The sequence below is a fragment of the Sinorhizobium terangae genome (assembly GCF_009601505.1).
GTDB lineage: Bacteria > Pseudomonadota > Alphaproteobacteria > Rhizobiales > Rhizobiaceae > Sinorhizobium > Sinorhizobium terangae.
Genome location: NZ_WITC01000019.1, coordinates 1 through 56,765, shown reverse-complemented (window position 1 = coordinate 56,765; position 56,765 = coordinate 1). Strand labels below are relative to the sequence as shown.

The 56,765-nt window shown below is 62.2% G+C and carries 52 protein-coding genes (1 of these 52 running past the window's edge); 30 read left to right on the top strand and 22 right to left on the bottom strand.

Annotated elements, in window-relative coordinates; genetic code table 11:
• The 4 genes from GHK62_RS03690 to GHK62_RS03675 all read right to left on the bottom strand — a co-directional run.
• Positions 1-1,912 carry the 5' portion of a bifunctional diguanylate cyclase/phosphodiesterase gene (locus GHK62_RS03690; RefSeq protein ID WP_184108583.1) on the bottom strand. The gene continues 758 nt to the left of window position 1, outside the view, so the window shows 1,912 of its 2,670 coding nt (coding positions 1-1,912); the start codon lies at positions 1,910-1,912; its stop codon lies off the left edge, out of view.
• 117 nt (positions 1,913-2,029) lie between these two features.
• Complete coding sequence (locus GHK62_RS03685) at positions 2,030-3,649, bottom strand: cisplatin damage response ATP-dependent DNA ligase (protein WP_153436986.1); 1,620 nt, start codon at positions 3,647-3,649, stop codon at positions 2,030-2,032.
• Between the two features lie 5 nt (positions 3,650-3,654).
• A complete protein-coding gene (locus GHK62_RS03680) occupies positions 3,655-4,665 on the bottom strand; it encodes a ligase-associated DNA damage response exonuclease (protein WP_153436985.1) in 1,011 nt (336 codons plus the stop codon).
• Between the two features lie 67 nt (positions 4,666-4,732).
• Positions 4,733-5,686: a nucleoside hydrolase gene (locus GHK62_RS03675; RefSeq protein ID WP_153436984.1), complete on the bottom strand. Its 954-nt coding sequence runs from the start codon at positions 5,684-5,686 to the stop codon at positions 4,733-4,735.
• Between the two features lie 347 nt (positions 5,687-6,033).
• Here GHK62_RS03675 and GHK62_RS03670 point away from each other — a divergent pair, with 347 nt between their 5' ends.
• A complete protein-coding gene (locus tag GHK62_RS03670; RefSeq protein WP_184108582.1) occupies positions 6,034-6,678 on the top strand; it encodes a hypothetical protein in 645 nt (214 codons plus the stop codon).
• A 78-nt stretch (positions 6,679-6,756) separates the two neighbouring features.
• Here the strand turns inward: GHK62_RS03670 and lysS are convergent, their stop codons facing one another.
• The 5 genes from lysS to GHK62_RS03645 form a co-directional block, all read right to left on the bottom strand.
• Entirely contained in the window at positions 6,757-8,253 is a 1,497-nt protein-coding gene (gene lysS / locus GHK62_RS03665) for a lysine--tRNA ligase (RefSeq protein ID WP_153436983.1), read from the bottom strand.
• A 10-nt stretch (positions 8,254-8,263) separates the two neighbouring features.
• Positions 8,264-9,721, bottom strand: a complete 1,458-nt coding sequence (gene gltX / locus GHK62_RS03660; RefSeq protein WP_153436982.1) for a glutamate--tRNA ligase — start codon at positions 9,719-9,721, stop codon at positions 8,264-8,266.
• Positions 9,722-10,180: 459 nt separating this feature from the next.
• Positions 10,181-10,936 carry a TerC family protein gene (locus GHK62_RS03655; RefSeq protein WP_153436981.1) on the bottom strand — a complete coding sequence of 252 codons (756 nt, stop codon included), beginning with the start codon at positions 10,934-10,936 and terminating at the stop codon, positions 10,181-10,183.
• Positions 10,937-11,147: 211 nt separating this feature from the next.
• Positions 11,148-11,987: an AraC family transcriptional regulator gene (locus GHK62_RS03650; RefSeq protein ID WP_153436980.1), complete on the bottom strand. Its 840-nt coding sequence runs from the start codon at positions 11,985-11,987 to the stop codon at positions 11,148-11,150.
• Positions 11,988-12,222: 235 nt separating this feature from the next.
• Positions 12,223-12,918, bottom strand: a complete 696-nt coding sequence (locus GHK62_RS03645; RefSeq protein ID WP_153436979.1) for a TetR/AcrR family transcriptional regulator — start codon at positions 12,916-12,918, stop codon at positions 12,223-12,225.
• Positions 12,919-13,161: 243 nt separating this feature from the next.
• Here GHK62_RS03645 and GHK62_RS03640 point away from each other — a divergent pair, with 243 nt between their 5' ends.
• The 5 genes from GHK62_RS03640 (at position 13,162) to xylB (ending at position 19,845) form a co-directional block, all read left to right on the top strand.
• Complete coding sequence (locus GHK62_RS03640) at positions 13,162-14,376, top strand: HlyD family secretion protein (RefSeq protein ID WP_153436978.1); 1,215 nt, start codon at positions 13,162-13,164, stop codon at positions 14,374-14,376.
• Between the two features lie 29 nt (positions 14,377-14,405).
• The gene (locus tag GHK62_RS03635; protein WP_153436977.1) at positions 14,406-15,995 is read left to right on the top strand and encodes a DHA2 family efflux MFS transporter permease subunit; all 1,590 of its coding nucleotides are present in this window, start codon (positions 14,406-14,408) and stop codon (positions 15,993-15,995) included.
• 123 nt (positions 15,996-16,118) lie between these two features.
• Entirely contained in the window at positions 16,119-17,237 is a 1,119-nt protein-coding gene (locus GHK62_RS03630) for a metallophosphoesterase (protein ID WP_327791017.1), read from the top strand.
• A gap of 105 nt (positions 17,238-17,342) precedes the next feature.
• Positions 17,343-18,380: a LacI family DNA-binding transcriptional regulator gene (locus GHK62_RS03625; protein WP_153436975.1), complete on the top strand. Its 1,038-nt coding sequence runs from the start codon at positions 17,343-17,345 to the stop codon at positions 18,378-18,380.
• Between the two features lie 10 nt (positions 18,381-18,390).
• On the top strand, positions 18,391-19,845 hold the full coding sequence (gene xylB, locus GHK62_RS03620; RefSeq protein WP_153436974.1) for a xylulokinase: 1,455 nt from the start codon (positions 18,391-18,393) through the stop codon (positions 19,843-19,845).
• A gap of 77 nt (positions 19,846-19,922) precedes the next feature.
• Here the strand turns inward: xylB and GHK62_RS03615 are convergent, their stop codons facing one another.
• Positions 19,923-20,282, bottom strand: a complete 360-nt coding sequence (locus tag GHK62_RS03615; protein ID WP_153436973.1) for a nuclear transport factor 2 family protein — start codon at positions 20,280-20,282, stop codon at positions 19,923-19,925.
• A 133-nt stretch (positions 20,283-20,415) separates the two neighbouring features.
• On the opposite strand from GHK62_RS03615, the gene xylA reads away from it, so the two are divergent.
• The 8 genes from xylA (at position 20,416) to GHK62_RS03575 (ending at position 29,491) form a co-directional block, all read left to right on the top strand.
• On the top strand, positions 20,416-21,726 hold the full coding sequence (gene xylA, locus GHK62_RS03610) for a xylose isomerase (RefSeq protein WP_184108581.1): 1,311 nt from the start codon (positions 20,416-20,418) through the stop codon (positions 21,724-21,726).
• A gap of 257 nt (positions 21,727-21,983) precedes the next feature.
• Entirely contained in the window at positions 21,984-23,036 is a 1,053-nt protein-coding gene (locus tag GHK62_RS03605; RefSeq protein WP_153436972.1) for a sugar phosphate isomerase/epimerase family protein, read from the top strand.
• A gap of 150 nt (positions 23,037-23,186) precedes the next feature.
• Positions 23,187-24,371: a Gfo/Idh/MocA family protein gene (locus GHK62_RS03600; protein WP_153436971.1), complete on the top strand. Its 1,185-nt coding sequence runs from the start codon at positions 23,187-23,189 to the stop codon at positions 24,369-24,371.
• A 200-nt stretch (positions 24,372-24,571) separates the two neighbouring features.
• Entirely contained in the window at positions 24,572-25,945 is a 1,374-nt protein-coding gene (locus GHK62_RS03595; protein WP_153436970.1) for a GH1 family beta-glucosidase, read from the top strand.
• Positions 25,946-26,327: 382 nt separating this feature from the next.
• The gene (locus tag GHK62_RS03590; RefSeq protein WP_153436969.1) at positions 26,328-27,407 is read left to right on the top strand and encodes a methionine ABC transporter ATP-binding protein; all 1,080 of its coding nucleotides are present in this window, start codon (positions 26,328-26,330) and stop codon (positions 27,405-27,407) included.
• Complete coding sequence (locus GHK62_RS03585) at positions 27,397-28,062, top strand: methionine ABC transporter permease (protein ID WP_153436968.1); 666 nt, start codon at positions 27,397-27,399, stop codon at positions 28,060-28,062. Before GHK62_RS03590 ends, GHK62_RS03585 begins: the two co-directional genes overlap by 11 nt.
• 39 nt (positions 28,063-28,101) lie before the next feature.
• Positions 28,102-28,878, top strand: coding sequence for a MetQ/NlpA family ABC transporter substrate-binding protein (locus GHK62_RS03580; RefSeq protein WP_153436967.1), 777 nt, complete (start codon positions 28,102-28,104; stop codon positions 28,876-28,878).
• Positions 28,879-29,092: 214 nt separating this feature from the next.
• The gene (locus GHK62_RS03575) at positions 29,093-29,491 is read left to right on the top strand and encodes a GFA family protein (protein WP_234886755.1); all 399 of its coding nucleotides are present in this window, start codon (positions 29,093-29,095) and stop codon (positions 29,489-29,491) included.
• 78 nt (positions 29,492-29,569) lie between these two features.
• On the opposite strand, the gene trhO is transcribed toward GHK62_RS03575, so the two are convergent.
• From trhO to GHK62_RS03560, 3 genes are all read right to left on the bottom strand, one after another.
• Entirely contained in the window at positions 29,570-30,514 is a 945-nt protein-coding gene (gene trhO, locus GHK62_RS03570) for an oxygen-dependent tRNA uridine(34) hydroxylase TrhO (protein ID WP_153436966.1), read from the bottom strand.
• 96 nt (positions 30,515-30,610) lie between these two features.
• Positions 30,611-31,519, bottom strand: coding sequence for a CHAD domain-containing protein (locus tag GHK62_RS03565; RefSeq protein ID WP_153436965.1), 909 nt, complete (start codon positions 31,517-31,519; stop codon positions 30,611-30,613).
• Positions 31,516-31,989 carry a CYTH domain-containing protein gene (locus GHK62_RS03560; RefSeq protein WP_153436964.1) on the bottom strand — a complete coding sequence of 158 codons (474 nt, stop codon included), beginning with the start codon at positions 31,987-31,989 and terminating at the stop codon, positions 31,516-31,518. The genes GHK62_RS03565 and GHK62_RS03560 overlap by 4 nt, the downstream gene beginning before the upstream one ends.
• 201 nt (positions 31,990-32,190) lie before the next feature.
• Between GHK62_RS03560 and GHK62_RS03555 the strand changes: the two genes are divergently transcribed.
• The 4 genes from GHK62_RS03555 (at position 32,191) to GHK62_RS03535 (ending at position 34,868) form a co-directional block, all read left to right on the top strand.
• Positions 32,191-32,829 (top strand): 2-dehydro-3-deoxy-phosphogluconate aldolase, encoded by a 639-nt coding sequence (locus tag GHK62_RS03555; RefSeq protein ID WP_153436963.1) that lies wholly within the window; start codon positions 32,191-32,193, stop codon positions 32,827-32,829.
• A gap of 281 nt (positions 32,830-33,110) precedes the next feature.
• Positions 33,111-33,815, top strand: coding sequence for a tellurite resistance TerB family protein (locus tag GHK62_RS03545; protein WP_153436961.1), 705 nt, complete (start codon positions 33,111-33,113; stop codon positions 33,813-33,815).
• A 142-nt stretch (positions 33,816-33,957) separates the two neighbouring features.
• Positions 33,958-34,656 carry a GNAT family N-acetyltransferase gene (locus GHK62_RS03540; RefSeq protein ID WP_153436960.1) on the top strand — a complete coding sequence of 233 codons (699 nt, stop codon included), beginning with the start codon at positions 33,958-33,960 and terminating at the stop codon, positions 34,654-34,656.
• On the top strand, positions 34,653-34,868 hold the full coding sequence (locus tag GHK62_RS03535; protein WP_153436959.1) for a hypothetical protein: 216 nt from the start codon (positions 34,653-34,655) through the stop codon (positions 34,866-34,868). Before GHK62_RS03540 ends, GHK62_RS03535 begins: the two co-directional genes overlap by 4 nt.
• A gap of 68 nt (positions 34,869-34,936) precedes the next feature.
• Here GHK62_RS03535 and GHK62_RS03530 read toward each other — a convergent pair whose 3' ends face one another.
• From GHK62_RS03530 to GHK62_RS03520, 3 genes are all read right to left on the bottom strand, one after another.
• On the bottom strand, positions 34,937-35,968 hold the full coding sequence (locus tag GHK62_RS03530; protein WP_153436958.1) for a nickel/cobalt transporter: 1,032 nt from the start codon (positions 35,966-35,968) through the stop codon (positions 34,937-34,939).
• Positions 35,962-36,606 carry a DUF1007 family protein gene (locus tag GHK62_RS03525; protein ID WP_153436957.1) on the bottom strand — a complete coding sequence of 215 codons (645 nt, stop codon included), beginning with the start codon at positions 36,604-36,606 and terminating at the stop codon, positions 35,962-35,964. The genes GHK62_RS03530 and GHK62_RS03525 overlap by 7 nt, the downstream gene beginning before the upstream one ends.
• 98 nt (positions 36,607-36,704) lie before the next feature.
• Complete coding sequence (locus GHK62_RS03520) at positions 36,705-37,595, bottom strand: LysR family transcriptional regulator (RefSeq protein WP_153436956.1); 891 nt, start codon at positions 37,593-37,595, stop codon at positions 36,705-36,707.
• Positions 37,596-38,289: 694 nt separating this feature from the next.
• On the opposite strand from GHK62_RS03520, the gene odc2 reads away from it, so the two are divergent.
• The gene (gene odc2, locus GHK62_RS03515) at positions 38,290-39,429 is read left to right on the top strand and encodes an ornithine/lysine decarboxylase (RefSeq protein WP_234886754.1); all 1,140 of its coding nucleotides are present in this window, start codon (positions 38,290-38,292) and stop codon (positions 39,427-39,429) included.
• Between the two features lie 88 nt (positions 39,430-39,517).
• Complete coding sequence (locus tag GHK62_RS03510) at positions 39,518-40,108, top strand: GNAT family N-acetyltransferase (RefSeq protein WP_153436954.1); 591 nt, start codon at positions 39,518-39,520, stop codon at positions 40,106-40,108.
• 95 nt (positions 40,109-40,203) lie between these two features.
• Here GHK62_RS03510 and GHK62_RS03505 read toward each other — a convergent pair whose 3' ends face one another.
• Positions 40,204-40,596 carry a VOC family protein gene (locus GHK62_RS03505; protein ID WP_153436953.1) on the bottom strand — a complete coding sequence of 131 codons (393 nt, stop codon included), beginning with the start codon at positions 40,594-40,596 and terminating at the stop codon, positions 40,204-40,206.
• A gap of 24 nt (positions 40,597-40,620) precedes the next feature.
• Positions 40,621-41,256, bottom strand: coding sequence for a LysE family translocator (locus tag GHK62_RS03500; protein ID WP_153436952.1), 636 nt, complete (start codon positions 41,254-41,256; stop codon positions 40,621-40,623).
• Positions 41,257-41,670: 414 nt separating this feature from the next.
• Between GHK62_RS03500 and GHK62_RS03495 the strand changes: the two genes are divergently transcribed.
• On the top strand, positions 41,671-42,117 hold the full coding sequence (locus GHK62_RS03495) for a glyoxalase superfamily protein (protein WP_153436951.1): 447 nt from the start codon (positions 41,671-41,673) through the stop codon (positions 42,115-42,117).
• Between the two features lie 161 nt (positions 42,118-42,278).
• Here GHK62_RS03495 and GHK62_RS03490 read toward each other — a convergent pair whose 3' ends face one another.
• The 3 genes from GHK62_RS03490 to GHK62_RS03480 form a co-directional block, all read right to left on the bottom strand.
• Positions 42,279-43,268, bottom strand: a complete 990-nt coding sequence (locus GHK62_RS03490) for a WD40 repeat domain-containing protein (RefSeq protein ID WP_153436950.1) — start codon at positions 43,266-43,268, stop codon at positions 42,279-42,281.
• A gap of 43 nt (positions 43,269-43,311) precedes the next feature.
• Positions 43,312-44,391 carry a CobW family GTP-binding protein gene (locus GHK62_RS03485; protein ID WP_153436949.1) on the bottom strand — a complete coding sequence of 360 codons (1,080 nt, stop codon included), beginning with the start codon at positions 44,389-44,391 and terminating at the stop codon, positions 43,312-43,314.
• Between the two features lie 126 nt (positions 44,392-44,517).
• Entirely contained in the window at positions 44,518-45,309 is a 792-nt protein-coding gene (locus GHK62_RS03480; protein WP_153436948.1) for a creatininase family protein, read from the bottom strand.
• A 112-nt stretch (positions 45,310-45,421) separates the two neighbouring features.
• On the opposite strand from GHK62_RS03480, the gene GHK62_RS03475 reads away from it, so the two are divergent.
• The 3 genes from GHK62_RS03475 to GHK62_RS03465 all read left to right on the top strand — a co-directional run bounded on the left by GHK62_RS03475 (position 45,422) and on the right by GHK62_RS03465 (position 48,137).
• Positions 45,422-45,919, top strand: coding sequence for a MarR family winged helix-turn-helix transcriptional regulator (locus GHK62_RS03475; RefSeq protein WP_153436947.1), 498 nt, complete (start codon positions 45,422-45,424; stop codon positions 45,917-45,919).
• Between the two features lie 205 nt (positions 45,920-46,124).
• Complete coding sequence (locus tag GHK62_RS03470) at positions 46,125-47,147, top strand: LacI family DNA-binding transcriptional regulator (protein WP_184108580.1); 1,023 nt, start codon at positions 46,125-46,127, stop codon at positions 47,145-47,147.
• Positions 47,148-47,171: 24 nt separating this feature from the next.
• Positions 47,172-48,137: a 2-hydroxyacid dehydrogenase gene (locus GHK62_RS03465; protein ID WP_153436946.1), complete on the top strand. Its 966-nt coding sequence runs from the start codon at positions 47,172-47,174 to the stop codon at positions 48,135-48,137.
• 3 nt (positions 48,138-48,140) lie between these two features.
• Here the strand turns inward: GHK62_RS03465 and GHK62_RS03460 are convergent, their stop codons facing one another.
• Entirely contained in the window at positions 48,141-48,893 is a 753-nt protein-coding gene (locus GHK62_RS03460) for a gamma-glutamyl-gamma-aminobutyrate hydrolase family protein (RefSeq protein ID WP_153436945.1), read from the bottom strand.
• Positions 48,894-49,324: 431 nt separating this feature from the next.
• Here GHK62_RS03460 and GHK62_RS03455 point away from each other — a divergent pair, with 431 nt between their 5' ends.
• The 6 genes from GHK62_RS03455 (at position 49,325) to GHK62_RS03430 (ending at position 56,618) form a co-directional block, all read left to right on the top strand.
• Entirely contained in the window at positions 49,325-51,634 is a 2,310-nt protein-coding gene (locus GHK62_RS03455) for a putative bifunctional diguanylate cyclase/phosphodiesterase (protein ID WP_153436944.1), read from the top strand.
• Between the two features lie 284 nt (positions 51,635-51,918).
• Entirely contained in the window at positions 51,919-52,695 is a 777-nt protein-coding gene (locus GHK62_RS03450) for an N-acyl amino acid synthase FeeM domain-containing protein (protein WP_153436943.1), read from the top strand.
• Positions 52,696-53,184: 489 nt separating this feature from the next.
• Positions 53,185-53,409, top strand: a complete 225-nt coding sequence (locus tag GHK62_RS03445) for an aa3-type cytochrome c oxidase subunit IV (RefSeq protein ID WP_153436942.1) — start codon at positions 53,185-53,187, stop codon at positions 53,407-53,409.
• A gap of 240 nt (positions 53,410-53,649) precedes the next feature.
• Positions 53,650-54,798, top strand: coding sequence for a Re/Si-specific NAD(P)(+) transhydrogenase subunit alpha (locus tag GHK62_RS03440; protein WP_184108579.1), 1,149 nt, complete (start codon positions 53,650-53,652; stop codon positions 54,796-54,798).
• The gene (locus GHK62_RS03435; protein ID WP_153436941.1) at positions 54,798-55,208 is read left to right on the top strand and encodes an NAD(P) transhydrogenase subunit alpha part 2; all 411 of its coding nucleotides are present in this window, start codon (positions 54,798-54,800) and stop codon (positions 55,206-55,208) included. The genes GHK62_RS03440 and GHK62_RS03435 overlap by 1 nt, the downstream gene beginning before the upstream one ends.
• Positions 55,209-55,217: 9 nt before the next feature.
• Positions 55,218-56,618, top strand: coding sequence for an NAD(P)(+) transhydrogenase (Re/Si-specific) subunit beta (locus GHK62_RS03430; protein WP_153436940.1), 1,401 nt, complete (start codon positions 55,218-55,220; stop codon positions 56,616-56,618).
• The last annotated feature ends 147 nt before the right edge of the window (positions 56,619-56,765 follow it).

The following is a 56,765-nucleotide window of genomic DNA, read 5'->3' as shown; positions in this document are numbered from 1 at the left end:
CGGTCTGCTTCGTCTGGAACACCGCCGTCTTCAGTGCGCCCGTGAAGGTCTCGTGCCTGTTGCGCCCGCGGCGCTTGGCCTCATAAAGCGCGATGTCGGCGTTGACCAGAATCTGAGAAAGCTCGTCTCCCGCGAGCGACTGGGCGGCAATACCGATGCTGACGCCGATCCGGCATTCCTGATCCTTGTAGCGGACCGGCACGCTCATCGCTTCGACGACACGTGACGCAAGCGCGGCGTCCTCGTCGCGGCCATGGCTCTGTCGGATGATTACGAATTCGTCGCCGCCGATGCGGGCGACGAAGTCACCTTCGCGCGCATTCCGGCGCAACAGTTCAGCCGCATGCCTCAGGATTTCGTCGCCGGCAGCATGGCCGAGCGTGTCGTTGATCTGCTTGAAGCGGTCGAGATCCATGTGAAAGATGCTGAGCTTCGCTCGGTCATCGAAATGCTGGCTTCGGTCGGCGAGGATCTGATCGAGGAAGCGGCGGTTCGGCAGACCGGTGAGCGGGTCGTGCAGCGCATTGAACTCCATGCGATGGCGCGCGGCTTCCAGTTCGGTGCTATGGGCCTCGGCGAGCCGCTTGGCCTCCGAAAGCGTTGCCCTCGTTTCGAAATCGGCCGTCACGTCCCAGTTGACGCCGACGATCTTCCTGCGCCCATCCGCGCCGGCATAGGTAGAGCCGATCGCCCGGATATGACGGACCTCGCCGTCGGCGAGACATATGCGGAACTCGGAATTGTAGGCGCCGCCGGTGGCAAGCGCTTCGGCAAATTCCTCCTCGGCGCGCGCCAAGTCGTCCGGGTGCAGCGTATCCTTCCAGCCTGCGTAAGTTTCGCGCGTCAATTTTCCGATGCCGTAAAGATCCTTCGTCCGGCTGTCCCACAGCAATTTTCCGCTCTCGATATCGAGTTCCCAGATACCGATCTCGGACGTGTCGAGCGCGATCTTCAGTCGACGGGAAAGTTCCTGAAGCTGATCCTTGCTTTGCTTCAGGGCGCGAATGTTCCTCTGACGCTCGGCCATGAGCCGGCCCGTGAAGAGCATGGGGACGACGATCATCAAGCCGCCGATCACGATCAGGAGGCGGATCTGCCAGGCGTTGGCGGGCGTCGTCGGCCAGCCGCCCTTGGGGATTGCCGCGATGCTCCAAGAACCTCCGGGGAGGGATACGCTCATCTCGACAGGGGCCTGACTGAAGACCGCGGGATCGCCGAAGAAGACCGCTCCCTGGCGTCCCAGGCCGTCGCGACCGGCTATCGCGATGTCGATGCCGAGTGTCGACGAGACCAGGCCGCTGTCGCGGTAAAGGCGGTCGATATCGATCACCGCCGAAACGACGCCCCAGAAGTGGTTGCTGCCGCCGCCGAAATCGGTCGACACCGGAAACCGGCCGATCAATCCCTTGCCGCCCTGGACGAGGTCGACCGGACCGGCCAGCACCATCTGGCCGGTTTCCCTGACGCGCATCACTGCGGCGCGCTGACTTTCGTTCTTGCGGTAGTCGAGCCCGATGACCCCTTCGTTGCCGGCTGTCGGATAGATCATCGACACGACCAGATCCGGGGCGGCTGCAACGTGGCGAAGCTGCGACCGTTCGGTGAAGATGCTGCGGGCAAGCTTACCGAAGCGCTCTTGCCGCATATCGGGTTCGGTGGCGATCGTGCCAATCAGGCCGCGAACGAGCTGGATATTGCCATTGATGCTGGATTCGATCCGCGAGCGTATCGGATTGAGCTCGTCCGCCACCTGCGCGCGCTCGCGTGCTTCGGAGATGACCAGATTCTGGTTATCGGCAAGGAATCCCGCGATCACGACGACAAAGGTCGCGATGAACGTCGGTAGATAGCTCGGTGTCAAAACCCGAGAGAACCAGGATTCTCTGTGGTTAACGGCACGTTTATCTGTCACAAGGTCATCCCAGAACGGTGCATACGGCGAAGTACCGCGGAATGATTACAAATTCTTCTTAAAATTTCTTGCCTTGGATCGGTCGATTCTTGCGCTTTTGCCACGCCTCGTTGCTCGTCAGCGCGGTCCCTTCATCTCGATCATCGCCTGCAATGTTTCGAGCCTGTCGGCGTCCCGCGGCAACTTGTCCGCGCGGAGGCGGGCAATGCGCGGAAAGCGCATCGCCACCCCCGACTTGTGCCGGGTGGAACGGTTCAGGCCTTCGAAAGCGACCTCGACGACGAAACCGGAATCGGGCTCGGCGCGCACCGCACGTACCGGACCGAAGCGCTCGACCGTATTGTCGCGGACGAAGCGGTCGAGAATTTCGAGTTCGGCATCGGTGAAGCCGAAATAGGCCTTTCCGACTGGAACCAGGACTGTTTGCCCGTCGCTCTCCGTCCACACGCCGAAGGTGAAGTCGGAATAATAGCTCGAGCGTTTGCCGTGGCCGCGTTGCGCATACATCAGCACGGCGTCGATGTTGAAGGGCTCCCGCTTCCACTTGAACCAGGGCCCCTTCGCCCGGCCGGCGACATAGGCAGAGTCCAGCCGCTTCAGCATGACGCCTTCGATGACCGGGTCCGGCGGGTTCGAGCGAAGCCGATCGAGCTCCTCCCAGGTGGAGAACGGGACGAGCGGGGAGAGGTCGAAATGCTGGGGAGATGCCGCGTCGATCAGCCTGCCGAGGGCCTGGCGGCGCGCCTGGAACGGTTCGGCCCGAATGTCCCGTTCGCCGGAAAAGAGGATGTCATAGCCGCGAATGAAGGCGGGATAATCCTCGAGCAGCTTGCGATTGACGGTCTTGCGGTTCAGGCGCTGCTGCAGGTCGGCGAAAGTGCCGGTCGCCTGGTTGCTGCGGGCCGTTCCGCCGACCAGCAGTTCGCCGTCGATGACGCCGGTGAAGTCGGCCGCGTCGAGGATTTCGGGAAAGGCGCCGGAAATCTCGTCACCGCTGCGCGAATAGAGCCGCCGCACGCCGCCGATATTCGCCAGCTGAACACGGATACCATCCCATTTCCACTCGGCCGCGAAGTCCGCCGGATCCAGCCCTTCGAGGTCGCCTTCGCCGACCGGTGTGGCGAGCATGACGGCATGAAACACTGCCGGCGTTGTCAGGACCGGCATGTCCGCTTCACCGCTGAGCCAGAGAAAAAGCGGCAGATAGGGCGGCGTCAATCCGTGCCAAAGGGTGTCTATCTCGCTGACATCCCTGCCGCCCATTTCCGCCAGCGCCTGTTTCGCCAGCCGTGCCGAAACGCCGATCCTGAGGCCTCCGGTCACGAGCTTCAGAAAGGCGAAGCGGCCCGATGTGTCGAGTTGATCGAGCATGTCGCGGACCAGCGATCGCACCTCGGACCGGCCCGCCATCTGCAGCCGCTCGACGACCTCTCCGAGCGGAATATCGGCTGCAACGCGCTCCTCAGGTGGCTCCCAGACCAGCGAGACGGTCTCCGCGAGATCGCCAACATAATCATAGGAATAGCGAAACAGCACCTCGTCCATGCGCTCGAGCAGGAGGTCGCGGATCAGTTGGGGCTTGACAGTGTTGAGCGTGAGCGTTCCGGCGATCGCGGCCAGGGCGTAACCGCGGCTCGGGTCGCCGGCCTCGCGAAAATAGTCCGCAAGCAGACGGATCTTGGCATTTCGCTGCGGCGTCAGAACCAGCCGGTCGAGCAGTTCGGCGAAGACCTTCATGGTTCTCACTCTCCCTCGTCGTCGTAGCCGACGAGGTGGAGGGGACGCGCCGGAATGCCCTGCAATTCGCACCAGCGCACCAGAGCTTCCTCCCGGCCGTGTGTCACCCAGACTTCGGCCGGCGCGATCTCGCGTATCGTTCCCGTGAGTTCGGCCCAGTCGCAGTGGTCGGATATGACGAGGGGCAGTTCGACGCCGCGTTGCTTGGCACGCTGGCGGATGAGCATCCAGCCTGAGGCGAAGACAGCGAGGGGATCGGCGAAGCGCCGCGCCCAGCGATCAGCAAAGGCCGAGGGCGGGCCGATAACGATGGCGCCAGCGAAATCCCGCCGGCTCTCGCCGGCCAGTGTCGCAGGTCGGATCTCGCCGAGGTTGATGCCCTCGTTCTGATAGTATTCGCACAGCCTGGCGAGCGCCCCATGGATATGGATGGGCTCGTCATAGCCCTGCTGACGCAGGAGGGCGATGACCCTCTGCGCCTTGCCGAGTGCATAGGCGCCGACCATGTGGGCGCGCTCCGGAAACTGCCTTAGCGACATCAGCAGCCGGGCGATTTCGGCGCCGTCATCCGGATGGCGAAAGACCGGGAGGCCGAAGGTCGCCTCGGTGATGAAAACGTCGCAGGGAACGGGCTCGAAAGCCCGGCAGGTCCGGTCCGGCCGCCGTTTATAGTCGCCGGAGACGACGATCCGCGTTCCATTCGCCTCGACGGCGATCTGCGCCGAGCCGAGCACATGGCCGGCCGGATGAAAACGGACGGTCACGCCGTTGACGGTGATCGTTTCTCCAAGGGGAGCGATCTGGCTCGCACCGCAAAAGCCATCGCCGTAGCGGATGCGCATGATGTCCAGCGTCTCGCGCGTCGCGAGCACATGGGCATGGCCTGCGCGGGCATGGTCGGCATGCCCGTGCGTGATCAGCGCCCGTTCGACCGGTTGAACTGGGTCGATGTAGAATTCGCCGCGTTCGCAGTAGAGGCCCTTGGGGGCAGGATAGAGCAGGTTGTCCGGTCTCATGCAGTCAAAGATAGCCGGCAGATGCGTGTCTGCCAGCTATGCGGACAACATTTTCGCCGCCCGTGCCTCAGTGGCTCAACGACAGCGTGTCGGCGATCAGCTTCAGCACGCCCTCGGCGTCGATGCCGGTGCAGACCTTCTGGCTCGGAAGGCCGTCCCAGGGGCTCGGCGGAAACAGCCGCGCATCCGGTTTTTGGATCGTCTGGCCGTCGGCGATGCCACCGCAGATGACGCGCACCGAGCCGCTGCGGGTGCGGAACAGGTCCGGCGCAACGACATAGGCGCAGGCGCAGCTGTCATGGACGATCATGCCGTCATCGACATGCTGCTCGTAGAAGGTGATGTAGAACTGCGAGATGTCGGACAGGAGTCTGGCCGGCGCTCCGCCGCGCTCGGCGATATCGACCAGCATGGCCCGTGTCATCACCGTCCGCGTGGTCACATCGAGACCGATGACGGTGACGGGCCACGGCGCCGTCATCACCACGTCGGCGGCTTCCGGGTCGCCATGGATATTGGCTTCCGCCGCCGGCGTGATGTTGCCGGGAACGTCGAAAGCGCCGCCCATGATCACGACATCCTTGACCAGCCCGGCGATTTCCGGATCGTCGCGCAATGCCAGCGCCAGATTGGTCATCCGCCCGACGGCGACGAGCGTCACTTCGCCGGGATTGGTGCGCACCGTATCGATGATGAAACGATGCGCCGGACGGGGGTCGAGCGGCAGGTCGATCGTTTCCGGCACGTCGATGTTGCCAAGCCCATCTTCGCCATGAATGCCCGTCGGCCAGCCGACATGGGGGCGACCGTGATTGAAGGTTTCGCCAAGCCCCTTGGCGACCGGCGCTGCGATGTTCCACGCCTGCTTCAGGAAAAGCGCGTTGCGCGTCGTCGTCTCAACCGAGGCATTGCCGAAAACGGAGGTGATGCCGATGAGATCGATGTCCGGGTGCCGATGCAGGAAGAGAAGCGCCATCGCGTCGTCGACGCCGGGGTCCGTATCGAAAATAACCTTGTGCATGTGTTCTTCTTTTCTTTTTTTGAAGTGGGATCAGGAGGGTGGGAACGCCGCAGACGCGCCACGATGCGGCCGGCCCCTCACACGAAGAATTTGCGGCATCCCTTTTAATTGAGCCCGGCGCCAGAGCAAGACCCGCGTGCGATCAGTCGCCATGACTGTCCCCGTGGGAGGATCGTGGCAGTTCGGCCAGAGTTCCGCAGCCACACAGGATGCAAACCGGTGATCCGGATCACGCATTCTTCTTATCCCGCTGAACGGACTTAAACTTTCCGAAAGGTCGTTGACCTATCGTGGCAACGGCCTGCGGGCTTTTCTTTGCGATTTTGAAGACGACAGCGGAGCCGCAGGTGAAGGCTATTTTCAGCAGATTTCGTCCTTCCAAAAAGCTGGTGGTCATCCTGTCCGCCGCGCTCAGCGTATCCGCAGCCTCCGGTGGCGCCGCCGTCTATGTCGGCCGCGACAGGCTCATGGCCCGAATTGCCGAGCCGCCCCCATCCGGGCTCGAATGCACGACAATCCGGACACTGAAGCTCGATCATCAGGGACAACGCTGGGTCAGGATGCATGTAAAGACCGACAGGGCTAGCGGACCGGATCGCATCCGGACGGCGCTACGCGTGGTCAGCGCGCTGTCGCAGAAGGAGAAGGCCGACCTCTATCAGGTCGTCGTGCTCGACGCGGCCGGACCGGAGGAGCGGGCTGCTGTGCGGGGTGCGGCGATTGGCGCCGAGGTTCTTTTTGCCCCCGGCCCACAGAGCGTCAAGGGAATGGAGGATCCGTTTCGCGCTTCCTACAATGACGGGGCCGCAAACGCTTCCGGCATGTTCCACGGCAAGACCGTTCGGCTTGAGCTTGACCAAGTGCGTGCGCTGATGAGCGCCATGGAGGATCGTTCGCTCTGCATCGATCCGTCGGCAGCGACGGAAAGCGCGGAGGCTGACGAAGCCGCCGAGCAAACCATCGAGAGCGCCGAGGCGCCCGCCGGCCATTAAGGCAATCCGTCGCGACAAAAGCATAAAGCCCGCCGGATGAAGGCGGGCTTTATGCTTTTGTGTGTTTGTTCGCGTGGCTCAATCAGCCTTATGGCGTCGGGCCGGGAACAGGATCACGTCGCGGATCGATGGCGCATTGGTCAGAAGCATGATCAGGCGGTCGACGCCGATGCCCAAGCCTCCGGCTGGTGGCATGCCCTGGTCGATCGCATCGAGGAATTCGTCGTCGAGCTGTTTTGCCTTCTCGCCGCGTGCATGTGCCTGTTCAAGCTGCTCGACCATGCGGGCGCGCTGCTCTTCCGGATCGTTGAGTTCCGAAAAGGCATTGCCGAGTTCCCAGGTGTTGCAATAGGTCTCGAAACGCTCGACGAGGCGCGGCTCGCCCGGCACTTCCTTGGCGAAGGGCGAGATGTCCTTCGGGAAGTGGGTGACGTGGGCCGGCTGGATCAGCGTCGGCTCGACCTTTTCCTCGAAGACGAAGGCGAGGCACTCGCCCCAGGTCCAGTCCTTTTCGACCTCGAAGCCGGCCGCGCGCGCGGCGGACCGCGCTTCCTCGTCGGTATTCATCGCCAGGAAGTCGATGCCGGTCACCTCCTTGACGGCGTCCGGCATGGGCACGCGGCGGAACGGACCCTTGAAGGAGATTTCCTTCTCTCCGTAGGTGAACTCCGTCTTGCCGTGGACCAGGAGCGCCAGTTCGGCGAACAGCCGCTCGACGAGGTCCATCACGTCCTCGTAGTCGGCATAGGCCCAATAGCACTCCATCATGGTGAATTCCGGATTGTGCCGGGTGGAGACGCCTTCGTTGCGGAAGTTGCGGTTGATTTCGAAGACCTTGTCGGTCAGCCCCGAGACCAGCGTGCGCTTCAGGTAGAGTTCCGGCGCGATGCGCAGGAACATGTCTAACTTCAGCGTGTTGTGATGCGTCTTGAACGGCTCGGCGGTGGCGCCGCCATAGACCGAATGCAGCATCGGCGTCTCGACTTCCATGAAGCCGTCGTTTTCCATGAAACGGCGGATTCCGGATACGATCCGGCTGCGCTGCTGGAATCGGAGCTTCGACTCCTCATTGGTCATGATGTCGAGATGGCGCTTGCGGTAGCGCAACTCGATGTCGGAGAGTCCATGCCACTTCTCCGGCATGGGCAGAAGCGACTTGGTCAGCATCGTGATCGATTTCGCGTTGATCGTCAGCTCGCCGCGCTTGGTCCGGCGGACGATGCCCGTAACGCCGATGATATCGCCGATGTCGATCATCGGCAGCAGCGTCCGCGCGTCCTCCGGGGTCGTGTCCTTGTGCGAGAAAATCTGGATCTTGCCGGAAGCGTCATGGATATCCATGAACATGCCGGAGTTGCGCGAGGAAAAGACGCGGCCGGCGACGGTCACGACGTCCTGCGTTTCGGTGTCCGGCTCGAGGTCATCATATTTCTTCGCGAGTTCCGCATTGGTCATCGTCCGGTGGAAATGCGCCGGATAGACGTCGCCGATCTGCTCGCGCAGGAGCTTCAGCTTCTGTGCGCGCACTTCCGTAGCGTCGGAGGAAAGGCTGGCCGTTGCTGTCTTCTCGTTCATGGTCCTGTCCTTACTTTCCGCTGCCCGCCATCGATGCGACCACCTGGGCCGCGACCTTCAGACGCTGGCGCACGACAGCGCGGCCAAGCAGTTCCATCGAATCGAACAGCGGCAGCGAGCGCTGCGAGCCCGACACGGCGACGAAGAGCGGCGCGACGATGGCCTTCAGCTTCTTGCCCATGCGCTCGGCGATCGCGCGCAGTTCCGCTTCGATCGATTCCTTGTTCCATTCGAGGATCTTTTCAAGATCCGGCTGAACGGTATTGAGGATCTCGAGCAGTTCTTCCGGCGAGGCCTTCACACCGGCAAAAGCCGCCGGCTGCAGGCCGAGATCCGACTTGAACAGGAAGGCCGCGAGGTCGGGAAGTTCGCCGAGCTTCGAGATACGCGACTGGGCGAGCTTCAGGCCCTCCTTGAGGCGGTCGTTTTCAGCCGCCCAGGCGACGACCCGTGCGGCAAAATCTTCCTCGGAAAGCTTCTCGCGGATCCAGCGCGCGTTCAGCCAGTCGAGCTTCTGGATGTCGAAGATCGCGCCAGCCTTGGAAAGGTTTTCCGGATCGAACTTTTCCGCCAGTTCGTCCATCGTCAGCAGTTCTTCGCCTTCGGCGATCTGGATGAAGAACAGGCCAAGGAAGTTCATCACCGCTTCCGGCAGGTAGCCGAGCGCCGTGTAGTAGGAGATCGATGTCGGGTTCTTGCGCTTCGACAGCTTCGACTTGTCGGCATTGCGCATCAGCGACAGGTGCATGAACTTCGGCGGTTCGAGGCCGAGATACTGATAGATCAGGATGTGCTTCGGCACCGAGGCGAGCCATTCCTCGCCGCGCGCGACGTGGGTGATCTTCATCAGATGGTCGTCGACGACGTTTGCCATGTGATAGGTTGGCATGCCGTCCGCCTTAAGCAGAACCTGCATGTCGATCGCGTCCCACGGAATCTCGACGTCGCCATAGACACCGTCGTGGAACTTGCACGAGCCTTCGGTCGGGATCTTCATGCGCACGACATGAGGCTCGCCGGCGGCCACGCGCGACGTCACTTCCTCGGCCGAGAGGCTGAGGCAGAGCCCGTCATATTTCGGCGGCTTGCCGGCGGCGCGCTGCGCCTCGCGCATCTGCTCCAGCCGCTCGGGCGTGCAGAAGCAGCGGAAGCCGTGGCCATTCTCGACGATCTTCTCGACATAGGGCTTGTAGATGTCCTTGCGGTCGCTCTGGCGATAGGGACCGTAGGGGCCGCCGATATCGGGGCCTTCCGACCACTTCAGCCCACACCATTTCAGCGCGTCGAGCACCTTCTGTTCGAACTCCGGCGTCGAGCGCGTCGCGTCGGTGTCCTCGATGCGCAGGATGAACTCGCCGCCGTGCTTCTTTGCGAAGAGATAGTTGAACAGCGCAATATAGGCTGTGCCGACATGCGGTTCGCCGGTGGGAGAGGGTGCAATGCGCACCCGGACTGCTGGATCTGCCATGGTCTTTGCCCGTTTCGACGTGCTTTTGGGCCCTGCCGGAGTGCACTTCCGGCTTATGGCCGCGCATTTTATGGGAAGGAAAGGCCCACAAGGGTGCCGCACCAGCGGTATCGGCGGGCAATTCCAGTCGGCTGGCGTGAGACCATAGAAAGCCCTGCATGTCAACGGAAAGTGGACAAGGTCATTTTGTTGGAACGTTCACGGTCGTTAAGCGTTTGATCAATCGAGGACTCGGACCGTGTCAACCGGACGCGACGGAAGTGGAGAATGCGGGAATTTTTCCGGTTTCTTCCCGCAACCAACGAAAACGGTAGTCGAACTCCCAACCCGTCCGGTTCGTATCCTCACTTGTCTCCCGCAGTCAGAGAGGCCTGCATTCGCCGAATGCAGGCCTCTTCATTTGCCGCTTCGGGTGCGGCTGTCCAGACGGAAACCGCTACGCACTTTTCTGGACTTGCTTTAGTGCAGCTTCTTCGCCTGCTGCCTTCTCAGCCGGGCGTTGCGTGCCATCATGTTCAGCATCTCGACGAGGGCCGAGAACGCCATGGCGGCGTAGACGTAGCCCTTCGGAACGTGGAAGCCCATGCCCTCGGCCATCAGCGTGGTGCCGATCATCAGCAGGAATGCAAGCGCCAGCATCACGATCGTCGGGTTTCTTTCGATGAAGTTGGCAAGCGGCGTCGCCGCGAGCAGCATGACAGTGACGGCGACGATCACCGCAGCGACCATGATCGGCAGATGCGGGGTCATGCCGACGGCGGTGATGATGCTGTCGACCGAGAAGACGAGGTCAAGCAGAAGGATCTGGCCGATCGCTGCAGCAAAGCCGTTGATCGCCGAAGAAGCGATGAAGTCCTCGCCATGATCGCTGGGATCAACATTGTGGTGGATCTCCTTGGTCGCCTTCCAGACGAGAAAGAGACCGCCAGCAAGCAGGATCATGTCCTTCCAGGAGAAGGCGTGGCCGAGGGCCTCGAAGACCGGCTCGGTTAATTGCACGATCCAGGCAACGGTGCCGAGCAGCGCCAGGCGCATGATCAGTGCAAGGCCGATGCCGATGCGGCGGGCGCTGACGCGGTTTTGGGGGGGAAGCTTGTTCGTGAGGATAGAAATGAAGATCAAGTTGTCGATGCCGAGCACGACCTCCATGACAATGAGCGTGATCAGAGCGACCCAAGCCTCGGGGCTTTGGGCGAGCGTCAGGATTTCCTGCATCGGCGATCTTTCCTCTCCTTGATCAAGACGATCTTGGTCGAAACGACCAAATCATTCAACATGATCGGTTCTGGCAAACTAGAGGGCGAGGAAACTGCGTTCAGTTCTCCTCGCCCCGCTCTGGGCGCGTCGCCCAGGATTCGCCGGAGTATTTAAGGACCTTCGCCGGAGTGGCAAGCGCCGGTGCCTTTTCGCGGCTGCGTTTTACCGTTTACTGTTTTATCGGCACCCACATTTCGACGACGCCCATCCCCGTGCGGGGATCGAAGCGCTCGTCATATTTTTCCATCAGGTCCGGAAGCTGGCCGTGCTCCAGCCCGGATTCCGCAAACCACGACCCGAAAATGTGATGGGCGGTCGTGGAGATCGCCGATATGTGGCCTTTGTGGAGAAATACGGCATAGCGCTGCCTGGGCAGCTTCAGAACGGTGAAGCCGGCTGGCAGGCCGTCCGTATCGTCGACTTCCACCGCGGCCATGTAGCGAAAGCGACCGGCCTCGCCGTCCGACTGGGTGCAAACGCCATAGGCGATATTGCCGCGCTGGCCGGGCACATTGCCGAAATGGGCGTTGAAGCGCTGCCAGAGCGAAGGGATGCCTTCGGTGCGATTATAGGCATAGGTTTCAGCGAGACCGGCGAGGAGAAGCCCGGGGCTCTCCTCGAAACGCGGCGGTTCGATCTTCAAGGTGCGTGCGTCGTCCATCCTGATAGGCTCCATCAGTTCGACATTCCGGACGTGCCCTTGCTTTCGGACGGACTCAGGTGTCACGCCGAACTGCTCGCGAAAGGCACGGGTGAAAGCCTCGTGCGAGCCATAGCCCGCGTCGAGGGCCACTTCGAGAATGCTGGATGTGCCATTGGCAAGCGCCTCAGCGGCGCCGCTGAGGCGTCGGCCGCGGATATAGGCGCTGATCGAGCGCCCGGTCGAAAGCCCGAAGATGCGTGACAGATGGTAGCGCGATAGGCCCGCGGCCTCGGCGATTTCATCCAGCGAAATGTCCTCCGCGAAATGGCTCTCGATGAACCAGATCGCCCTGCCGATGGCACTCATGCTCACTCCCTTACAGCGCCGCGCGTCTTGTGAGACGCGCAAAGGTCGCTGTAGCACTTTGAGTCGCTGCATGATTTGTCCGCAAATCGATTCCGATTTGAGGAATCACGCAGTGTCGACATGCACGTCATACGGCCTCACTGCCAGCCGCGTTTGATCGCAATTGCTCGATTGGCAGAGAATGGTGGTGCTGCGCGAAGCGCAGCTACTGCATGCTTCCTTGATGGTAGCCGATTTAGTCGGCGTTCGTTTTCCGACCGTAGGCGGCCAGGAACACATGGATAGCCGATCTGACGTTCTTCTCGATCCGGTCGGCCGAGGGTGCTTCGCACATGCCGAAGAGGCGACCCTTGAAGATTCCCGCCGAGGACAGTTCGATGAACTGTTTCGCGGCTATTTCCGTGTCATCGATCGACAGCGTGCCGGCCTCGACCTGCTGGTCGAGATAAGTTTTCAGGACCGTGTAGCCGTTCTCCGGTGTCGCAGTGAAGAAGCGCTGCGCCAGCCGCGGCATCCGATCCGTCACGCTGAGCACAGTGCGCATGGCCCGGATCGTGTAGTCGGACGTCATGCTCGTCACGAGTGTCACTCCGAAATCATGCAGCGCGTCTTCAAGCGGCGCGTTGTCGTTCAGAAACTGCTTGACGCTGTCGACGATGAGGCTGCGCTCGCGCGCGATCAGCGCCTCGAACAGGTCTTCCTTGTTCTCGAAATAGACGTAGAGCGTACCCTTCGAAACGCCTGCCTCGCGGGTGATATCGTTCATGCTGGCAGCGTCGAAGTTGCTCCTCATGAAAACGCGTTTTGCGCCCTCAAGGATTTGCTCGCGTTTGGCCGGATCCTCGCCGGCGGCGTGCCGCCCACCGCTCGAAGGGTGTAGTTGCTGATCCTGCAGGGATTTTTCCTGCTGTAGGCTTTTCGCTGACGTCATGGCTGCCGAACGTTTCCACTCCTTTCATCAAGATGATCTTAGATGAATTCCATCCAAAACCATAAACACGGCCGATTCGAACAAAGACAAGGGGCGAGGAGGGGCCCGCACATTTTTCTTTGCCATTTGCAAGTAATCGAACCGACCAGTTCGATTGCCTCTTGATATGCGGCGCAAAAGGCATTATGTCAAGTGCAATCGAACCGAACGGTTCAGTTCAATCCCAGCAAAAACCGGTGTCCTATGTCCGCTACCAGCACCTCCAGCGCTGCCCGTGTCCGTCCTGTCGGCGATGATTTTGAAGTCGTGGAGACTCGGGAGGCCGAGGCTCCCGCGCCCGCAAGCGAGGCCCCATCGGTCGCGGAGAAACCGGCCGCCGACGTTGCCGCGCCGCAGAAGAAACGCCGCAAGCCGGTGCTGCCGGTTCTGGGGCTGGCGCTGCTCGCCGCCGGTGCCTGGTACGGCTCTGACTGGTGGACCAACGGGCGGTTCATGGTTTCGACCGATGACGCCTATATCGAGGGCGATATCGCGACGATCTCGCCGAAGGTGTCCGGCTATGTCGCCAAGGTCGACGTGGTCGCCAACCAGCATGTGAAGGCCGGTGATCCGCTGGTTACGCTCGATGACGGCGACTATCGCATCGCTGCGGAGCAGGCCGAGGCGCAGATCGCCACGCAGAAGCTGGCGCTCAGCCGCTTCGATGCGCAGATTGCCGGGGCCAAGGCGAGCCTCAGCCAGGCCGAAGCCCAGAAGACAGCGTTTGAGGCAACCGTCCGCGGCGCCGAACTGACGCAGAAGCGCGCCAGCGATCTCCAGTCCAAGGCCGTCGGTACCGTCGCCTCACGCGACAATGCCGATGTCGCGCTCGATCAGGCGCGCGCAAATCTCGCCGGTGCCGAAGCCAACATCGCTGCGGCCAAGGCGAATATCACCGTGCTCGAGGCGCAACGCACCGAAGCGGAAAGCACGATCCGTTCGCTGGAGCTCGCGCGCGACAAGGCTAATCGCGATCTGGGCTTCACGGTGCTCAAGGCACCCTATGACGGCGTCGTCGGCAATGTTGCGGTTCAGGTCGGCGATCTCGTTTCGGCAGGACAGCGTCTCGCGGCCCTCGTTCCGGTGGACCAGCTCTACATCGATGCCAACTTCAAGGAAACGCAGATTGCGCATCTGGTGCCGGGCTCCAAGGTCCAGATCCATGTCGACGCCTATGACGAACATCCGATCGAAGGCACGGTCGCCTCGATTGCGCCGGCATCCGGCTCGGTCTTCTCGCTGCTGCCTGCGGAAAATGCGACCGGCAACTTCACCAAGGTCATCCAGCGCGTTCCGGTGCGCATCAAAATCCCAGCCGACGTGCTGGCCGAAGGGCATTTGCGCGCGGGCTTGAGTGTCGTCGTCGACGTCGATACCCGCACGGCGCCCGATCAGTCGAAAGTGGCTGCAGCAAAGTAAGGCCGCATAGCGGACGAGGAGTGGCGGAGATGACCGCAACGGCAACGGCAGGCTCGGTCGCAGCAAGCGCGCCCAGAGCCGAGGAACATATGGACCCGAGACGGCTGATCGCCTTCTTTGCGATGGTGGTCGGCATGTTCATGGCGATCCTCGACATTCAGATCGTGTCGGCCTCGCTCGCCGAGATCCAGGCCGGCCTTTCGGCCGGATCGGACGAGATCGGCTGGGTGCAGACCGCCTATCTCATCGCCGAAGTCATCATGATCCCGTTGTCGGGCACGCTCGCCCGCATCGTCTCGACGCGGGTGCTGTTTTCCGTCGCCGCGGCCGGGTTCACCGCATCGAGCGCACTTGCGGCGACCGCCACCAATATCGACCAGATGATCGTCTATCGGGCGATCCAGGGCTTTATTGGCGGCGGCATGATCCCATCGGTCTTCGCCGCCGCTTTCACGATCTTCCCGCCGTCGAAGCGCAATGTCGTGTCGCCGATCATCGGCCTCATCGCAACGCTTGCGCCCACCATCGGGCCGACGGTCGGCGGCTATCTCAGCCACGCCTTCTCCTGGCATTGGCTGTTCCTTGTCAACGTCATTCCCGGCATCATCGTCGCGACGCTCACGTGGACCTTCATCGACTTCGACAAGCCCGAGCTGGGGCTGATGAAGAAGTTCGACTGGTGGGGGCTCATCTCCATGGCGGTTTTCCTCGGCTCGCTCGAATATGTGCTGGAGGAGGGCAATGCCAACGACTGGTTCAATGACGACCATATCGTTATCGGCGCGGTTGCCGCAGCGCTTGCTGCCGCCGTGTTCTTCTACCGCGCCTTCAAGGTCGAGTTCCCGGTGGTCGATCTCAGGGCTTTCAGCAATCGCAACTTCGCCTTCGGCTCGCTCTTCTCCTTCGTCATGGGCATCGGCCTTTATGGTCTTACCTATCTCTACCCGCTCTATCTCGGGCGCATCCGCGGCTACGATTCGCTGATGATCGGCGAGACCATGTTCGTCTCCGGCCTTGCAATGTTCTTCACGGCGCCGGTCGCCGGCTTTCTTTCGGGTCGACTCGACCCGCGGGTGCTGATGACCGTCGGCTTTGCCGGCTTTGCGGCCGGCACTTGGACGATGAGCCAATTGACCGCCGACTGGGATTTCTGGGAACTGCTCGTGCCGCAGATCCTGCGCGGCTGCTCGCTGATGCTCTGCATGGTGCCGATCAACAACATCGCGCTCGGCACGCTGCCGCCCGCCCGCATACGCAATGCGTCCGGCCTCTATAACCTGACGCGCAACCTCGGCGGCGCCGTCGGCCTTGCGGTCATCAACACCATCCTGACGCAGCGCCAGGATTTCCACTATGCCCGGCTTGCCGAGCACATCCAGTGGGGCAACCCGGAGGCGGTCGAGCAGCTCCGCAACATGGCCTCGAATTTTACTGCGCATGGCCTCGATGGAGCGACGATCGCGATCAAGCAACTGGCGGCGATGGTTCAGAAGCAGGCGGTGATCCTGTCCTTTGTCGACGTCTTCGTGATCCTGACGGTGCTGTTCCTGTCGCTGATCATCGGCGTCATGATGATCAGCAAGCCGCAGGGCGCCGGCCCCGGCGGCAGCGGCCACTGACGGTACATGCGGCGCGCTTTACGTGCCGCATCGCGTACTGCACACTCCATGGCGGATGAGGCTGATGGGCTATCCAATTCCGGTCGTGCCGGAAGCGGGACTTCGCTGCGGGAGGTGTTCAGCGTGAGCAATCCGGATTGCTGCGGTCTGTCCCGGCGCACCTTTCTCGCGGCAGCTGCAGGCGCGGGTCTGTCGATCGGCGCTCGTATCCGTGCAGCCAACGCGTGGCCCCCGGTCGACGCCACCTTTCTCTTCTCCGCAGACATCCACGCCTGCATCGTTTCCACCGAAGGGCTGGCGCCGGACTGCGAGGCGGAGGGCAAGACCGACGCCAGCCTCTTGCGCCATGTCGCGGCGCTCAACGCAATTTCCGTGCAGAACTGGCCGGCGACGATCGACGGGGAGCCAAGCGGCCTCGCTAGTGCCGGGCAGAAAATCGGCCGCCCGCTCGGCCTTGTTCTCGGCGGGGACATCACCGACGATGGCGGCGGTCAGGTTCGCCAGCCGCGCGAGGGACGGCAGCTGCAGCAGTTCCAGAGCCGGTACGAGCAAGGTCCGGGTCCGCAGCACATTCACTTTCCCGCCTATGTCGGGCTCGGGAACCACGATCTCGACCAGGACGGCCCGCCTCCGAACGTCGACTGGTACCGTCAGGAGCTGCGCGATTATGTGGAGCTTACCCACCGCCAGACCGTGTTCTACAAGCCGCCCGTGCCGGTGACGAATTACGATCCGTTGTCGGACAACTATTCCTGGGACTGGGGTGGCCTCCATCTGGTCCAACTGCAGCGCTTCGGCGGCGACGAGAACAAGGGCGCGGTGAGCGGCCTCGGCTGGCTCAAGGGGGACCTTGCATACTACGCCGCCGATGGCCGGCCGGTCGTGCTGTTCCAGCATTATGGCTGGGACCCGTTTTCAACGGAGGTCTGGGACACGACGGCGGAGGCCTTCGATGATCGGGGAGAGGGGAGACCTCATTGGTGGGGCCCGGAGCAGCGCCAGACGTTACTCGACGTGCTAAAGGGCTACAACGTTGTCGGCCTCTTCCACGGGCATGAACATAACCTGGTCATGGCGTACCGCGCCGACGGGATCGATCTTTTCAAGCCGAAGGCGGCCTATCTCGGCGGCTTTGCCGTCGTTCGCATCACGGACGCCTTCATGGACGTCGCTTTCGGCGAAGCTCAGGGCGAGGCTGGCCGCATCGTTTTCACCCGCGCCTTCAGCAAACGTTCCAGCTAAAAAAACCTCCGCCGGAAGATGGCAGATCCGGTTTCGTCCACGGGCTCTGACTTTTTGATTTACGTACATCAAAAATTCCTCTAAGGGGTTCCCGGGGAGGAAGGGATGCGACCAACGGTTCACGATATCGCAGCGAAAGCGGGCGTCAGCCTGGCGACGGTCGACCGGGTTCTCAACAATCGCCCCGGTGTGAGAAGCGTCACGCGTGACAAGGTCGAGCGCGCGATTGCCACGCTCGGCTATGTGCGCGACGTCGCCGCCGCCAACCTCGCCAAGGGTCGTAACTACCCCCTCGTATTCATCCTGCCGGAGGGCGATAATTCCTTCATGCGCGGTCTCGAGGGCGAGGTGCGTGCCGCAATGGCGCGGTCCGCTTCAGAGCGAACGCAGATCACCATTCTTCCCGTGCCGGCCTTTGACGCGCAGGCCCTCGTGCAGGCGCTATGGGAGGCGCATCAGCGCCGGCCGGCCGGGATTGCGGTCGTCGCCGTCGACGCGCCCGAGGTGGCCGAAGCGGTGAAGCAACTGCGGGACACCGGCATTACGGTCGTAACGCTCGTGTCGGACCTGCCGGGATCGGGACGCGACCATTTTGCCGGCGTCGACAACATTGCGGCTGGACGCACGGCCGGAACCTTGATGGGCCGCTTTACCGGTGGCCGTGCGGGTCCGATCGCCGTGCTGGCTGGCTCGATGCTCGTGCGCGACCATCGCGAGCGGCTGGAGGGTTTCAGCGCCGTCATGGCCGAGGAATTTCCGGCGCGCCAGCTGCTTCCGGTGATCGAGGGACAGGATGATCCGGTCCTCGTCGAAAAGCTGGTGCGCGCGCTTATCGAGCGCGAGCCGGATCTGGCGGGCATCTACAGCCTCGGTGCCGGCAATCGCGGTCTCGTCGCTGCGCTCGAGCAGACCGGCAAGAGCAAGACGATCTGCACCATCGCCCACGAGCTGACGCCGCACAGCCGCGCCGCGCTTAGCTCCGGCACGATCGACGCCGTGCTCAACCAGGATGCCGGGCACGAGGTGAGAAGCGCGATCCGCGTTCTGAAGGCCAAGGCCGACGGGCTCGCCGTGATCGAGGCGCAGGAACGCATCCGCATCGACATTTTCCTGAAGGACAACCTGCCGATCGAGCAGGCATAGGAGGACACCCATGTATCTCGGACTGGATCTCGGCACGTCCGGTGTCAAGGCGATGCTGATCGATGGCGAGCAGAAGATCATCGGCTCGGCATCGGGAGCGCTCAACGTTTCCCGGCCGCATCCCGGCTGGTCGGAGCAGGATCCGGCCGACTGGATCCGCGCCACGGAGGAGGCGATTGCCGGCCTCAAGACGGCGCATCCGGACGCGCTTGCCGCCGTCCGCGGCATCGGCCTCTCCGGCCAGATGCACGGCGCGACGCTGCTCGACGAGAATGACGCGGTGCTTCGTCCCTGCATTCTGTGGAACGATACCCGCAGCTTCCGCCAGGCCGCGGTCCTCGACAGCGACCCGCAGTTCCGTGCCCTGACCGGCAATATCGTTTTTCCGGGTTTCACCGCTCCGAAGCTCGCCTGGGTGCGCGAGAACGAGCCGGAAATTTTCACCAAGGTGCGCTGGGTCCTGCTCCCCAAGGATTATCTCCGCCTGTGGCTGACCGGCGAACATATGTCGGAAATGTCCGATTCCGCCGGCACATCCTGGCTCGACACGGGTCAGCGCAAATGGTCGGAGAGCCTCCTGGCGGCGACCCATCTCGAAGAACGGCAGATGCCGGATCTCGTCGAGGGCACGGACAGCTCCGGCTCGCTCCGGCCGGAGCTTGCGAGCCGCTGGGGTATGGGCGCGGGAGTCGTCGTTGCCGGCGGCGCCGGCGACAATGCGGCCTCTGCCTGTGGCATGGGCACGGTCGCCGAGGGGCAAGCGTTCGTGTCGCTCGGCACTTCCGGCGTGCTTTTCGCCGCCAATGCGAGCTACCTTCCCAATCCGGAAAGCGCAGTCCATGCCTTCTGCCACGCGCTGCCGAACACCTGGCACCAGATGGGTGTCATCCTCTCGGCGACCGATGCGCTCAACTGGCATTCGGGCGTCACCGGCAAGAGTGCCGCAGAACTCACCAGTGAACTCGGCGACGTCCTGAAAGCGCCCGGCTCCGTCACGTTCCTTCCCTATCTTTCCGGCGAGCGCACGCCACACAATGATGCGGCGATCCGCGGCGCCTTTGCGGGACTCGGCCACGAAAGCTCGCGTGCGGTGCTGACGCAGGCGGTGCTCGAAGGCGTCTCCTTCGCCATCCGCGACAGCCTGGAGGCGCTCCGCGCGGCCGGCACGAAGCTCCAGCGCGTGACCGCGATCGGCGGCGGTTCGCGCTCACGCTACTGGCTGAAGTCGATCGCAACGGCGCTCAGCCTGCCGGTCGACCTGCCGGCGGACGGCGATTTCGGTGCGGCTTTCGGTGCCGCGCGGCTCGGGCTCATCGCTGCGACCGGCGCCGATCCTGTCGCAACCTGCTTCGCACCGGCAACGGCCGAAACAATCGCGCCGGAAGCGTCGTTGGTTTCGGCCTATGAGGATGCCTATCAGCGTTATCGTCGCCTCTATCCGGCGATCAGGGATGCGACGCTATGATCAGCCGCGGCACATCCGGCAGCGACCGAGCGGCGCACGGGTGCGCCGCCAAAGTCGCGTGTCAGGTCAAGTCTCGCCTATTGCGCCGGGATCTTGTCGAGGAAGCCGGTCACCAGTTTCAGCCGGCCATCCTCGATGAGGCCGAAATCCGTGCCCTCGATGACGGAGGTTCCGTTCGGCCCGAGTGTCCAGGAAAAGCGGATCGTGTCGGCGAACCCGTCCGGTTTGCCCTTGAGGGCGAAGCGGAAGCCGGGGAACTGGTGTTGCACGCCGGCAATAAGCGTACTGATCGCCTCATGGCCCTCACCCTGCATGACCGGGTCGCGATAGCCGATCTCCGGCGTGAACGCCCTTTCGACGAGCGGGCCGCGCTTTGCGGCATCGGTCTCGTTCCAGGCGGCAATATAGGCTTCGGCAATGTGATCGAGGTCGTGCATCGGAATTTTCCCTTCGGTTTGCGTTTCGATGGGCCGACTGTCGGCGATCGAGGGAATGAAACCAATTACCTTCCACGTAATGGCCGGGGCCGCTTGGCGCCGGCGATCCATCATCCATGAGAGGAGCAAGGTCGTGAGCACGGGATTTTTCGGCGATATCGCGAAGATCAAATATGAGGGGCCGGAGAGCAGCAATCCGCTCGCCTTCCGCCACTACAATCCGGACGAAATCGTTCTCGGCAAGCGCATGGAGGATCACCTTCGCTTTGCCGTCGCCTATTGGCACACCTTCGTCTGGCCGGGCGGCGATCCCTTCGGCGGCCAGACATTCGAGCGTCCCTGGTTCAAGGACACGATGGATGCGGCGAAGCTGAAGGCCGACGTCGCCTTCGAGTTCTTCCAGCTTCTCGGCGTGCCGTTTTACTGCTTCCACGACGCGGACGTGCGACCGGAGGGCAAAAACTTCGCCGAGAACACCAGCAACCTCAACGAGATCGTCGACCATTTCGCGAAGAAGCAGACCGAAACCGGCGTCAAGCTGCTCTGGGGCACGGCGAACCTCTTCTCGAACCGGCGCTACATGTCGGGTGCGGCGACCAATCCGGATCCGGACGTTTTCGCCTTTGCCGCAGCAACGGTGAAGACCTGCATCGACGCGACGCAGAAACTCGGCGGCGAGAACTATGTTCTCTGGGGCGGACGCGAAGGCTACGAGACGCTGCTTAACACCGATCTCAAGCGCGAACTCGACCAGCTCGGCCGCTTCGTCAACCTGGTGGTCGAGTACAAGCACAAGATCGGCTTCAAGGGTACGATCTTGATCGAGCCGAAGCCGCAGGAGCCGACGAAGCACCAGTACGATTTCGACGTCGCCACGGTCTATGGCTTCCTGAAGAAGTACGGCCTCGAGAACGAGGTGAAGGTCAATATCGAGCAGGGCCACGCGATTCTGGCCGGCCACTCCTTCGAGCATGAGCTGGCGCTCGCCAACGCGCTCGGTATCTTCGGCTCGATCGACATGAACCGCAACGACTACCAGTCCGGCTGGGATACCGACCAGTTCCCGAACAACGTTCCGGAAATGGCGCTTGCTTACTACCACGTGCTCGCGGGCGGCGGCTTCAAGACCGGCGGCACCAATTTCGATGCTAAGCTCCGCCGTCAGTCGCTTGATCCGGAAGACCTGCTGATCGGCCATATCGGCGGCATGGATTGTTGCGCGCGCGGTCTCAAGGCGGCGGCGAAGATGATCGAGGACAAGGCGCTCTCGGCGCCGCTTGAAAAGCGCTATGCCGGCTGGAACGTGCCGGAGGCCAAGAAGATGCTCGACGGCGGTTTCTCGCTCGACGAGATCGAGGCCTGGGTGCTGAAGGCCGACCTCAATCCACAGCCGAAGTCGGGCAAGCAGGAACTCCTCGAGAACGTGGTCAACCGCTACGTCTGACCGCTGCAAGCGATGGGCGCTCCTGTTGCGGAGCGCCCACCTTCTCACTCGAATACATGGCCATGCGCTTTGGCGAGGACCGAAAATGCGGCTTGCACGATATGGAGAAGCGGGATTGCCCCTCGTGAAAAATCTGTTAGCTTCTGCCTCCTGCAACGTTTCAGGTCTATCAGCAATCGCGAAAATTGGGTGCGGCCGCACCTTTTCCAGCAACCGGTCATGCGGGCCGGAATCGTGATCTAGGGAGGAAAATCGGGATGAAGACCATCAAGGGCCCAGGGCTTTTTCTTGCGCAGTTCGCCGGTGACACGGCTCCGTTCAATTCCTGGGACTCGATTACCAAATGGGCGGCCGACTGCGGCTACAAGGGCGTGCAGATCCCAAGCTGGGACGGACGGCTGTTCGACCTGAGGAAGGCTGCCGAGTCCAAGACCTATTGCGACGAGGTCGCCGGAAAGGCGCGCGACAACGGCGTCGAGATCACCGAGCTCTCGACCCATCTGCAGGGCCAGTTGGTCGCCGTGCACCCGGCCTATGACGAGGCTTTCGACGGCTTTGCCGCGCCGGAAGTGCGTGGCAACCCGAAGGCGCGCCAGCAATGGGCGGTGGAACAGGTGAAGATGGCGCTGACGGCGTCGTGCAATCTCGGCCTGAATGCCATGGCGAGTTTCTCCGGGGCGCTTGCCTGGCCCTTCGTCTATCCCTGGCCGCAGCGTCCCGCGGGTCTCGTTGAGGCCGCCTTCGACGAGCTTGCCCGGCGATGGAAGCCGATCCTCGATCATGCCGAGGATTGCGGCGTCGATGTCTGCTACGAAATTCACCCGGGCGAGGACCTCCACGACGGCATCACCTACGAGATGTTTCTGGAACGTACCGGCAACCACGCCCGCGCCTGCATGCTCTACGATCCGTCGCACTACGTGCTGCAGTGCCTGGACTATCTCGACAATATCGACATCTACAAGGACCGGATCCGCATGTTCCACGTCAAGGACGCGGAGTTCAATCCCACCGGCCGGCAGGGTGTCTATGGCGGCTATCAGGGCTGGGTGAAGCGCGCCGGCCGCTTCCGCTCGCTTGGCGATGGCCAGGTCGATTTCGGCGCGGTCTTCTCGAAGATGGCCGCCAATGATTTTGCCGGCTGGGCCGTCGTCGAGTGGGAGTGCTGCCTGAAGCATCCGGAAGACGGCGCACGGGAAGGCGCTGAGTTCGTCAAGGCGCACATCATCCGCGTCACGGAAAAGGCTTTCGACGATTTCGCCGACAGCGGAACGGACGAGGCGGCGAACCGGCGGATGTTGGGGATCTGAGGAAACAAGACCCCTCCCCCACCCCTCCCCACAAGGGGGAGGGCTTGGCGCGGCAGCGCCGCGATTCATCTCCCCCCTTTGTGGGGGAGATGCCCGGCAGGGCAGAGGGGGCATCCCCGACAGCAAATCTGGTCAGGAGAGGAAAACAGAATGGCAATTGAGGGAAGCAGCACGGAAAGTCGTCAAAAGCGCATCCGGCTCGGCATGGTTGGCGGCGGTTCCGGCGCCTTTATCGGCGCGGTCCACCGCATCGCGGCAAGGCTTGATGATCATTATGAGTTGGTGGCCGGCGCGCTGTCGTCGACGCCGGAAAAGGCGCAAGCCTCCGGCCGTGAACTGGGCCTCGATCCGAAGCGCGTCTATTCGGATTTCAAGGAGATGGCGATCCGAGAGGCGAAGCTCAAGGACGGTATCGAGGCGGTTGCAATCGTGACCCCGAACCATGTCCACTACGCTGCCGCGAAGGAGTTCCTGAAGCGCGGCATCCACGTCATTTGCGACAAGCCACTGACTTCCACCCTTGCCGATGCGAAAAAGCTCAAGAAGGCGGCGGACGAAAGTGATGCGCTATTCGTGCTGACGCACAACTATACCGGCTATCCGATGGTGCGCCAGGCGCGCGAAATGGTGGCGAACGGCGATATTGGCGCGGTCCGGCTCGTGCAGATGGAGTATCCGCAGGACTGGCTGACCGAGAATATCGAGCAGTCGGGCCAGAAGCAGGCGGCCTGGCGAACCGATCCGGCCCGCTCCGGCGCCGGCGGCTCCACCGGCGACATCGGCACCCATGCCTATAACCTTGGCTGCTTCGTTTCCGGTCTCGAACTCGAGGAACTTTCCGCGGATCTCGACAGCTTCGTCGGTGGACGCCAACTGGACGACAATGCCCATGTGATGATGCGTTTCAAGGCGAAGGACGGCGCGCGCGCCAAGGGCTTGCTCTGGTGCAGCCAGGTAGCGCCCGGCCATGAGAACGGCCTGATGGTGCGTGTCTACGGCACCAAGGGCGGCCTCGAATGGACGCAGAAGGATCCGAACTATCTCTGGTACACGCCGTTTGGTGAACCGAAACGCCTGCTGACGCGCGCCGGCGCCGGGGCGGGCCCGGCCGCCGCCCGCGTTTCGCGCATCCCCTCCGGCCATCCGGAAGGGTACCTCGAAGGTTTCGCCAATATCTACTCGGAAGCCGCACGGGCGATTTTCGCCAAGCGCAAGGGCGAGAAGGTCGATGCGGCCGTCACCTATCCGACGATCGACGACGGCATGAAAGGTATGGTCTTCGTCGATGCCTGCGTGCAGTCCTCGAAGCGCAACGGCGCCTGGATCAAAGTCTGACGTCGGCTGGCAAAGTCAGGGGCGGGGGGAACCTGCCCCTTTCGCGGGTTGACATTTGCTGGTGTGGGTTTAGGCCACCTTCGAAAACGAGAGCTGGATCAAGGAAAAGCGCGTGCGGTTTTCCATCGGCCCCGCTCTACCCGATGAAGTGCAGCAGCGCCGGTTTCGGCGCACGGCTGCGCAGACCACGAGGCTGAACAATGATCGAAGCCAAGAAGCTGGCAGAGCGCTTTCCCGGTGACTTTGTCTTCGGAGTAGCAACCGCCTCCTTCCAGATCGAGGGCGCCAGCAAGGCGGACGGACGCAAGCCATCCATCTGGGATGCCTTCTCCAACATGCCGGGCCGCGTCTTCGAGCGCCACAACGGCGACGTTGCTTGCGATCATTACAATCGGTTGGGAGAAGATCTCGACCTTATCAAGAGCCTGGGCGTCGAGGCCTACCGCTTCTCGATCGCTTGGCCACGCATCATTCCGGAAGGCACCGGACCGATCAACGAGAAGGGACTCGATTTCTACGACCGGCTTGTCGACGGTCTGAAGACGCGCGGCATCAAGGCCTTCGCGACGCTTTACCATTGGGACCTGCCGCTCGCGCTAATGGGCGACGGCGGCTGGACGGCGCGCACGACCGCCTACGCCTACCAGCGCTATGCCAAGACCGTGATCGCCCGCCTCGGCGACAGGCTCGATGCGGTCGCCACCTTCAACGAGCCCTGGTGCTCGGTTTGGCTCAGCCATCTCTATGGCGTTCATGCGCCGGGTGAGCGCAACATGGATGCAGCGCTCGCCGCGCTCCATTTCACCAATCTCGCCCACGGCCTTGGCGTCGAGGCGATCCGTTCCGAGAGATCGAACCTGCCGACGGGCATCGTCATCAACGCTCATTCGGTCTATCCCGGCGGCACCAGCGACAAGGACAAGGCCGCGGCCGAACGTGCTTTCGACTTCCACAACGGCGTCTTCTTCGGCCCGATCTTCAAGGGTGAGTATCCCGAAGGCTTCCTATCGGCGCTTGGCGATCGTATGCCGCTGACGGAAGACGGCGACATGGCAACGATCTCGCAGCCGCTCGATTGGTGGGGCCTCAACTATTACACGCCGATGCGGGTTTCCGATGACCCGTCCGAGGGTGCAGAATATCCGGCAACGGTCAATGCCAAGCCGGTCAGCGACGTGAAGACGGATATTGGCTGGGAAGTCTATGCCCCGGCGCTCGGCGCGCTTGTCGAAACGCTCAATGCCCGCTACACGCTGCCCGACTGCTACATCACCGAGAACGGCGCCTGCTATAACATGGGTGTCGAGAACGGCGTCGTCGATGATCAGCCACGGCTCGATTACATCTCCGACCACCTGTCGGTCACCGCCGATCTGATCGCCAAGGGCTATCCGATGCGCGGCTATTTTGCCTGGAGCCTGATGGACAATTTCGAATGGGCCGAGGGCTACCGGATGCGTTTCGGTATCGTCCATGTCGACTACGAGACGCAGGTCCGCACGGTCAAGAAGAGCGGCCACTGGTATAAGGAACTGGCAGAACAGTTCCCGAAGGGCAACCACAAGGGCGCGTGAGGTTGCGATCGGGCGGAGCGGCGGCGAACCTCGACCTCTTCTCAAAAGAGCAACCTTTTGCGCGCAGCCCTGTCGTTTCGGAAAAATTTGCCTGTGAAAGCGGCCGGACAAAAGCCATAAGAAATGTAGATTGCGCGGCATGGCAGCCATGCTCGCAACGGCGTTGAACTGACCGGTTGCCTGATGATAGAGAGTTGCTCAGTGTTTCGAATGCGTTGTCGAATGTCGGCCTGATTAAGTGAGGTGCGGGAAAAAACCGCGCTCGTCCGTCCCGACGCATTTTCCGTCCCGGCAACGCCAGGGACAAGAATTTCGAACCTCCGAGAGCTTTCATGTATCCTCATCCTATCGCCAAGTTCCCTCCTTCGGGGGTGACCGGACTATGATCGTTTCCGTTCCCAAGCCTTCGTCCGATGACGTCTCGGTCGCCTTCCAGGGCGTCTCCAAGCGTTTTGCGGCGTCCGGCGAAAGTGGCGCCTTTACCGCGCTCAACAATGTCGACCTCGACGTCGGGCTAGGCTCCATTACCGGCATTATCGGCCGCTCCGGTGCTGGCAAATCGACGCTGATCCGGCTGGTGAACGGCCTCGAGAAGCCGTCGAGCGGCAAGGTGCTCGTCGATGGCGTCGATGTCGGTGCGCTTGACGAGGCGGGCTTGCGCAATCTCCGGCGTTCGGTCGGTATGATCTTCCAGCACTTCAACCTGCTCTCCTCGCGCACTGTTTTCGGCAATGTCGCCCTGCCGCTGGAGATTGCCGGTGTGGATCGCCGCGCCATCGAAGCGCGCGTGCGGCCGCTTCTCGACCTCGTCGGTCTCGCCGACAAGCACGCTCGCTACCCGGCCGAACTCTCGGGCGGCCAGAAACAGCGCATCGGCATTGCCCGTGCGCTTGCGACCGAGCCGAAGCTGCTGCTTTCGGACGAGGCGACATCGGCGCTTGACCCGGAAACGACGCAGTCCATCCTCGAGCTGTTGAAGCGCATCAACGCCGAACTGGGACTGACCGTGCTCCTCATCACCCATGAGATGGAAGTGGTGAAAGCCGTAACCTCCGATGTGGCCGTTATCGACAAGGGCGAGATCGTCGAACGCGGCCATACTTTCGATGTCTTCACTCATCCGAAGCACGAGACGACGCGGGCGCTTCTCTCCGGCCTGCCCGGCTCGAAGTTGCCGGATGCGGTCGCGCGTGGGCTGAAGCCGGCCGCGAGTGCTGGCGATCGTGCGGTGGTGCGCCTCACCTTCTTCGGCGCGACGGCGGAACGGCCGCTGGTTTCCCAGCTCATCAAGTCGGTCGGTGCCGAGGTCAATATCATTGCCGGAACGATCGACGAAATCGGCGGCAAGCCCTATGGCTCGCTCGTGGTCGCCTATGCGGCGGATGCCGAGACGTCGGGAAGGGCGGAACGCTTCTTTACCGAGAACGGACTGGTCACGGAGGTGCTCGGCTATGTCGCCTGATCTTCTGCTCCTCATCGCCAAGGCCACGTTCGACACGCTGCGCATGGTGGCGATCGCCGGCCTGATCGGCTCGCTGATCGGCCTGCCGATCGGCATTTTCCTTGCGACCAGCGGCAAGGGCGAGCTGTTTCCGGCGCCCAACATCAACCGCATTGCCGGGCTCATCGTCAACGCCACGCGCTCGACGCCCTTCATCATCCTGGTCGTTGCGATCATCCCCTTCACGCGTCTCGTCACCGGCACGTCGATCGGGACGAAGGCGGCGATCGTGCCGTTGACCATCGCGACCATTCCGTTCTTCGCGCGGCTGGTCGAGGCGGCAATCCGCGACATCGACAAGGGGCTGATCGAGGCCGCCCGCGCCATGGGCGCGACCCCGACCCAGATCGTCTTCAAGGTGCTTCTGGCCGAGGCCCGGCCGGCGCTGACGCTGGCCCTTACCATGACCATCGTCAGCCTCATCGGCTATTCGGCAATGGTCGGGGCTGTTGGCGGCGGCGGTCTCGGCGATCTCGGCATCCGCTACGGCTATCAGCGCTTCAGGCCGGACGTGATGCTGGTCGTTGTCGTCGTGCTGATCGTGCTCGTACAACTGGTGCAGAGCGCGGGGGACCGCCTCGCCCGCCGCTTCGACAAACGCAGCCGCAAGAACTGATCCTCTCCCAAGACATCAAACATCAACAAGGAGACTTCCATGAAAAAGCTCATTCTAGCCGCGGCCTTCGCCGCCCTTGCGGCCGGCACCGCGCTTGCGGAGACCATCAAGGTCGGCGTCACCCCGGGCGAGCATGCCCAGATAATGGAGAAAGTGAAGGAAGTCGCCGCCCCCAAGGGCCTCGACATCGAGATCCTCGAATTCTCCGACTATGTGGTTCCGAACCAGGCACTCGCGGATGGCGAGCTCAATGCCAATTCCTTCCAGCATCAGCCCTATCTCGACAACCAGATCGCCGATCGGGGCTACGATATCGTCAGCGTGGGCCTGACCATCACCACGCCGATGGGCGTCTACTCGAACAAGGTAAAGAGCCTCGATGAGCTGGCGGACGGTGCGACGATCGCAATCCCGAACGATCCGACCAATGGCGGCCGCGCGCTCCTGGTTCTCGCGTCGAAGGGCCTCATTAAGGTCAATCCGGATGTCGGCCTGAAGGCCACCCCGGCCGACGTGACGGAAAATCCGAAGAACATCCAGTTCGCCGAGCTCGATGCGGCCCAGCTCCCGCGCTCGCTCGCCGATGTCGACGCGGCCGTGATCAACACCAACTACGCGCTCGAGGCTGACCTTCATCCGAAGGAGGACGCCATCGCCATCGAAAGCGAGAAGTCTCCTTATGCCAACGTCATTGCGGTGCGCGCCGCGGATAAGGATGCACCCTGGGTGAAGACGCTCGTCGAATCCTATCACGACGACAGCGTCAAGGCCTTCATCGTCGATACTTTCAAGGGTGCGCTGATCCCGAGCTGGTAAGCCTGTGCGCTGAACGCAGACATGGACCGCGCGCTGCAACACGGCGCGCGGTTTTTCTTTGACCGCAAGAACCGCTTCGCTATCCTCTGCACCGCCGTGCGTCTTTTCAGGCGCACCAAGGATGCGGTAGCACTTTGAATTGTTGCATGTTTTTGCCCTGAAATCGGCTCCGATTTCAGGAAGCATGCAGTAGGCAGTTTGAGGGGGACATGCCATGAGCGCGATGAAGGGTGGGTGCCTCTGCGGCGCGGTACGGTACGAAGCCAGGGGCTCGCCGATCTACTCCGGCTTCTGCCATTGCCGCGACTGCCAACGGGCCACGGGTACCGGACACTGCTGCTATATGATCTTCTCGCGCGCCGACGTCGAGGTCACCGGCGAGCTCAGCGCCTACGAGAAGCTCGCCGAAAACGGCAATGTGACGATCCGCCACTTCTGCCCCACCTGCGGCAGCCAGATCTTCTCGTCCGGTGCCGACCGTTGGACGGTCTATGCCGGCACGCTCGACGATATGTCATTGTTTGAGCCCACCAACGCGGTCTTCACCCGCAGTCGACCGGATTGGGATCGGTCCGCCGTTCGCGTGGACGAGTACGAGACGCTGCCGGAATGATTTGGCGCGAGGAGTGATTGCTGAGCGGCAGGGCAGAAGAGGGGTATCTACACCTGCGTTCCTGCCTTTGCCGCCGCCTCAGCTTCCGAGATGCCGCTCGCCGCGTTTTTTCGCCAGCGCGATCTGCTTCTGCCGCTCGCGATAGCGCTCGCGGTCCTCGTCGGTGCGGATCTCATGACAATGGATGCAGGAGACGCCCTCCTCGTGAAGGGGAGACAACAGGTCTTCCGGCGTCAGGGGCTGGCGGCAGGCGTGGCAGAGCGTGTGCTCGCCTTCTGCGAGGCCGTGGGTCACGGAAACGCGCTCGTCGAAAACGAAGCAGGCTCCGTCCCAGAGGCTCTGCTCCTCGGGGATCTCCTCGAGATATTTGAGGATGCCGCCCTTCAGATGGTAGACCTCTTCGAAGCCCTGCTCCTTCATGAAGGCGGTCGCTTTCTCGCAGCGGATGCCGCCGGTGCAGTACATCGCGATCTTCGGCTTGTTGTGCAGGCCGGTGTTGTTGCGCACCCAATCCGGAAACTCGCGGAAGGTCTTCGTCTTCGGGTCGACGGCGCCGCGGAAAAGGCCGATCGCCGTCTCGTAGTCGTTGCGCGTGTCAATCACCAGCGTGTCCGGGTCGGAGATCAGCGCGTTCCAATCCTTCGGCTCGATATAGGTGCCGACCACTTTGTTGGGGTCGATGTTTTCGACGCCCATGGTGACGATCTCTTTCTTGAGCCGCACCTTCATCCGCAGGAAGGGCATCGCCGATGCGCGGCTTTCCTTGTGTTCAAGGCGGGTCAATTCCGGCTGGGCGCGCAGATAGGCGAGCACTGCGGCAATGCCCTCGTCGGAGCCGGCAATCGTACCGTTGATGCCCTCATGCGCGACGAGCAGCGTGCCCTTCACGCCATTGGCCTCGCAGACCGCCTGCAACGGTTCGCGGAAATCGGCGAAGCGCGGGAAAGAAACGAAATGGTAAAGCGCTGCCACCAGAAACTGGCCTTGTGTCTCCGGGCGAGGGGTCGTGGATATGTCGGTCATGGGCTCGCCAATACAGCTTTCACGCGTCAAGCGCAATCGCGCTGGCCCGCGCCGAATTGTCCGGCTGGCGGCGCGGAATAACGATCCCCGCCGGCTCTACTGCCCGGCTTCACGCCAGAGCAGCGCAATTGTCCGGCTTTCGTTCTTCGGCTTATCTTGGAAGACAGCCGCCGCCCGTTGCCGTGCCTCCGCCCTCAGCGCCTCTTCCCGCGTGATGACCGCGGAAATGAGGTGCGCCTGGTTTTGGCTGCTGCCGGCAAGTCCCGGTTCCTCGTTGACGAGCGATGTCAACGTGGCGAGGTCGTTCAGATGCCCGAGCACGTCGACGAGCGCCTTGGCTTCTGCCCTCTTTGCCTCCAGTGCCGACGGCCAGGCGGCCCGCATCAGTGCCAGTTGCAAGCGGTAGTCCTGAGTTCGCTTGCGCAGCTCGTGGAAAAGCGCGGCATCGGTGTCCGCTTCGCAGGCTGCTCTCGCGCGCGAGGCGCGCTTCAGCGTGCGCTTCCAGCCCTTCTTCAGTCGGGCGACGGATTTTCGTTTGCCGTCATCGAAGGAAACCTGTGCGAGGGCAGCAAGCGCCTCCTTGCAGTTGGCAATCGTCGCGGCAATCTTGCCCTCTATGTCCGCCTCGGTCTCGGCAATCCGGTCGCGGCGCTCCGCCAGAATGGTGTAGATCCGGTCGAGGGCCGCAGCCTGTTCGTCGCTATTCGTCTGCCCGCGCAGATAATTGATGTTCTCCACGAGTGCGGCGGCATCTCGGACGGTCGAAAGATTCCGCCCCATGGCGCGTATGCGGGCGTTTTCCTGTCTCTGGAAAAGTGGCGCGTCGCAAGCGACCAGACGGTAGAGTGAGCGCAGGCGCTTGAAGTTCTTGCGGGCGTCGTGAATTGCCTCGTGAACGCCTTGCGGCTGGTGCTCGAGCACCGCCACCGCCCGCTCAATCTGCTCGACCCCAACGGCCCGAAAGTCCTCGGTGAAGGGGCGGCCAGGATTGAAGGCATAACTCATGATTGCGCTTCCAGCAGCCCCTCTGTGGCAAGCGCCTGGTTGGAATAGCGGCGGTCTCCCGTAATCTCGCGCCCCAGCCATGGCGGCAGCGCGGGCAGATCCGTTTCGCGCTTCATCTCGACCTCGGCAACGACGAGGCCTTGGAGCGCCCCTTCGTAGACGTCGATTTCCCAGGTGAAACCCTTGTGCGGCACGCGGTAGCGCCGCTTCTCGATGACGATGCCGACCGCCTGGGTCAGCAGTTCGCGGGCGTCATCCATGGGCAGATCGTATTCGTATTCGTTCCGAACCAGCGCCGACTTGCCGATCTTGATGGTCAGTCGGGCCCATTTGCTGCCATGGATTCGCACGCGCACGGAGCGGTCTTCCATGGTGACGACGTAGGCCTGCTGGAGTTTTATGCCCTTGTCCGCATGTTCCTTCCAACCGCTGGACGCGACCAGGAACTTGCGTTCTATCTCCTTCGCCATGGATTTCCCGCCATATCGAGAGGTGGACCGCGGATAAATTATCGCTTTATTGCCAAGGCTCAAGCCATCTTGCTGTGGTCGATTACATTTTATTTTCCGCTACTATATGGCGAGGGTGTGTTCACGACCTTCGGTCTCGACAAGGACGGCCGGGGGGAGTATGCGAAACGCAACATTCAATCGTTTTAAAGGGTGACCGGCATGAGCGCGAAAACCGACAAGCTTCTCTCCATCCTCAAGCTGCAACCGGTGGTCCCGGTCCTGGTCATCGACGATGCCGCAACCGCCGTGCCTTTGGCGCGTGCACTTGTCGCCGGCGGCCTCAAGGCGATCGAGATCACGCTGCGCACGCAGGCGGCGCTGGATGCGATCCGCGCGGTCGCCGCCGAGGTCGAGGGTGCCGTCGCCGGTGCGGGCACGATTCTCGATGCCGCACAGTTCGAACAGGCCGTGGAGGCGGGATCGCAGTTCATCGTCAGTCCCGGCACGACCCAGGAGCTGATCGATGTTGCCAATGATCACGAAGTGCCGCTCTTGCCAGGGGCGGCGACGGCGAGCGAGGTCATGGGGCTGCGCGAGGAGGGCTATCAGGTGATGAAGTTCTTCCCGGCCGAGCAGGCCGGAGGTGCCGCCTATCTGAAGTCGCTGTCCTCGCCGCTCGCCGGCACCTTGTTCTGCCCGACCGGCGGCATCTCGCTTGGCAACGCCCGCGATTATCTTTCGCTGCCGAACGTCGTCTGCGTCGGCGGTTCCTGGGTGGCACCGAAGGAACTGGTGGCGAAAGGCGATTGGGCCGGCATCACCAAGCTTGCCGCCGAAGCCTATGGTCTCAAGGGGTAAATTTTGCGGGTTACCTACAGCGCGGCGCGTCCTTACCAGACGCGCAAAGGACGCTGTAGCACTTTGAATTGCTGCATGTTCTTATCCTTGAATCGGGGGCGATTTAAGGAAACATGCAGCAGGTGTGCACCAGCCGGGCGTTTGCCCGGCTTGTTCATCTTCAACGTCAATTTGTATTTTCCTCGCCACGTTCCTATGTCTCAATCCGCCGACAACGACGCGGGTGCGGGAGAGCGCTTTCTTGCTTTGCCGTCGCGGGATAACCGAAGAGGAGCGAAGCCATGTTCGACGCGAAGAAGTTGCTGGACCAGTTTTTGGGTTCGCAGGTGCCGGGCGCCGGCGGTACGGTGCGCGATCGCGCGGATCAAGTGACTAAGCTTGCCAGGGATAATCCGCTTGCGACCGGCGCGATCGCTGCTGTCCTCCTCGGCACGAAATCCGGTCGTCAGCTCGCAGGCAATGCTGCGGTGCTGGGCGGTCTCGCGGCGATCGCCGGGCTTGGCTACCAGGCCTACAAGAACTATCAGGCCGGCCAGGCGCCGGCCGCCGAACCGGCTGCACGGTCGACACCGGAGCTCCTGTCGCCGCCGTCCGACTCCGGCTTCACGGCGCCGGGAGCCGTGAGCAACGATTTTGCCCTGATCCTGGTGCGTGCCATGATCGCCGCCTCGCGTGCCGACGGCCATATCGACGAGGCCGAGCGCGGCCGCATCATGGACAAGCTGTCGGTTTCCGGACTCTCCGCCGATGCGGCCGCCTTCCTCGAGGCGGAACTCGCCAATCCAGTTGATCTCGATGCGATCGTTGCCGCCGCCACGACGGAGGAGCAGCGCGTGGAGATCTACACCGCGTCGCGCCTCGCGATCGAGCCGGAGAGCCGGGCGGAACGCGGCTATCTCGATCTGCTCGCCGGCCGTCTCGGGCTTCCCGATGCGCTCGTCGATCACATCGAGGCAACCGTTTCGGGGGCCAAGGTCCCCGCCTGATCCGGCGGCGCGTGACTGAGAACACTGGGGAGTTCGCTCCCGCCTTATTCGTTCCGCTGCATGGGTCCATCACCAGTTTGAATTTGTAACGGCCAGGCGTCTGTCCTATTGCGAAGGGCAAATGAAAACGCGGGAGCAATCGATGCGTGATCTTGCCAATTGGAAGGGATGTCCGGCGCCGCAGCCGGTTCTTATCGAGGGGCGATATGTCAGGCTGGAGCCGTATGATCGGGCGGCACATCTCGAAGCGCTCTGGCACGACGCCTTCGGCGGCATGGCGATCAACCCGCTCCTGAAATATTTCACCCAGGACGATTTTTCCGGCGTCGAAGATTTCGACGCTTGGCTGAGCGCGGTCCAGGAAAAATCCGGTTGGATCACAGAGGTCTTTCGCGACAAGGCGACCGGCAAGGTTGTCGGCATGGCAAATTACATGCGGGCGGACCCGGCCAATGGCGTCGTGGAAGTCGGCGGTGTGGCTCACGGGCCGGCCATGGCGCGTTCGCCGCTATCAACGGAGGCGCACTATCTGATGGCCAGGCATGTTTTCGAGGACCTGGGCTATCGCCGCTACGAATGGAAATGCCACAGCGAGAATCAGCCGAGCCGCACTACGGCGGCGCGCCTCGGTTTTACCTTCGAAGGCATTTTCCGCCAGCACATGATTTCGAAGCACGCCAACCGTGACACCGCCTGGTTCTCGATCATTGACGGCGAATGGCCGCTCATCAAGGCCGCATTCGAAGCCTGGCTGTTGCCCGAGAACTTCGACGGTGACGGCCGTCAGAAGCGGCGCCTCGAGGCTATTCGCGCAGATCTAGTGGCAAAGGAGCGAGCTTGAAACCGCCTGAGAAAAAGGAAAGATCCGCCGCAATCGCGGCGGCGGTCATTCTTGCCGTCGTCGCCGTTGGCTTCTTCGCCCTGCCGTCGATCATGCTTTGGCTGGGCGATATTTCGCCATGGCTTGCCGCTGCCTTCGGCGCTCTCTTCGTCCTCGGCTTCTTCCTGATTTTCTGGCTCCGCGCCCGCCATCAGCGCCGGCGCGGGGAATAGCAACTATGCGCGTCTAGCTGGACGCGCGGCGCTGTAGTCTTGGCAGTTGGGCAAGTCTTGGACTCGCTCTATCCCTGAAGCGCAGCGCCCAGCAGCACAAGTCCAAGCACCAGCACCATCGCGGCGCCGGCGATCTCGATGCCGTTGGAAATGCGTGCCGCGGCCGAACCGCTCGAGGCGTAGCGGAGCGCGAAGCTCTTGGCGGTGACGGCCATGGTCGCGAGGATAGAGACGGTAATGGCCGTGCCGATCGACATGGCGAAGACCGAGAGAACGCCACCGAGATAGAGCCCGTTCAAAAGCGCGAAGGAGAGCACGATCAAGGCGCCGGAGCAGGGACGCAGGCCGACCGCGACGATCGCCGACCAGGCTTCGCTCAGCGCAAAACGATCACCCTTCAGCATGGCCGGGTCCGGCGCATGCGCGTGGCCGCAGGTCGCGCAGACCTCGCCGGCAGCGTGTGCGTGATGATGGTGGTGATGATCGCCATGGTCATGGTGATCGTGGTGATGGCCGTGCTCCGCCTGCGCGTCGCTGGCTGCAGCAAGAGCGGGCCGCGTCATCGAACGCAGCTTGCGAAAGACCAGCCAACCTCCGAACGCCGCGATCAGCGCGTAACTTGCGATCTCAAGCGAGCGGGTGGCATCCGTCATGCTGATCGACGAGCCCCGCAACAGGAGATAGACGGCGCCGATGAGGAGGATCGCCACCACGCCCTGCAGGATCGAGGAGAGAAAGGAGAGGACGACGCCGCGGCGAAGTTCCGTCTCGTTGGCGATCATGTAGGAGGAAATCACCGCCTTGCCATGCCCGGGACCCGCCGCATGGAAGACGCCATAGGCGAAGGAGAGGCCGATCAGCGACCAGAGTTGCCACGGGTTCTCGCGCATGCCCTTGAGCGTGCCTGTGAGCAGCCGGTAGAAGCTCTGTTGCTCCATGTTGACCCAGGCAAAGAAGCTGCCGAGGAAACCCGTTGTCTGGACCGACGGTTCGGCGGTGCCGATGCCGAGCGGCGATTGCGCCGCGGCCGCTGTTGCGGAAAGGGCCGCCAGGAAGAGCGCGGCCGTCAGCGGTCCGCCAATCTTGCGTGCGTTCAGCATTTGACCTCGATCCTGGTTGCAAAAAGCTTCGACATGTCGGTGCCCGTCGGGTCGTTCCAGAAGGCGTCGGTCAGCGTGTCCTTGTTTTCGGCGAGCACTTCGTCGGGATCCGGCCTGACCACCTGATGCTCGCAAGCCTCGATCTTCTCGCCGACGACCGTGAGATCGTCGTCGGTCGGGAAGTCCATCGCGGTGTACATGGTCGGGTCGTAGACGCCGAAGGAGAGCTTGCCCTTGAGCGGCATCGCTTCGGCCGGCTTGACCGCAAACATCATCAGGAGCTGGTTATCCTTGTAGTCGACGGTAATGCTGTCCGGCTTCGACACCTTCACCGATTTGCCGTTGTCGAAGATCGTCGTGTAGTAATTGTATTCCGAAAGGGACTCGAGAACCGTCTGGCCAACCTCCTTGAGTTCGTCCGGGTCGAGGGTCGCGTTCGAGTTCTTGTCGAAGTCGAGCACGACACTTGCGGAAAACAGCTCGTCGAAGCGCCAGACATTGCGCAATTCACCGATCTCGCCCTTGTCGTCGGAAACGATCTCCAGCCGCGCTTCGGCGAAAATGTGCGGATGCGCGACAGCCAGGGCGGGCGCGAGGAGCGTGGCAAGGCCGGCCATGACGAGGCATTTAGTTTTCATGAGAATGGAATCCTTTTCGGCCTGAGCCGCGCGAATCGCCTTCGAAATGTACTGCAAATGGGACGGAATTGGGACTTGCGGCGCGGCACCCGGCATGCTCATCGCGCGCGGAACCAGCCGTGCAGGAAATCGACGAAGGTGCGGACCTTCGCCGGCAGATAGCGCCGATGCGGGTAGATCGCGTAGATGCCGCGGTCTTTGGGCAAGAAGTCATCGAACAACGTCACCAGCTCGCCGGACTGGATCTTCGGCCGGGCGATGAAATCGGGCACCGGGGCTACCCCGAGACCGGTCACCGCGGCACGCGCGGAGGCAAGCGGGCTGTTGACCTCGATCGGTCCTCCCACCGGCACCGTAAAGGGCGAACCGTCCGGCTCGACGAAGCGCCAGTTCGAATAGGACCGGCCATTGGTGTCGAGAATGCAGGAGATTTTCGAAAGCTCGGTCGGATGCTTGAGCGGACCGATCTTCTCCACGAAGTCCGGCGAGGCGCAGAGCAGCACCTGAAAGTCATCGAGCTTGCGCGCGATCAGCGTCGAATCCTCGAGCCGCGTGATGCGGATCGCCACATCGAAGCCTTCTTCCACTAAATCGATGAAGCGGTCGTCAGAGACGATTTCGAGCGACAATTCGGGATGTTGCTTGCCGAAATCGATCAGCGACTGGCCAATATCCGCATCCACGAATGTCCTGGGCACAGTGATGCGCAGCCGGCCGCGCAGGTCGGAATTGTTGGCGCGCACGAGATCGGCGAGGTTGTCGATCTCCTTCAGGATCTCGGAGGCCGTGCGATAGTAGGTGTGGCCGGCCTCGGTCAGGGAGAATTGCCGCGTCGTGCGGTTGAGCAGAAGGGCGCCGAGCTCGTCTTCGAGTTCACGCACATATTTCGACAGGAGCGCCTTGGATTTTCCGACGCGCCGGGCGGCGGCGGAAAAGCCTTCCGCGTCCACGACGTCGATGAAGGCACGGATACGGGTCAAGGTGTCCATGGCTGATTTTCTTTCGTCTGTTCGCCGGGCTGATTCGGCCGCAATCGCTCGCCTGTCGAAGGATCATGAATAACGCCGCCTCGCCCGCGCTCGAACCGGTGCACGGTTTCTCAGCGCCGTCGCTCGGTGTACCCGGAGGAACTTCTTTTAACTTCAAAGGCTTGGCGCATTTTTCCCGGCCTGTCTGATTGTTCAGTGAAGGTGAACACCGACAATGTCGTCGGCTTCGGAAAAAATTCAACCGCGGAACGCAAAAAACTCTTGATTACGACAGTGTTTTTTCTTACCTACCCCTTGCCCAAAGTCGCACGTGCCTGTGGGTGTCCGCCGACCCTCGAATAAGGTGAGGAAATCGGTAAGGTACCTGGAACTAACCCCTCCAGTCGCTATTCCGGCCAACCGGGAAATGCGAGGACATCTTGAAGCAACGACGGTGCGGGCCTTTCTGGTGTCTGCCGGCTTTCCAACAGCCGGGGTTACTGAAGAGGCACACCTTCATTGCCGGAAGTGCGGTTGGGATATTCCCTCCAATCCATGGCAGACAAAGACGAATCTTAGCCTTGGCGGGCTTCGATTCACCGTTTCGCGCATCGAGCGCATGCATGGTTCCGGGGTCTCCACCGGCTGGTTCCAGAGCAGGCGCGCGTATGCCCTTTGTCCTCCACAGTTGTGGAGTCTAATGGATCTGGGGAATATGGCTATGACCACTGCACGCATCATCGACTTCCTGAACACCCGACGACCGGAAGGCCCGTGCCTCGTTGTCGACCTCGACGTCGTGCGCGACAATTTCAAGGCCTTCCGCCACGCGCTGCCCGACAGCTCGATCTATTATGCCGTCAAGGCCAACCCGGCGCCGGAGATCCTGCGCCTTCTCGCCGGTCTCGGCTCCAATTTCGATTGCGCGTCCGTCGCCGAAATCGAAATGGCGCTTGATGCCGGTGCGACCGCCCAACGCATTTCTTATGGCAACACCATCAAGAAGGAGCGCGATATTGCCCGCGCTTATGCGCTGGGCGTGTCCCTTTTCGCGGTCGACAGCCATGAAGAAGTCGAAAAGGTGGCTCGTGCCGCTCCCGGCGCCCGTGTCTTCTGCCGCGTGCTGACGGATGGCGAGGGCGCCGAGTGGCCGCTGTCGCGCAAGTTCGGCTGCGTACCGCAGATGGCCGTCGACGTGCTCGTCTACGCCCATCAGCTCGGCCTCGTCTCCTATGGCGTCTCGTTCCACGTCGGCTCGCAGATGACGAAGCTCGATGCCTGGGATTCGGCGCTTGCCGATGCCAAGCGCGTCTTCGTGCAGCTCGCCAAGCAGGGCATCGAACTCAAGATGGTCAACATGGGCGGCGGCTTCCCGACGAAGTACCTCAGGGACGTGCCGTCGGCGGAAGCTTACGGCCAGGCGATCTTCGGTGCGCTGAAGAAGCACTTCGGCAACAACATTCCGGAGACGATCATCGAGCCGGGCCGCGGCATGGTCGGCAATGCGGGCGTGATCAAGGCGGAAGTCGTTCTCGTCTCGAAGAAGTCGGACAACGACAATCACCGCTGGGTCTTTCTCGACATCGGCAAGTTCGGCGGTCTCGCGGAAACGATGGACGAGGCGATCCGCTACCCGATCCGCACCGCTCGCGACGCCGATCAGATGGAGCCCTGTGTGCTTGCCGGCCCGACCTGCGACTCGGCCGACGTGCTCTATGAGAAGAACATGTATCCGCTGCCGATCTCGCTGACGATCGGCGACGAAATTCTGATCGAGGGCACGGGCGCCTACACGACCACCTACTCGGCCGTCGCCTTTAACGGCTTCGAGCCGCTGAAGGCCTATGTGATCTGATCCTGCCTGCTCCCGCCAACCGCGGGAGCGGCGATTTCACAATTCTTATCCGGTCCGCCTGAAGCGGTTTTGATGACGGGAGGCCCCGATGGCCGCTGTTGTTGATGCCATGCGCGCGTTCTTCGCGCCGTCCACCTTTGTGATCGACTCCGAAAACCCGGGCGACGTCGTCGCGCGTGAAAACCTGCTCGACCGTGCCATGGGGCCGGATCGTCGCCGGAAGTCGTCGGAAAAGCTGCGCCGCGGCCGCGTTCCGGCCGAGGGACTTGCGCTTGTCGCACGCGACGAGGATGGTCATGTGATCGGGACGGTGCGTCTCTGGAATGTCGAGGCGGGTGTCGACCGGGAGGGCCATGGCGTGCCAGCGCTTCTGCTCGGTCCGCTTGCTGTCGATCCGGCGCACGAGGGCAGGGGCATCGGCGGCATGCTGATGCGCGCGGCAATTCAGGAGGCCAAGAACCGCGGGCACGGAGCGATCCTGCTCGTCGGCGACGCCGCCTACTACGAGCGGTTCGGCTTCTTCGCCGAGCGGGCACAGCATCTTGTCATGCCGGGACCGTTCGAGCGGAACCGCTTCCTGGCGCTCGAGCTCAAGGACGGCTGGCTCGATGGTGCGGCCGGAATGCTGGTCGCGAGCGGCCGCAAGCTCGCCCTGCCGCCGCTCAGGCGCGCCGCCTGACTTCGCCGCCTCCAACCCTGCGGAGGCGGACAACCAACAGCGCTCCTACGCCGGAATGGCGCCGGGGCGCTGTAATCTTTTGTGAGATCAGTTTCTCAGCTCCTTGCGTCGTAGCAGACGAAGGCAAGCTTGTTGCCGTCGGGATCGCGCACATAGGCCGCATAAAAGCCCTCGCCATATTGCGGGCGAAAGCCAGGTTCGCCTTCGCTGCTGCCGCCATTTTCTAGCGCAATCCGGAAAAGGCGATCTATGACATCCGCCGTTTCGACAAGAAACGAGGTCATTACGCCATTGCCGACGGTCGCCGCCTCGCCGTTGAAAGGATAGCCCGTGAAGAAGCGCGGAGCCCTGTCGTTATCCCTCCGCCCCCAGGAGGTAACCTGTTCGTCGCAATAGCAGCGCTCCTGGTCGATCAGGGCCATCAACGGATCGTAAAATCGCTCGGCCCGCCTCAGATCCGTCGTTCCGACCATCGTATACCCGATCATCCCGTTTTCCTTTCTGCACGCATGTCAGGTGGTGACGCGCCGATAGAATGCCAGCGAGCCGGCCAGCGCCAGCAGTGCGCCGCCGCAGACACGGTCGAGCCAGATCGCTCCGGAGCGTTTCAGGAAACGAACCGCTTGGGAGCCGATCAGCGCATAAGCGAACATCACCGCAAAATCGATCGAAGCGAAGACGATGGCGAGAACAGTGTATTGCGATGCCTGCGGCAGTGCAGGCTCGATGAACTGCGGCAGGAAGGCCGAGAAAAACAGATAGCCCTTGGGGTTGGTGACCGCGACAAGGAAACTCTTGAGGACGATGGTGCGCGTTGTGGCGACGCCGCCCTGGCTCTCCCGCTCGGTGGCAATTTCCAGCATGCCGTGGGAGCGCAGCAGCATGACGCCCAGGAAAGCGAGATAAGCTGCACCCAGCCATTTGACGACCGTGAACCAGAATTCGGACGCGGCCAAGAGCGCACCGAGACCGAGCGCCACGGCACCGATCAGCACGAAATCCGACAGGACTGCGCCGATCATGCCTGCCGTCGCGCGTTTTACGCCATAGCGTGAGCCATTGGTAAGCGCGAGAAGCACGGTTGGACCCGGAGTCGCGATGCCGATGAAAGCAACGAGCGCGAATGCAAGAATGGTGAAGTCGCTCATGGTGCCCTCCCTCGATATGATAACTCCTCCCACAGCTTTGACGTGCGCGCAAGCATCGGCTGGTCATGCACGGGTAGGCCGTTGCCGTTTGGCTCTTTATCCGCCTGGCGGGTGCCTTCTTCCTGCAAGTGAGGGAGAAGGCACTCGCGGCGCTGCCTTCGCCGACTCGGCGGGAGGGGGACGTCCCTCCATGCTGCTTGCGGGGGAGAGGCTAATTGAGGCGCCGATGCTTCTTCGTTTGACAGCTCTGACGGTCTCGCATAAGCAGGCGGCGGGTGAGGGCCCCAGCCGTCCGCGAGCTGAAGCTTTGGTGAAGTCCCTCTTTTCGACACGGTCACGCCGAAACGGCATGCGAACCGATGGCAATGCGGGCACCCATCCTCAAAATTGCATGCCGCAACAGGAGACCCTGTCATGACGCATGGAAAACCGACGCTCCCCGCACTCGATGCGCTGAAGGACCAGGCAAGGCGCTTGCGGTCCCGGCTTGCAGCGGAGGGCGAGGCGATCAGCCACTCCAGATCGCTCGAACTCGTCGCCGCCCAGTACGGCTACCGCGACTGGAATACGCTTCACGCAGCCGTCGGCAACCGCCCGCCCTTCAATCCGTGGATGCTGGGTTCGCGGGTGAAAGGCCACTATCTCGGCCAAGCCTTCGAAGCGGAAATCCTCTCGGTTCACGCGATAAGCGCTGGGCCGGGGCGCTATCGCCTGACGTTCAAGTTCGATGAGCCGGTCGACGTTGTCACGTTCGAAAGTTTCTCGGCGTTCCGCCAGAGGGTAACGGCCACGATAGACGAGACCGGACGGACGGTCGAAAAGACCTCAGACGGCCGGCCGCATCTGGAACTTGAGTGGTGAGGCTTGGACACCCCTCCCCAAAAAGGGAGGAGTGGCTTACCCGCGTTGCGGCAAGCGGAGGGGTTCGATTTGGCAGGTGATCGCAGCGCCAAGCCCTCCCCCTTGTGGGGAGGGGGTGGCGATGGGGTGACATCTCGTCAAAATGCGGGAGGCGAGATCGCCTACCCAGCAAGATCCACGACGCCGCAGTCGCCGGCCGCGGAACCGAAGGCGAGCTGGCGGCCGTTCCTGCTCCAGGCCATGGCGGTGATCGCACCGTTGCCGGGTCGGCGCAGCAGCACTTCCTTGCTGTCGGCGAAGCGGGCAGCGAGGATCATGCCGTCTTCGTAGCCGATAGCCACGATGTCCTCGGCCGGATGGCAGGCGACGGTCGTCACCATGATGTTGCCGCGCGTGCCGAGCTCTAGCGGGGCTTTGCCCATCGGGCCGTCCTTACCCTGGAACGGCCATACGATCGCCGCCGGCGCGCCGGAAGATGCAAGCCACTTGCCCTTGGCGGACCAGGACAGCGACTTCACCTTGGCCGGATAGCCGGTCATGCGCATGTGGCGCGCTTCGGCTCCCGCCTTGGCATCGAGCTTCCAGCCGTGCAGCGCGTTTTCCTGCATGGAGGTGACGACGAAACGGCCGTCGGGGGAAAAGGTGACGCCGGTATGGGCGCCCTTCCATTCGAGGTCGGCCGGCTGACCGGCGATCGCCACCCAATGCATGGACACGCCGTTGTACCGGGCAACGGCGATGCGCAGGCCCTTGGGGGCAAAGGCTATGCCCTCGACAGTGCGCTCTTCGGGAAAATCCTTTGTCTTGCCGTCGGCCAGGCGAACATGGGTCGTCTTGCCATAGGCGTAGGCGACGGCGCCCTGAGGTCCGGCCGCAACCTGCGATATCCATTTGCGCGGCGCTTGGGCGACGAGGCTTATAGCGCCGTCGGCGGAGATCCGCATGACCTTGCCGTCCTCGCCGCCGGTCAGGAGGCTGTCACTCGCTTCGTCATGGTCGAGCGAGAGAAGGCCGTCATGGGCATCGATGGTCTTGTGACCATGATCGAGGTGATGGATGGCGCCGGAGGCTTCGGCGAAGAAGGGTATGTCCTTGAGGAAGGCCACGCCGACGACGTGGCCTTCGAGATCGAGCGGAGCGACTGTGGGCATCAGTTAGCCAGGCTCTCTTGTTTCAGCATGATCTTATCGGGGATCATGCCTGGACCTCGCAGGCCTTGAAGGTGCGCTCGAGCTTCTCGCGGTCAAGATCGCGGCCGATGAAGACGAGCCGGGTCTCGCGTTTCTCGCCGTCCTTCCAGGCGCGCTGGTGGTCGCCCTCGATGATCATGTGCACGCCCTGGACCACGTAGCGCTCGGCATCGCCGGCAAAAGCGATGATGCCTTTGAGGCGCAGGATATTCGGACCATCGGTCTGGGTGATCTTCTGGATCCACGGGAAGAAGCGGTCGGGGTTCATCTCGCCGCCGCGCAGCGAGATCGACTGCACCGTCACGTCATGAATGGGTGACGGCCCATGGTCGTGGTGATGGTGGTGGTGGTCATGGTCATGATCATGATGATGATCGTGATCGTGATCGCACTCGGGACCGCAGACGTGATCGTCGTGCTCGTCCTGATCGAGGAAGTGCGGATCGTTTTCGAGCGCCCTTTCGAGATTGAAGGCGCCCTGGTCGAGCACCTTGGTCAGGTCGATCTCGGAGCGCTGCGTGCGGTAGATGCGCGCGGACGGATTGATGATGCGCACTGTTGCCTCGATCCGCTCCAGCTCTTCCGGCGTCACGAGGTCGGTCTTGTTCAAGAGCACGACATCGGCGAAGGCGATCTGGTCCTCGGCTTCGCGGCTGTCCTTGAGACGCAACGGCAGGTGCTTGGCATCGACCAGTGCCACCACGGCATCAAGCTCGGTCTTGGCGCGCACGTCGTCGTCCATGAAGAAGGTCTGGGCGACCGGAACCGGATCGGCAAGGCCGGTGGTCTCGACGATGATCGCATCGAAACGGCCCGGGCGGCGCATCAGCCCTTCGACGACACGGATCAGGTCGCCGCGCACGGTGCAGCAGACGCAGCCGTTGTTCATCTCGTAGATTTCCTCGTCCGACTCGACGATCAGGTCGTTGTCGATGCCGATTTCGCCGAATTCGTTGACGATCACCGCATACTTGCGGCCGTGATTCTCGCTGAGGATACGGTTGAGGAGCGTCGTCTTGCCGGCGCCGAGATAACCCGTGAGCACGGTGACGGGGATCGGCTTCTGCGTGGATGTTTCGGTCATGGGAGCCTCGAGGATTGGCGATGCGCCGCGGGCATCAATGTCGCGTCCTCATATAGGAGATGAAGCGACGTTGCGCAAATGGCGGCCGTCGAATTCGCTGCGCGGAACCGATCCGCCATTCGCCGATCAGGAAAGTTCGTCGACGTCGAAGGCGTTTACATCCTCGAGCAGCTCGATGATGCCCTTCACCGCGTGTGCAAGAAGGACTTCGCCGCGCGCGGCGGTCGCGGCGCCGGCATCGCCCGCGACGCCTTGTTGATTGAGGTCCGACATTTTCCAACCGAATGCATGCGGGCCATAGGCGCGCAAATGCGTGAACCGGGCGATAAAGTCGCTCTGGCGGGAAGGGAACCGGGCGGCGCGCGTCATATCCACCTTGTCGGGGTGGAGCGCCAGCATCACCGACGTCTCGATATCGCCTCCGTGGATGTCGAGCGCCTTGTCCTCGGCGCTGATCCAGCCCTCCGGCTGCCCGAAACGCGTCCAGCTCGTCGCGACCGCGAGCATGCCGAAGCGCACCCGCGCCTCCGTCGCGACGATCGTCATCAGCGGTGAGTTGCCGCCGTGGGCGTTCAGCATGACGAATTTGCGGATGCCGAGGTTACGGAGATTTTCGGCGATCCCGAGCCAGCGGCCGATCGCTTCCTCAAAGGCAAGCGTTCGCGTGCCGGCCACATCCATATGTTCGATTGAGTAGCCGACGGGCTCGACCGGCAGGAACGTTACAGGGATGTCCGCGGGTAGCGCGGGTGAGACGCGCCGAACGATGCCCTCGGCAATCAGCCGGTCGGTTTCGAACGGAAGATGCGGCCCATGCTGCTCATGCGCGCCGAGCGGCAGCACCGCGATCCACTGCCGCCGCTCGGAAGGTGCGAGATCGGCGCAGTTATCGTTCCAGTTGGGCTCGGGCATCGACATTTCTCTTCGGTTCTCCATCCCTTCTGTCGTAAAATTGTTATTTGAGTCATACAGTTCGTAATCACAAGCTGTATTGCTATAAAATCGTGTACGGGATTCGGCGGGAGGTCCAATGGGCAAGAAGAGCAAGGCCGAAAAGAAGGGCAAGAACGGCAAGAAGAGGGACGAGCTTGCTGTCGAGCCGCATGATCTTGCTTCGGTTCTTGTACAGGCGGCGCGCTCGATGCGCACCGTACTCTCCCGCAATCTCGTCGAAAGCGGCCTCTATGCGGGGCAGGACGGCGTCATGCTCGCGCTGGCCGAGACCGACGGCCTGACGGCAGGGGCGCTCGCTGCAAAGCTGGGTGTCAAGGCGCCGACAATGACACGCACCATCGGCCGCATGGAGGCGCAAGGCTTCCTCGAACGCCGGCCGGACGAGGAAGATGCGCGATTGACCAAGGTCTATCTGACCGTGCCCGGGCGCGAACGGCTGCAGACCATTGCGGAGGCCGGTCAGCATTCCGAAAAGCTCGCCACGCGAGGTTTGACCGACAAGCAGGTGCGTACCCTCCTGAAGCTGCTGAGAGCCGTCGACAGCAATCTGCAAGCGGCGAGAGCGCCCGATTGATCCCATGCCGCTACTGCATGTCGCCTTTAATCGTAGCCGATTAAAGGACAACAACATGCAGCAATTCAAAGGCTACAGCGTCCTTTGCGCGTCTGGTAAGACGCGCGGCGCTGTGGGGTGACACTTCCTGATTGCGGCGATCATTTAAACAGTTTAAAGAGGATTTAAAACGGGCTGAAGAGATCGGTGAATTCGGGGGGACATAGTGGCGCAAAAGGTCAAGCTTTCGACAATCGCGGAAACACTCGGCCTTTCGACGGCGACAGTATCCCTGGCATTGCGTGACAGCCCACTGGTGGCGACCGTAACCCGCGACAAGATCAAGGAACAGGCACGCGCGCTCGGCTATATCTACAATCGTCGCGCCGCGAGCTTGAGAACGTCGCGGTCCGGCATCATCGGTGTCGTCGTGCACGACATCATGAACCCGTTCTACGGGGAAATCCTCAAGGCGATCGAGGCGGAACTCGATCGCGACAAGCAGACCTTCATCCTCTCCAACCATTACGATTCCGTCGAGAAGCAGCGCGACTTCATCGAGACGCTGCTGCAGCTTGGCGGCGACGGTGTCATCATGTCGCCGGCGATCGGCACTCCCCCGGAGGACATCCAGCTTGCCGAGGACAACGGCATGCCGGCGATCCTGATCGCCCGGTCGATCGAAGGACTCGACGTGCCGATTTTCCGTGGCGACGACGCCTATGGCATTTCGCTTGCGACCAATCACCTGATCGGCCTTGGCCACCGCTGCATCGCGATGGTCGGCGGCACCGACCAGACGTCGACCGGCCGTGATCGCTACCAGGGTTATGTAAACGCGCTGCGCAAGGCGAATATCCAGGTCGATCCGGACTTGCGCATTCCCGGGCCGCGCTCCAAGCAGGGCGGGTTCGAGGCGGCGGTGCATCTCTTGTCGCTGCCGCAAAAGCCCACGGCAGTCGTCTGCTGGAACGACCTGGTGGCAATCGGTATGATGAACGGCATTGCCCGCGCCGGGCTCGTGCCGGGCGTCGACATCTCGGTCACGGGCTACGACGATCTCGAGGAAGCCTCGATCGCGACCCCGGCGCTGACGACTGTCTGGAACGGCCAGGCCGATGTCGGCCGCAGCGCTGCGCGAGCGCTGCTCGACAAACTTTCCGGCAGCCATGAGCCGGATGGAATCCATTTGATAAAGCCGGAGATGCGCATTCGCCAGTCGACCGGCCCGCTACGCGTGACCGCCTGAGCGCATCTCCCGAAAGGAGTAACGATGTCGGAGGCTCGCCCCAGAATTCTCGTGCCCGGCAAGATCAACCAGCGCATTCTCGACCGGCTTCCGGAAATGTTCGAGACCGTGCGCATCGAGCGGGCCGATGTGGAACTGGTGACGCCGGAGATGGCGGACGTCGCCGGCGTGGCGGTTTCCGGCCGCCTGCCGGTGGAGCTGATGGATGCGTTACCCCGCCTCGAGATCATCGGCAATTTCGGCGTTGGCTATGACGGGGTTGATGTCGCCCGGGCGGCGGCACGAGGGATCGTCGTCACCAATACGCCCGATGTCCTGACCGAAGAAGTTGCCGACACGGCGGTCGGACTGCTCCTCAATACGCTGCGGCGCCTGCCGCAGGCCGAGCAATGGCTGCGGCAGGGCCGCTGGGTGCGGGAAGGGGCGTTTCCTCTATCGCCGCTTTCGCTCCGGGGGCGCAAGGTTGGACTTTTCGGCCTCGGGCGGATCGGCCTTGCGATCGCCAGGAGGCTGGAGGCCTTCGCTGTTCCGATCGCCTACCACACGCGCTCGCCGCGCGAGGGGCTTGCCTATGCCTATCATTCGAGCCTCAAGAGCCTCGCCGAAGCCGTCGACACGATGATCGTGATCGTGCCGGGCACGCCAAGCACGCTCAAGGCCGTCAACGCCGACATCCTGGCCGCGCTCGGGCCTGAGGGTGTGCTGATCAATGTCGGCCGCGGCTCGACCGTGGACGAGGCGGCGCTCGTTGCCGCTCTTCAGAATGGCGTCATCGCCGGGGCGGGGCTCGACGTCTTCGAAAATGAACCCCACGTGCCGGAGGCATTGCTGACCCTTCCGAACGTATCGCTTCTGCCGCATGTGGCCTCCGCTTCGGTGGCAACCCGCAATGCGATGTCCGATCTCGTCGTCGACAATCTGAAGGCCTGGTTTTCGACGGGAGAGGCCCTTACGCCGGTCGTTGAAACACCGTTCCGGCGCAAAGGGTGAAGTTCAGCCCTTTGCCTCTCTATAGGCACGCACCGCATCGCCGAAGGCCTTGAAAAGCGAGGCGGAAGGCGCGTCGGTTCTGACCCAATATTCCGGATGCCATTGCACGCCGACCGCGAAGGCTTTGGCGCCGATGACCGACACCGCCTCGATCGTGCCGTCATCGGCAACCGCTTCGACGGCGAGGCGCGGCGCGGTCGCGGCGATTGCCTGCCGGTGCAGCGAGTTGACCCTGATACGGCCGGCGCCGAGAACGGGCGCCAGGCAGCTTCCTTCCTTGACGATCACATCCTGGCGAATGCCGTAGGCGATGTCGAGTTCGGGCACGTCCGGCTTGCGATGATCCCAGATACCGGGCTGGTCCTGAATTTCGGTCGCGAGCGTGCCGCCAAGCGCCACATTGAGCTCCTGAATGCCGCGGCAGATCGCAAACAGCGGAACGCCGCGATCAAGCGCACGGCGGATCAACGGCAGGCTGGTGGCATCACGGCCGGGATCGAACGGACCGTCGGCATCCGTCGCTTGCCTTCCATACAGCGAAGGGTGGACATTGGAGCGTGCCCCGCTGGCGAGAACGCCATCCACACGGTCGAGGATCTCGTCGATGTCATTACCGGTTTCGAGTGCCGGAATGAGAAACGGCATGACGCCGGCGCCTTCGACGGCCGCGCGCACATATTGATTTGCGGCAACATGCCAGACATTGCCGTCGAATTCGCGAAAATCGCAAGGGATCGCAACGACAGGTTTCGACATCATCAATCTCCGTTTCCGTTCCGAAAGCCTTGCAGCCAGATATCGGTGAAAGTCAACTGCGAGATTCGCGCTCGACGATCCGCTACCGGTGACTGGGCTTTTCTGGCAGGCTAAGGTAAGAAGGTGGAAGGAATTAAGGGGATTTGTTCAAGGTCGGGTAACCATCTCATCCGGAAAACGGCCGGGGGCGCCTGCCTCAATTGAAGAAATGTCCAAGTCGCAGTCCGAGTTTCCCGGCGTAGAAATACCTATGCGTGGTTGTATAATGCGGCTATTATTACGAGTCTTCTGCAATATTGGGTTGAATCGGTGCGCGTAGCCCAGTGCCGTTTTGCTACTGTCTGGCAATTCGATAGATCTTTCGGGGGTTTAGACGAAATCTTTCGTTAAGTCCTCGACTCTAACAATCCGGCAAACCCGGAGCTTGGTTCATGATGCCCAATGAACGGGGCGCTCTTCCGACAGATGTTTACCTGTCGTCTGTGAGTTCGCTCTATGAACATCGCCGGACGCTGGTAATCGGCATGCTGTCGCACGTCGTGACCTTCCTGCTTGTCTTTCTCAAGACCTCCGATCCCTTCTATCTGATCTGCGCCGCGACCATTGTCGTCGTTTGGGCGCTCCGCAATCTCGACATGACCCGGTTCGACCGGCAGGACTTTTCCGACGCCGACAACGCGATGGTCAGAAAATGGGAAAACCGGTACATCGTCGGCGGCGTCAGCGTGACGCTGACCTGCGGCATTGCCTGCGGATATGCAATCGTCATCAGTCAGGATTCCTTCGCGGAACTTGCGTGCATTTCGGTGACGCTGGCATCGATGATTTCGCTCGTCGGCCGGAACTATGGTTCCGAGCGGGCGGTTCTCTTGTTGTCATCGTCGGCCTGCCTGCCGATCGTGATCGGTCTCTTGACCTTGCGGGATCCCTACATGCTCGTCCTGGCGGTGCTGATACTGCCGTTCATCCTGACCACCTGGACGATGGCAAACAATGTGCGCGCCTTTCTTTACGAGAATGTCCTCGCCGCACGGGAAATCTCGACAATCGCCGGGCAGTTCGACGCCGCGCTCAACAATATGACGCATGGGCTCTTCATGCTCGACGGCGACCATCGCATCGTGGTCGCGAACGAACGCGCCTGCGAACTCCTCGGCCTTGGCGACAAGGCCGTTCTCAAGGAGCGCCTGCTCAGCGAAGTCCTTGAACAAGCGGCCGACCGCATGGCGCTCGGCACGGAGAACAAGGAGACGATTGCGCGACAGCTCGACCTGCTGATCGAGGGAAAGCACTCGCGCGCGCTGATTTCGACGTCACAAGACCGCTTCCTCGAATTTTCGGCAAATCGCCGCGAGAACGGCGAGATCGTGTTGACCTTCGAGGATGTGACCGCGCGTGTGCAGGCGGAAAAGAAGATCCTGCAGATGGTACGCTTCGACACGCTGACAGGCCTGCCGAGCCGGGACTATTTTGCCGAACTTGCCCACCATGCCATGGCTGCCAACGGCGGGCACGGGCGCAACATAGGCTTTCTCCTTATCGACGTGGCGGAATTCAAGCATGTCAACGATACGCGAGGGCATGTGGTCGGCGACAAATTACTTCAGGCGGTCGCCGAACGCCTGAAGTCCCTGACCGGCGACGATGCGATAGCCGCCCGCCTGATGGGCGACGAATTCGTGGTCTTCTTCCCCAACAGGGCAGATGCCTCCGATCTGGAGCAACGGATCCGCGCCGTGCATGCCGGGCTGCGCGGCGTTTACGTTGCTGGCGGTTTCACATTCAATATGACCATGAGCGCCGGTTTCGTCATCGTGCCGAGTGGCGATTTCCGGTTCGAAGACCTGCAGATCAAGGCGGACCTGGCGCTCTCGGAAACCAAGGCAAGGAACAAGGGGGGCTGCACGGCCTTCGAAAGCGAGATGGACGCCCGCTATCTCGACCGCCAGAAGCTCAAGAGCGATCTGCGCGAGGCACTCAATGCAAATGGCCTGAGCCTGTCCTACCAGCCAATGTTCACGCCGGATGGATCGCGGATCGAATGCTGTGAGGCATTGGCGCGTTGGACGCATCCCGAGCGCGGGCCTGTCCCGCCGAATGTGTTCATTCAGCTTGCCGAAGAAATGGGTCTAGTGACCCACATCACCCGTTATGTTTTAAGGCAGGCGTGCAGGGACTGCACGAACTGGCCGTCGGACATGTCTGTGTCGGTCAATCTCTCGGTCCTCGATCTCAGGGGCGACGAGATCGTCTCGATGGTCACCGAGGCGCTCAAGGAAACGGGGCTGGATCCGGCGCGGCTGCACCTCGAGGTGACGGAAAGCTGCCTGATGGACGAGCCGGCCAAGGTTCAAGGCATTCTCAGCGACCTGCACGAGCGAGGCATAACCATCGCCATAGACGATTTCGGCACCGGTTATTCGAGCCTCAGCTATCTCGATACGCTGCCTGCCGGTATCATCAAGATTGACCGGTCTTTCGTCCGCAACATTCGCGAAGACGCGCGGCGCTTCAAGCTCTTGCGCGGAACCGTCAATCTTGCCCGCGCGCTCGGCCTGAAGACGGTCGTCGAAGGGGTAGAGACAGCGGACCAGCTCCAGCTAATCAACGAATTCAACTGCGCCGATCTGATACAGGGTTTTGTCTTCGCAGCGCCGATGCCGGCCTCCGCGATCGACGCCCTGTGCAAGCAAGGTGCACGGAAACGAACCACCAAGTCGTCCAGCCAGCGCATCGCCTGACGACCCGCCTGCCGTTTTCCGCAGGGCAGGAGTCTCTTCCGCCGCTTCGCCCCGCATCAGGCTTTCATCGTGATCGATTCCAATAAGTTGAGCGGGATGCCGACGGAAAACCGCGCACACTTTCCTTCATCTTGCTCTGAGTCACCCTCAAGCGCCGGATTCACCATAAAATTTAACCTTCTGTTAAGGTTAACAAAAGGTTAAGTGCAGTCTGTATCATTTTGTGGTTGCCAGCTCATCAGCCGTCAATAGGTTAACCCTTTGTTAACTATGGGGGTAAACTTATGGGTGCTGATGGGCGCCAGGCGGAGCCTGGAACTTTTTCCGAGAAGCTGATGCAGCTGCTCGACCGCGTCGAATACAGGCGCGTCGAAACCGGCGAGGACATGGAAGACATCGCGCGGCTCCGATACAAGGCCTACAAGGCCGTCAACCTCATGGAGCTGACGGGATCGACGTTGATAGACGACCTCGACTTCGACAGCCACGCCTATGTCTTCGGTATCTACCTTGACGAGAACCTGGTCAGCACGGTGCGGGTCCACCATGTCACGCCGGACCATCGGGCAAGCACGTCCGGAATCATCTTCGGTCCGGAGATCGATACCTTTCTCGATGCGGGCATGGTTCTGATCGATCCCGGCCGGCTCGCCGTGGATCCCGAGGTGATCGGCGACGAGATGCGGGCGCTGCCCTATCTGACGCTGAGGCCGGTTGCCATGGCCTGTGAATACTTTTCCGCCGACCGCTGCCTGACGGCGTGCCGGCCGCGTCATACGGCCTTCTACAAGCGCATCTTTGCCTCGGAGACGGTTGTGGCGTGCCGGGAAAATCTCGGCGTCTACAATGCCGACGGCGCCCTCTTGGTCGCGCGGGTTCGTGGACAGCGCCCCTCGATCCTCGACCGCTTTCCGGTTTTCGATTCCGAACCGTTCGAGCGCCGGATGATGTTTGCGGACCGCAGCGAAGTGCCGTTCGCACCGCTGACGATCCTGCCCACCGCGCGATTTGCGCAAAGCAGCTACGGCCGCGCTTACTCCCGTGCATCAACGCGCGGATGACCACCGCATGTTTTCCTAAATCGTACCCGATTTAAGGATAAAACATGCGGCAATTTAGAATGCCGCAGCGTCCTTTGCGCGCCTGATCAAACGCGCCGCGGTCCAGGTCATTGCTTTTATGCATGTCGTTGTCCCAAGACCGCTGCACACTTTTGGGTGACATGCATTACAGCGCCGTGCGTCCTTCAGGACGCACAAAGGACGCTGTAACTCTTTGATTCCACGCATCGTGCTTTCCGAAAATCGGGTCCGATTTTCGGGCCGATGCGCTAGGTGCGTCGGCCGCAACCAACGGAAGGGCGCAAACGGGATATCGTTTATGCCGCAGTCCCCGCGGGCGAGTTTTCGTTGCGCATGGCTTTCGCATTGTGTATGCGGAGCTAAAGGACTGTCTGCTTACTCGCTTGGCAGGCGGCTCCGTTCGTGCATCAAGGTTGAAAGGCGGACGTGGCCACTGGCCGCGCCGCGGCATTCTGGGAGAATTGGACGATGGCAGAGCATCATTCGGGACCGGTCGAAACGGGCGCTCCGATGGACTATTCCGAGCATGAGAAGACCTACAACCTCTTCCTGAACGCGACGAAATTCGGCACGCTGTTTTGCGCCACGATGCTGATTGCGATGGCTGCAGCCTTTTTCACAACAATGGGCTTCTTCAGCTCGCTCGTGCTGCTGATCATCCTCAACGTGGCCGGTTTCTTCCTTCTTCGTTAACCGGTTTCTCTGACATTTCTTGCTGAATGCGGGGCAGGAGGGTGCCCCGTCTTCGGCCGTCGGAGGCAATCCGGCATTACCTCACCGCGTGAGGAGCGTTTACGACGGCAGGCGGCGCCTGCCTTCGACGGAAGAGTGCCTGTCACCATGGATGCGGCCCGCCGCGAGGCCAGTCGCTCCAGCAGTCGAACAAGATGCTCGCGGTCCGCTCCGGCTCGACTGTGAGTCGGGAGGGGACTTGTGAGCGAGATTGTTTTTATCGCGAAGGAAACGGACGCGCATGAAGGGCGCGTCGCGGGTTCGGTCGAAAGCGTCAAGAAACTGAAGTCGCTGGGCTTCGACGTCGTCGTCGAGGCGGGCGCGGGCCTCAGGTCGCGTATCCCCGATTCGGAATACGAGAAGGCCGGCGCCCGCATCGGCTCGTCGGCGGATGCCAAGGGCGCCGACGTGGTGCTCAAGGTGCGGCGGCCGACGGCGGAGGAGATCGCCGGCTACAAGTCCGGCGCGATGGTCATCGCCATCATGGATCCCTACGGCAACGACGGGGCGGTCGCGGCGATGGCGGAGGCCGGACTCACGGCCTTCGCAATGGAACTGATGCCGCGCATCACCCGGGCGCAGTCGATGGACGTGCTTTCCTCCCAGGCGAACCTTGCCGGCTATCAGGCGGTGATCGATGCAGCCTATGAATACGACCGGGCGCTGCCGATGATGATGACGGCGGCTGGCACGGTGCCGGCGGCGAAGGTTTTCGTCATGGGCGCCGGCGTCGCCGGGCTGCAGGCGATCGCCACCGCGCGGCGCCTCGGTGCGGTCGTCTCGGCCACAGACGTCCGCCCGGCGGCCAAGGAACAGGTCGCCTCGCTCGGCGCCAAGTTCATCGCCGTCGAGGACGAGGAGTTCAAGGCGGCCGAGACCGCTGGCGGTTACGCCAAGGAAATGTCGAAGGCCTACCAGGCCAAGCAGGCCGCACTCGTCGCCGACCATATCGCCAAGCAGGACATCGTCATCACCACGGCGCTGATTCCGGGCCGCCCGGCACCGCGGCTCGTGACCCGCGAGATGCTCGATTCCATGAAGCCCGGCTCGATCGTCGTCGACCTCGCCGTCGAGCGCGGCGGCAATGTCGAGGGCGCGGAAGCCGGAAAGGTCGTCGAGGTCGGAGGCATCAAGGTTGTCGGCCACCTGAACGTCCCGGGTCGTATCGCCGCTTCCGCCTCGCTGCTTTATGCCAAGAACCTCGTCACGTTCCTGGAAACGATGGTCTCCAAGGAGACGAAGGCACTGGCGCTCAACATGGAGGACGAGCTGGTCAAGGCGACGGCGCTGACCCACGGCGGCGCCGTGGTGCATCCGGCCTTCGGCGGCGCGAAAGAGGGGGACAAGTAATGGCGAACGAACTTCTCGACAAGGCATTGACCGATCTCGACCGGGCGGTCGAAGCGGTCAGGACCGCGGCCGAATATGTGCCGGATGCGGCCGGCGCGGTGGCGCATGGTGCCACGGGCGGCGCGATCGATCCCTTCGTCTTTCGCCTGGCAATCTTCGTGTTGGCGATCTTCGTCGGCTACTACGTCGTCTGGTCGGTGACGCCAGCCCTGCACACGCCGCTGATGGCGGTGACCAATGCGATCTCGTCGGTGATCGTCGTCGGTGCGCTGCTCGCGGTCGGCATCTCGGCCTCGGGCCTTGCCACCGGCTTCGGCTTCGTCGCGCTGGTGCTTGCCTCGGTCAACATCTTCGGCGGCTTTCTCGTCACCCAGCGCATGCTCGCCATGTACAAGAAAAAAGACAAGTGAGGCGGGCCGATGAACGCTAACTTCGCAGCCTTCCTCTATCTCGTCTCCGGCGTCCTGTTCATCATGGCGCTGCGCGGCCTGTCGCATCCGACCACCAGCCGCCGGGGCAATGCCTACGGCATGGTCGGCATGGGCATCGCCATCGCTACGACGCTCCTGCTCGCCATGCCTTCGATCGGCGGCTTTCTGCTGATCGTGCTCGGGCTCGCGCTCGGCGGCGGCGCCGGCGCCTATATCGCCAAGCGCATCCCGATGACGGCGATGCCGCAGCTCGTCGCCGGCTTCCACTCGCTCGTCGGCCTTGCCGCGGTGCTGGTCGCCGCCGGCGCGCTTTATGCGCCGTCCTCCTTCGGCATCGGCGAAATCGGTGCGATCCACGCCCAGGCACTCGTCGAGATGGCGCTTGGCGTCGCAATCGGTGCGATCACCTTCACCGGCTCCGTCATCGCCTTCCTGAAGCTCGATGGCCGCATGTCGGGCAAGCCGATCCTGTTGCCCTATCGCCATGCGATCAACATCGCGCTGGTCGCGCTCGTCGTCTTCTTCATCGTCGGCCTGGCGCTGACCGAAAGTCATTTCGACTTCTGGGCGATCGTTCTTCTGTCGCTCATCTTCGGCGTCCTGATCATCATCCCCATCGGCGGCGCCGACATGCCGGTCGTCGTCTCGATGCTCAACTCCTACTCCGGCTGGGCGGCCGCCGGCATCGGCTTCACGCTCGGCAACCTGGCGCTGATCATCACCGGCGCGCTGGTCGGCTCGTCGGGTGCGATCCTCTCCTACATCATGTGCAAGGGCATGAACCGCTCGTTCATCTCGGTGATCCTCGGCGGTTTCGGCGGCGAGACGGCGGCCACCGGCGGCGACGACGGCATCCAGCGGACCGTCAAGCAGGGTTCGGCCGACGACGCCGCCTTCCTGATGCAGAACGCCTCGAAAGTGATCATCGTGCCGGGCTACGGCATGGCCGTGGCGCAGGCGCAGCATGCGCTGCGCGAGCTCGCCGACAAGCTCAAGGAGAATGGCGTCGAGGTCAAATATGCCATCCATCCGGTCGCCGGTCGCATGCCGGGCCATATGAACGTGCTCCTTGCCGAGGCAAGCGTGCCCTATGACGAGGTGTTCGAGCTGGAAGACATCAACTCGGAATTTGCCCAGGCGGATGTCGCCTATGTCATCGGCGCCAACGACGTCACCAACCCGGCGGCGCGCGACGACAAGACCTCGCCGATCTATGGCATGCCGATCCTCGACGTCGACAAGGCCAAGACCTGCCTGTTCGTCAAACGTTCGCTCGGCTCCGGCTATGCCGGCATCGACAACACGCTGTTCTACAAGGACGGCACGATGATGCTCTTGGGCGACGCCAAGAAGGTCACCGAGGAAATCGTCAAGGCGATCAATCACTAGAGCATTGTGCAGTCAGGTGGAATCACCTGACGTCACACAAATGCCGCAAAAACAAACAGATAGAGCGGCGGCGCGAACGCACGTAAGCTCATCCCGCTCTAGCACATCGGCCCGAAAATCGGACCCGATTTTCGGAAAGCACGATGC

Coding starts and splice junctions, on each gene's coding strand:
- GHK62_RS03685 (WP_153436986.1), bottom strand. CDS start 3,649: ATGAAGGTCTTCGCCGAACTGCTCGACCGGCTGGTTCTGACGCCGCAG.
- GHK62_RS03680 (WP_153436985.1), bottom strand. CDS start 4,665: ATGAGACCGGACAACCTGCTCTATCCTGCCCCCAAGGGCCTCTACTGC.
- GHK62_RS03675 (WP_153436984.1), bottom strand. CDS start 5,686: ATGCACAAGGTTATTTTCGATACGGACCCCGGCGTCGACGACGCGATG.
- lysS (WP_153436983.1), bottom strand. CDS start 8,253: ATGAACGAGAAGACAGCAACGGCCAGCCTTTCCTCCGACGCTACGGAA.
- gltX (WP_153436982.1), bottom strand. CDS start 9,721: ATGGCAGATCCAGCAGTCCGGGTGCGCATTGCACCCTCTCCCACCGGC.
- GHK62_RS03655 (WP_153436981.1), bottom strand. CDS start 10,936: ATGCAGGAAATCCTGACGCTCGCCCAAAGCCCCGAGGCTTGGGTCGCT.
- GHK62_RS03650 (WP_153436980.1), bottom strand. CDS start 11,987: ATGAGTGCCATCGGCAGGGCGATCTGGTTCATCGAGAGCCATTTCGCG.
- GHK62_RS03645 (WP_153436979.1), bottom strand. CDS start 12,918: ATGACGTCAGCGAAAAGCCTACAGCAGGAAAAATCCCTGCAGGATCAG.
- GHK62_RS03640 (WP_153436978.1), top strand. CDS start 13,162: ATGTCCGCTACCAGCACCTCCAGCGCTGCCCGTGTCCGTCCTGTCGGC.
- GHK62_RS03635 (WP_153436977.1), top strand. CDS start 14,406: ATGACCGCAACGGCAACGGCAGGCTCGGTCGCAGCAAGCGCGCCCAGA.
- GHK62_RS03625 (WP_153436975.1), top strand. CDS start 17,343: ATGCGACCAACGGTTCACGATATCGCAGCGAAAGCGGGCGTCAGCCTG.
- xylB (WP_153436974.1), top strand. CDS start 18,391: ATGTATCTCGGACTGGATCTCGGCACGTCCGGTGTCAAGGCGATGCTG.
- GHK62_RS03615 (WP_153436973.1), bottom strand. CDS start 20,282: ATGCACGACCTCGATCACATTGCCGAAGCCTATATTGCCGCCTGGAAC.
- GHK62_RS03605 (WP_153436972.1), top strand. CDS start 21,984: ATGAAGACCATCAAGGGCCCAGGGCTTTTTCTTGCGCAGTTCGCCGGT.
- GHK62_RS03600 (WP_153436971.1), top strand. CDS start 23,187: ATGGCAATTGAGGGAAGCAGCACGGAAAGTCGTCAAAAGCGCATCCGG.
- GHK62_RS03595 (WP_153436970.1), top strand. CDS start 24,572: ATGATCGAAGCCAAGAAGCTGGCAGAGCGCTTTCCCGGTGACTTTGTC.
- GHK62_RS03590 (WP_153436969.1), top strand. CDS start 26,328: ATGATCGTTTCCGTTCCCAAGCCTTCGTCCGATGACGTCTCGGTCGCC.
- GHK62_RS03585 (WP_153436968.1), top strand. CDS start 27,397: ATGTCGCCTGATCTTCTGCTCCTCATCGCCAAGGCCACGTTCGACACG.
- GHK62_RS03580 (WP_153436967.1), top strand. CDS start 28,102: ATGAAAAAGCTCATTCTAGCCGCGGCCTTCGCCGCCCTTGCGGCCGGC.
- GHK62_RS03575 (WP_234886755.1), top strand. CDS start 29,093: ATGAGCGCGATGAAGGGTGGGTGCCTCTGCGGCGCGGTACGGTACGAA.
- trhO (WP_153436966.1), bottom strand. CDS start 30,514: ATGACCGACATATCCACGACCCCTCGCCCGGAGACACAAGGCCAGTTT.
- GHK62_RS03565 (WP_153436965.1), bottom strand. CDS start 31,519: ATGAGTTATGCCTTCAATCCTGGCCGCCCCTTCACCGAGGACTTTCGG.
- GHK62_RS03560 (WP_153436964.1), bottom strand. CDS start 31,989: ATGGCGAAGGAGATAGAACGCAAGTTCCTGGTCGCGTCCAGCGGTTGG.
- GHK62_RS03555 (WP_153436963.1), top strand. CDS start 32,191: ATGAGCGCGAAAACCGACAAGCTTCTCTCCATCCTCAAGCTGCAACCG.
- GHK62_RS03545 (WP_153436961.1), top strand. CDS start 33,111: ATGTTCGACGCGAAGAAGTTGCTGGACCAGTTTTTGGGTTCGCAGGTG.
- GHK62_RS03540 (WP_153436960.1), top strand. CDS start 33,958: ATGCGTGATCTTGCCAATTGGAAGGGATGTCCGGCGCCGCAGCCGGTT.
- GHK62_RS03530 (WP_153436958.1), bottom strand. CDS start 35,968: ATGCTGAACGCACGCAAGATTGGCGGACCGCTGACGGCCGCGCTCTTC.
- GHK62_RS03525 (WP_153436957.1), bottom strand. CDS start 36,606: ATGAAAACTAAATGCCTCGTCATGGCCGGCCTTGCCACGCTCCTCGCG.
- GHK62_RS03520 (WP_153436956.1), bottom strand. CDS start 37,595: ATGGACACCTTGACCCGTATCCGTGCCTTCATCGACGTCGTGGACGCG.
- odc2 (WP_234886754.1), top strand. CDS start 38,290: ATGGCTATGACCACTGCACGCATCATCGACTTCCTGAACACCCGACGA.
- GHK62_RS03510 (WP_153436954.1), top strand. CDS start 39,518: ATGGCCGCTGTTGTTGATGCCATGCGCGCGTTCTTCGCGCCGTCCACC.
- GHK62_RS03505 (WP_153436953.1), bottom strand. CDS start 40,596: ATGATCGGGTATACGATGGTCGGAACGACGGATCTGAGGCGGGCCGAG.
- GHK62_RS03500 (WP_153436952.1), bottom strand. CDS start 41,256: ATGAGCGACTTCACCATTCTTGCATTCGCGCTCGTTGCTTTCATCGGC.
- GHK62_RS03495 (WP_153436951.1), top strand. CDS start 41,671: ATGACGCATGGAAAACCGACGCTCCCCGCACTCGATGCGCTGAAGGAC.
- GHK62_RS03490 (WP_153436950.1), bottom strand. CDS start 43,268: ATGCCCACAGTCGCTCCGCTCGATCTCGAAGGCCACGTCGTCGGCGTG.
- GHK62_RS03485 (WP_153436949.1), bottom strand. CDS start 44,391: ATGACCGAAACATCCACGCAGAAGCCGATCCCCGTCACCGTGCTCACG.
- GHK62_RS03480 (WP_153436948.1), bottom strand. CDS start 45,309: ATGTCGATGCCCGAGCCCAACTGGAACGATAACTGCGCCGATCTCGCA.
- GHK62_RS03475 (WP_153436947.1), top strand. CDS start 45,422: ATGGGCAAGAAGAGCAAGGCCGAAAAGAAGGGCAAGAACGGCAAGAAG.
- GHK62_RS03465 (WP_153436946.1), top strand. CDS start 47,172: ATGTCGGAGGCTCGCCCCAGAATTCTCGTGCCCGGCAAGATCAACCAG.
- GHK62_RS03460 (WP_153436945.1), bottom strand. CDS start 48,893: ATGTCGAAACCTGTCGTTGCGATCCCTTGCGATTTTCGCGAATTCGAC.
- GHK62_RS03455 (WP_153436944.1), top strand. CDS start 49,325: ATGATGCCCAATGAACGGGGCGCTCTTCCGACAGATGTTTACCTGTCG.
- GHK62_RS03450 (WP_153436943.1), top strand. CDS start 51,919: ATGGGTGCTGATGGGCGCCAGGCGGAGCCTGGAACTTTTTCCGAGAAG.
- GHK62_RS03445 (WP_153436942.1), top strand. CDS start 53,185: ATGGCAGAGCATCATTCGGGACCGGTCGAAACGGGCGCTCCGATGGAC.
- GHK62_RS03435 (WP_153436941.1), top strand. CDS start 54,798: ATGGCGAACGAACTTCTCGACAAGGCATTGACCGATCTCGACCGGGCG.
- GHK62_RS03430 (WP_153436940.1), top strand. CDS start 55,218: ATGAACGCTAACTTCGCAGCCTTCCTCTATCTCGTCTCCGGCGTCCTG.